Source organism: Phenylobacterium ferrooxidans, from assembly GCF_042714595.1.
Classification (GTDB): Bacteria; Pseudomonadota; Alphaproteobacteria; order Caulobacterales; family Caulobacteraceae; genus Phenylobacterium; species Phenylobacterium ferrooxidans.
The window spans coordinates 1-55682 of the sequence record NZ_JAOTJD010000028.1; the positions used below are offsets into that span (position 1 = coordinate 1).

General features: G+C 68.6%; 52 protein-coding genes, 2 tRNA genes, 1 pseudogene and 1 riboswitch (1 of these 56 running past the window's edge). Of the genes and pseudogenes, 33 read left to right on the forward strand and 22 right to left on the reverse strand.

Annotated features, from left to right (window positions below):
- Positions 1 to 444 precede the first annotated feature (444 nt).
- Positions 445 to 741, forward strand: coding sequence for an ArsR/SmtB family transcription factor (locus OCL97_RS14450; RefSeq protein WP_377370626.1), 297 nt, complete (start codon positions 445 to 447; stop codon positions 739 to 741).
- A gap of 9 nt (positions 742 to 750) precedes the next feature.
- Positions 751 to 1008 (forward strand): hypothetical protein, encoded by a 258-nt coding sequence (locus OCL97_RS14455; RefSeq protein WP_377370627.1) that lies wholly within the window; start codon positions 751 to 753, stop codon positions 1006 to 1008.
- A gap of 114 nt (positions 1009 to 1122) precedes the next feature.
- Here the strand turns inward: OCL97_RS14455 and nhaA are convergent, their stop codons facing one another.
- From nhaA to OCL97_RS14470, 3 genes and pseudogenes are all read right to left on the reverse strand, one after another.
- Positions 1123 to 2295, reverse strand: coding sequence for a Na+/H+ antiporter NhaA (gene nhaA / locus OCL97_RS14460; RefSeq protein WP_377370628.1), 1173 nt, complete (start codon positions 2293 to 2295; stop codon positions 1123 to 1125).
- Between the two features lie 122 nt (positions 2296 to 2417).
- On the reverse strand, positions 2418 to 3248 hold the full coding sequence (locus tag OCL97_RS14465) for a hypothetical protein (protein ID WP_377370674.1): 831 nt from the start codon (positions 3246 to 3248) through the stop codon (positions 2418 to 2420).
- A 96-nt stretch (positions 3249 to 3344) separates the two neighbouring features.
- Positions 3345 to 5909, reverse strand: a pseudogene (locus OCL97_RS14470) (TonB-dependent receptor); the annotation flags it as partial.
- 238 nt (positions 5910 to 6147) lie between these two features.
- Here OCL97_RS14470 and yghU point away from each other — a divergent pair.
- Entirely contained in the window at positions 6148 to 7029 is an 882-nt protein-coding gene (gene yghU, locus OCL97_RS14475) for a glutathione-dependent disulfide-bond oxidoreductase (protein WP_377370629.1), read from the forward strand.
- Between the two features lie 297 nt (positions 7030 to 7326).
- Here yghU and OCL97_RS14480 read toward each other — a convergent pair whose 3' ends face one another.
- Positions 7327 to 7737 carry a PaaI family thioesterase gene (locus OCL97_RS14480; RefSeq protein ID WP_377370630.1) on the reverse strand — a complete coding sequence of 137 codons (411 nt, stop codon included), beginning with the start codon at positions 7735 to 7737 and terminating at the stop codon, positions 7327 to 7329.
- Positions 7737 to 8249 carry a 6,7-dimethyl-8-ribityllumazine synthase gene (locus OCL97_RS14485; RefSeq protein ID WP_305703230.1) on the reverse strand — a complete coding sequence of 171 codons (513 nt, stop codon included), beginning with the start codon at positions 8247 to 8249 and terminating at the stop codon, positions 7737 to 7739. Before OCL97_RS14485 ends, OCL97_RS14480 begins: the two co-directional genes overlap by 1 nt.
- A gap of 91 nt (positions 8250 to 8340) precedes the next feature.
- A riboswitch (FMN riboswitch) is annotated at positions 8341 to 8511 on the reverse strand.
- A 122-nt stretch (positions 8512 to 8633) separates the two neighbouring features.
- Between OCL97_RS14485 and OCL97_RS14490 the strand changes: the two genes are divergently transcribed.
- Together OCL97_RS14490 and OCL97_RS14495 are read left to right on the forward strand one after the other, a co-directional pair.
- Complete coding sequence (locus tag OCL97_RS14490; protein WP_377370631.1) at positions 8634 to 10091, forward strand: class I adenylate-forming enzyme family protein; 1458 nt, start codon at positions 8634 to 8636, stop codon at positions 10089 to 10091.
- Positions 10088 to 10477, forward strand: a complete 390-nt coding sequence (locus OCL97_RS14495) for a hypothetical protein (RefSeq protein ID WP_377370632.1) — start codon at positions 10088 to 10090, stop codon at positions 10475 to 10477. The genes OCL97_RS14490 and OCL97_RS14495 overlap by 4 nt, the downstream gene beginning before the upstream one ends.
- 110 nt (positions 10478 to 10587) lie before the next feature.
- Here the strand turns inward: OCL97_RS14495 and OCL97_RS14500 are convergent, their stop codons facing one another.
- Genes OCL97_RS14500 through OCL97_RS14510 form a run of 3 tightly spaced genes read right to left on the reverse strand, consistent with a single transcriptional unit; the run spans position 10588 to position 12458 of the window.
- Positions 10588 to 11031: a flagellar basal body protein gene (locus OCL97_RS14500; protein ID WP_377370633.1), complete on the reverse strand. Its 444-nt coding sequence runs from the start codon at positions 11029 to 11031 to the stop codon at positions 10588 to 10590.
- A 9-nt stretch (positions 11032 to 11040) separates the two neighbouring features.
- Positions 11041 to 11352, reverse strand: a complete 312-nt coding sequence (locus tag OCL97_RS14505) for a rod-binding protein (RefSeq protein WP_377370634.1) — start codon at positions 11350 to 11352, stop codon at positions 11041 to 11043.
- A complete protein-coding gene (locus tag OCL97_RS14510) occupies positions 11352 to 12458 on the reverse strand; it encodes a flagellar basal body P-ring protein FlgI (RefSeq protein WP_377370635.1) in 1107 nt (368 codons plus the stop codon). The genes OCL97_RS14505 and OCL97_RS14510 overlap by 1 nt, the downstream gene beginning before the upstream one ends.
- 219 nt (positions 12459 to 12677) lie before the next feature.
- On the opposite strand from OCL97_RS14510, the gene fliX reads away from it, so the two are divergent.
- The 3 genes from fliX (at position 12678) to OCL97_RS14525 (ending at position 15546) form a co-directional block, all read left to right on the forward strand.
- Positions 12678 to 13136 (forward strand): flagellar assembly regulator FliX, encoded by a 459-nt coding sequence (fliX, locus tag OCL97_RS14515; RefSeq protein ID WP_377370636.1) that lies wholly within the window; start codon positions 12678 to 12680, stop codon positions 13134 to 13136.
- A gap of 72 nt (positions 13137 to 13208) precedes the next feature.
- On the forward strand, positions 13209 to 13637 hold the full coding sequence (dksA, locus tag OCL97_RS14520) for an RNA polymerase-binding protein DksA (RefSeq protein ID WP_304779510.1): 429 nt from the start codon (positions 13209 to 13211) through the stop codon (positions 13635 to 13637).
- A 280-nt stretch (positions 13638 to 13917) separates the two neighbouring features.
- A complete protein-coding gene (locus tag OCL97_RS14525) occupies positions 13918 to 15546 on the forward strand; it encodes an ABC-F family ATP-binding cassette domain-containing protein (protein WP_377370637.1) in 1629 nt (542 codons plus the stop codon).
- A 297-nt stretch (positions 15547 to 15843) separates the two neighbouring features.
- On the opposite strand, the gene OCL97_RS14530 is transcribed toward OCL97_RS14525, so the two are convergent.
- Entirely contained in the window at positions 15844 to 16911 is a 1068-nt protein-coding gene (locus tag OCL97_RS14530; RefSeq protein ID WP_377370638.1) for an aromatic ring-hydroxylating oxygenase subunit alpha, read from the reverse strand.
- A 111-nt stretch (positions 16912 to 17022) separates the two neighbouring features.
- On the opposite strand from OCL97_RS14530, the gene OCL97_RS14535 reads away from it, so the two are divergent.
- Positions 17023 to 18690, forward strand: a complete 1668-nt coding sequence (locus tag OCL97_RS14535; protein ID WP_377370639.1) for an NAD+ synthase — start codon at positions 17023 to 17025, stop codon at positions 18688 to 18690.
- 251 nt (positions 18691 to 18941) lie between these two features.
- Positions 18942 to 19910 carry a tetratricopeptide repeat protein gene (locus OCL97_RS14540; RefSeq protein ID WP_377370640.1) on the forward strand — a complete coding sequence of 323 codons (969 nt, stop codon included), beginning with the start codon at positions 18942 to 18944 and terminating at the stop codon, positions 19908 to 19910.
- Positions 19911 to 19966: 56 nt separating this feature from the next.
- Here the strand turns inward: OCL97_RS14540 and OCL97_RS14545 are convergent, their stop codons facing one another.
- Positions 19967 to 20278: a DUF6665 family protein gene (locus OCL97_RS14545; RefSeq protein ID WP_377370641.1), complete on the reverse strand. Its 312-nt coding sequence runs from the start codon at positions 20276 to 20278 to the stop codon at positions 19967 to 19969.
- A gap of 65 nt (positions 20279 to 20343) precedes the next feature.
- Positions 20344 to 20946: an LOG family protein gene (locus tag OCL97_RS14550; RefSeq protein WP_377370642.1), complete on the reverse strand. Its 603-nt coding sequence runs from the start codon at positions 20944 to 20946 to the stop codon at positions 20344 to 20346.
- 101 nt (positions 20947 to 21047) lie between these two features.
- Between OCL97_RS14550 and OCL97_RS14555 the strand changes: the two genes are divergently transcribed.
- Together OCL97_RS14555 and OCL97_RS14560 are read left to right on the forward strand one after the other, a co-directional pair.
- The gene (locus OCL97_RS14555) at positions 21048 to 21848 is read left to right on the forward strand and encodes a hypothetical protein (RefSeq protein ID WP_377370643.1); all 801 of its coding nucleotides are present in this window, start codon (positions 21048 to 21050) and stop codon (positions 21846 to 21848) included.
- 5 nt (positions 21849 to 21853) lie between these two features.
- Positions 21854 to 23692 (forward strand): ABCB family ABC transporter ATP-binding protein/permease, encoded by a 1839-nt coding sequence (locus OCL97_RS14560; RefSeq protein WP_377370675.1) that lies wholly within the window; start codon positions 21854 to 21856, stop codon positions 23690 to 23692.
- A gap of 47 nt (positions 23693 to 23739) precedes the next feature.
- On the opposite strand, the gene OCL97_RS14565 is transcribed toward OCL97_RS14560, so the two are convergent.
- Positions 23740 to 26982, reverse strand: a complete 3243-nt coding sequence (locus OCL97_RS14565) for an efflux RND transporter permease subunit (RefSeq protein WP_377370644.1) — start codon at positions 26980 to 26982, stop codon at positions 23740 to 23742.
- Between the two features lie 27 nt (positions 26983 to 27009).
- Entirely contained in the window at positions 27010 to 28080 is a 1071-nt protein-coding gene (locus OCL97_RS14570) for an efflux RND transporter periplasmic adaptor subunit (protein WP_377370645.1), read from the reverse strand.
- 249 nt (positions 28081 to 28329) lie between these two features.
- Here OCL97_RS14570 and OCL97_RS14575 point away from each other — a divergent pair, with 249 nt between their 5' ends.
- The 5 genes from OCL97_RS14575 to OCL97_RS14595 all read left to right on the forward strand — a co-directional run bounded on the left by OCL97_RS14575 (position 28330) and on the right by OCL97_RS14595 (position 32182).
- Positions 28330 to 28770, forward strand: a complete 441-nt coding sequence (locus tag OCL97_RS14575; protein ID WP_377370646.1) for a VOC family protein — start codon at positions 28330 to 28332, stop codon at positions 28768 to 28770.
- Entirely contained in the window at positions 28770 to 29552 is a 783-nt protein-coding gene (locus tag OCL97_RS14580; protein ID WP_377370647.1) for an SDR family NAD(P)-dependent oxidoreductase, read from the forward strand. The genes OCL97_RS14575 and OCL97_RS14580 overlap by 1 nt, the downstream gene beginning before the upstream one ends.
- Positions 29553 to 29607: 55 nt before the next feature.
- Positions 29608 to 30435: an aldo/keto reductase gene (locus tag OCL97_RS14585; protein WP_377370649.1), complete on the forward strand. Its 828-nt coding sequence runs from the start codon at positions 29608 to 29610 to the stop codon at positions 30433 to 30435.
- Positions 30436 to 30577: 142 nt separating this feature from the next.
- Entirely contained in the window at positions 30578 to 31954 is a 1377-nt protein-coding gene (locus OCL97_RS14590; protein WP_377370650.1) for a DUF6880 family protein, read from the forward strand.
- A 69-nt stretch (positions 31955 to 32023) separates the two neighbouring features.
- Positions 32024 to 32182: a hypothetical protein gene (locus tag OCL97_RS14595; RefSeq protein ID WP_304776541.1), complete on the forward strand. Its 159-nt coding sequence runs from the start codon at positions 32024 to 32026 to the stop codon at positions 32180 to 32182.
- A gap of 1 nt (position 32183) precedes the next feature.
- Here the strand turns inward: OCL97_RS14595 and OCL97_RS14600 are convergent, their stop codons facing one another.
- Both OCL97_RS14600 and OCL97_RS14605 read right to left on the reverse strand, forming a co-directional pair.
- Entirely contained in the window at positions 32184 to 33299 is a 1116-nt protein-coding gene (locus OCL97_RS14600) for a DJ-1/PfpI family protein (RefSeq protein ID WP_377370651.1), read from the reverse strand.
- A gap of 8 nt (positions 33300 to 33307) precedes the next feature.
- Complete coding sequence (locus OCL97_RS14605) at positions 33308 to 33442, reverse strand: hypothetical protein (RefSeq protein ID WP_377370652.1); 135 nt, start codon at positions 33440 to 33442, stop codon at positions 33308 to 33310.
- 89 nt (positions 33443 to 33531) lie between these two features.
- Between OCL97_RS14605 and OCL97_RS14610 the strand changes: the two genes are divergently transcribed.
- Positions 33532 to 34518 (forward strand): GlxA family transcriptional regulator, encoded by a 987-nt coding sequence (locus tag OCL97_RS14610; RefSeq protein WP_377370653.1) that lies wholly within the window; start codon positions 33532 to 33534, stop codon positions 34516 to 34518.
- On the opposite strand, the gene OCL97_RS14615 is transcribed toward OCL97_RS14610, so the two are convergent.
- Entirely contained in the window at positions 34515 to 35255 is a 741-nt protein-coding gene (locus OCL97_RS14615) for a hypothetical protein (RefSeq protein WP_377370654.1), read from the reverse strand. The genes OCL97_RS14610 and OCL97_RS14615 overlap by 4 nt on opposite strands.
- Positions 35256 to 35496: 241 nt before the next feature.
- Between OCL97_RS14615 and OCL97_RS14620 the strand changes: the two genes are divergently transcribed.
- Entirely contained in the window at positions 35497 to 36603 is a 1107-nt protein-coding gene (locus OCL97_RS14620; protein WP_377370655.1) for a tetratricopeptide repeat protein, read from the forward strand.
- A gap of 37 nt (positions 36604 to 36640) precedes the next feature.
- On the opposite strand, the gene OCL97_RS14625 is transcribed toward OCL97_RS14620, so the two are convergent.
- Both OCL97_RS14625 and OCL97_RS14630 read right to left on the reverse strand, forming a co-directional pair.
- Positions 36641 to 36716, reverse strand: a tRNA-Asn gene (locus OCL97_RS14625).
- A 64-nt stretch (positions 36717 to 36780) separates the two neighbouring features.
- On the reverse strand, positions 36781 to 37821 hold the full coding sequence (locus tag OCL97_RS14630) for a DUF7064 domain-containing protein (protein WP_304776553.1): 1041 nt from the start codon (positions 37819 to 37821) through the stop codon (positions 36781 to 36783).
- 258 nt (positions 37822 to 38079) lie between these two features.
- Here OCL97_RS14630 and OCL97_RS14635 point away from each other — a divergent pair, with 258 nt between their 5' ends.
- Genes OCL97_RS14635 through OCL97_RS14645 form a run of 3 tightly spaced genes read left to right on the forward strand, consistent with a single transcriptional unit; the run spans position 38080 to position 41089 of the window.
- Positions 38080 to 39477, forward strand: coding sequence for a Mur ligase family protein (locus OCL97_RS14635; RefSeq protein ID WP_377370656.1), 1398 nt, complete (start codon positions 38080 to 38082; stop codon positions 39475 to 39477).
- Between the two features lie 8 nt (positions 39478 to 39485).
- Positions 39486 to 40208, forward strand: a complete 723-nt coding sequence (locus OCL97_RS14640) for a hypothetical protein (protein ID WP_377370657.1) — start codon at positions 39486 to 39488, stop codon at positions 40206 to 40208.
- Positions 40208 to 41089 carry a hypothetical protein gene (locus OCL97_RS14645; RefSeq protein WP_377370658.1) on the forward strand — a complete coding sequence of 294 codons (882 nt, stop codon included), beginning with the start codon at positions 40208 to 40210 and terminating at the stop codon, positions 41087 to 41089. The genes OCL97_RS14640 and OCL97_RS14645 overlap by 1 nt, the downstream gene beginning before the upstream one ends.
- On the opposite strand, the gene OCL97_RS14650 is transcribed toward OCL97_RS14645, so the two are convergent.
- Positions 41068 to 42366: an acyl-CoA dehydrogenase family protein gene (locus tag OCL97_RS14650; protein ID WP_377370659.1), complete on the reverse strand. Its 1299-nt coding sequence runs from the start codon at positions 42364 to 42366 to the stop codon at positions 41068 to 41070. The two genes, OCL97_RS14645 and OCL97_RS14650, sit on opposite strands and share 22 nt — an antisense overlap.
- A gap of 98 nt (positions 42367 to 42464) precedes the next feature.
- On the opposite strand from OCL97_RS14650, the gene OCL97_RS14655 reads away from it, so the two are divergent.
- The 5 genes from OCL97_RS14655 to OCL97_RS14675 are packed head-to-tail and all read left to right on the forward strand — an operon-like array spanning position 42465 to position 46126.
- Positions 42465 to 43469 (forward strand): phosphotransferase family protein, encoded by a 1005-nt coding sequence (locus tag OCL97_RS14655; RefSeq protein WP_377370660.1) that lies wholly within the window; start codon positions 42465 to 42467, stop codon positions 43467 to 43469.
- Positions 43466 to 43819, forward strand: coding sequence for a DUF6285 domain-containing protein (locus tag OCL97_RS14660; RefSeq protein ID WP_377370661.1), 354 nt, complete (start codon positions 43466 to 43468; stop codon positions 43817 to 43819). The genes OCL97_RS14655 and OCL97_RS14660 overlap by 4 nt, the downstream gene beginning before the upstream one ends.
- Positions 43816 to 45039, forward strand: coding sequence for a kynureninase (kynU, locus tag OCL97_RS14665; RefSeq protein ID WP_377370662.1), 1224 nt, complete (start codon positions 43816 to 43818; stop codon positions 45037 to 45039). The genes OCL97_RS14660 and kynU overlap by 4 nt, the downstream gene beginning before the upstream one ends.
- Positions 45036 to 45830, forward strand: coding sequence for a tryptophan 2,3-dioxygenase (locus tag OCL97_RS14670; protein ID WP_377370663.1), 795 nt, complete (start codon positions 45036 to 45038; stop codon positions 45828 to 45830). Before kynU ends, OCL97_RS14670 begins: the two co-directional genes overlap by 4 nt.
- Positions 45827 to 46126: a DUF1905 domain-containing protein gene (locus tag OCL97_RS14675; protein ID WP_377370664.1), complete on the forward strand. Its 300-nt coding sequence runs from the start codon at positions 45827 to 45829 to the stop codon at positions 46124 to 46126. The genes OCL97_RS14670 and OCL97_RS14675 overlap by 4 nt, the downstream gene beginning before the upstream one ends.
- Positions 46127 to 46130: 4 nt before the next feature.
- Here the strand turns inward: OCL97_RS14675 and OCL97_RS14680 are convergent, their stop codons facing one another.
- The gene (locus OCL97_RS14680) at positions 46131 to 47303 is read right to left on the reverse strand and encodes a carboxynorspermidine decarboxylase (RefSeq protein WP_377370665.1); all 1173 of its coding nucleotides are present in this window, start codon (positions 47301 to 47303) and stop codon (positions 46131 to 46133) included.
- 4 nt (positions 47304 to 47307) lie between these two features.
- Entirely contained in the window at positions 47308 to 48513 is a 1206-nt protein-coding gene (locus OCL97_RS14685; RefSeq protein ID WP_377370666.1) for a saccharopine dehydrogenase family protein, read from the reverse strand.
- Between the two features lie 416 nt (positions 48514 to 48929).
- Between OCL97_RS14685 and OCL97_RS14690 the strand changes: the two genes are divergently transcribed.
- The 4 genes from OCL97_RS14690 to OCL97_RS14705 all read left to right on the forward strand — a co-directional run bounded on the left by OCL97_RS14690 (position 48930) and on the right by OCL97_RS14705 (position 54461).
- Positions 48930 to 51335, forward strand: coding sequence for a TonB-dependent receptor (locus OCL97_RS14690; RefSeq protein ID WP_377370667.1), 2406 nt, complete (start codon positions 48930 to 48932; stop codon positions 51333 to 51335).
- A gap of 118 nt (positions 51336 to 51453) precedes the next feature.
- A complete protein-coding gene (locus tag OCL97_RS14695) occupies positions 51454 to 52284 on the forward strand; it encodes an enoyl-CoA hydratase/isomerase family protein (protein WP_377370668.1) in 831 nt (276 codons plus the stop codon).
- Between the two features lie 179 nt (positions 52285 to 52463).
- A complete protein-coding gene (locus OCL97_RS14700; RefSeq protein ID WP_377370669.1) occupies positions 52464 to 54062 on the forward strand; it encodes a flavin monoamine oxidase family protein in 1599 nt (532 codons plus the stop codon).
- A 15-nt stretch (positions 54063 to 54077) separates the two neighbouring features.
- A complete protein-coding gene (locus OCL97_RS14705) occupies positions 54078 to 54461 on the forward strand; it encodes a c-type cytochrome (RefSeq protein ID WP_377370670.1) in 384 nt (127 codons plus the stop codon).
- Positions 54462 to 54484: 23 nt separating this feature from the next.
- Here the strand turns inward: OCL97_RS14705 and OCL97_RS14710 are convergent.
- Positions 54485 to 54558: transfer RNA gene (locus OCL97_RS14710), tRNA-Cys, on the reverse strand.
- 149 nt (positions 54559 to 54707) lie between these two features.
- Between OCL97_RS14710 and OCL97_RS14715 the strand changes: the two genes are divergently transcribed.
- Both OCL97_RS14715 and OCL97_RS14720 read left to right on the forward strand, forming a co-directional pair.
- Positions 54708 to 55280 carry a protein-L-isoaspartate O-methyltransferase family protein gene (locus OCL97_RS14715; RefSeq protein ID WP_377370676.1) on the forward strand — a complete coding sequence of 191 codons (573 nt, stop codon included), beginning with the start codon at positions 54708 to 54710 and terminating at the stop codon, positions 55278 to 55280.
- Positions 55281 to 55400: 120 nt separating this feature from the next.
- Positions 55401 to 55682, forward strand: the beginning of a protein-coding gene (locus OCL97_RS14720; RefSeq protein WP_377370671.1) for a TolC family outer membrane protein. The gene runs 1230 nt beyond the window's last position; 282 of the gene's 1512 nt are visible here — the first part of the coding sequence; the start codon lies at positions 55401 to 55403; the stop codon falls past the right edge of the window.

Below are 55682 nucleotides of genomic sequence, written 5' to 3' on the forward strand. Positions count from 1 at the left end.
CGGGGTCGAGAGCGGCAGTTCGCCAAATCGTTGGCGAACTGCATAGCCGGGCTTAAGTAGCCCGGCTCGCTCTCGACGGTGGCCGGTCGGAGACCGGTCGGATGAGGGGTGGCGCTCCGTTAGACGAGCTTGGTTGTTCGTGTGGTTCGTGTGGTTCGTGGACAATCTTGATGCGCCTCGCGGCGTCGCGGCTCGAAGACTTGGAACCACGAACCACACGAACCACACGAACGGTGGATCAAGCCCAGGTGTGCGGGATGAATGCAGGCCGGCTGCGCCGGGCGGAGCGCCGTCTCTGATAGGCCTATCGACCCCTCATCCGACCCTGCTCCGCAGGGCCACCTTCTCCCGCAAGGGGAGAAGGGCTCTAACGGACTTGACTCCTCGCCACCCGTCAGATAATTCTTACACATGAAAGAGAGCCTACCCATTTCGGGAGACGCGTTGCTGGCGCAGCTGGCGGCCCTGGCCAATCCGCATCGGCTGCGCATCGTCGCGGCTCTGCATGAGGGCGGCCGGCGGTATGTCAGCCAGTTGGCGCGGGAGATCGGCATCAGCCGGCCCCTGCTGCACCTGCACCTGGCCAAGCTGGAGGAGGCGGGCCTGGTGGCCAGCCGACTGGAGCTGTCGGCCGACGGCAAGGCGCTGAACTATTTCGAGGCTTCCGACTTCGCCTTGACCCTGACCCCGGCGGCCATCGCCATCGCGGCGGCCAGCCTGACCCCCAAATCCGAGACCTGAGAGACCCCCATGGAAACCCCCGTCTATTTCGCCAGCCTCGGCCTGATCTTCGCCACCATCCTCGGCGTCTTCGCCATGCGCTACTTCGCGGCCGTCACCCAGGCCCGCGCCCGCCTGACCGAGGACAACGCCTATCGGCTGATCGCCGAGAAGGCGGTGGCGACCCAGGCTGAGACCGCCACGGCGCTCGACTCCATGTCGGCCACGTTGGCGGACGTCCGCACCCGGCTGGCCTCGGTGGAGAAGATGCTGAAGGACGTCGGCTGATGGGCGAGCTGCTCGTCTCCATCTTCCTGGGCGGCTGGCTGTCGCTGGACGCGGCCTGGGTGCGCGAGGTCGTGGCCCTGGCGCGCGCGGCGGCGGCGTGCTGAGCCGCAGCCCTCACCCCGGCGGGCGGGCCGGCGCCTTGCGCAGGATGGCCCAGCCCAGGCCCGCGGCGAGCAGCGAACCGGCCAGGACGCCCAGCTTGGTGGCCTCCTGCAGGGCCGGGTCGTTGAAGGCCAGCAGGCCGATGAACAGGCTCATGGTGAAGCCGATGCCGCACAGCACCGACACGCCATAGACCTGCCGCCAGGTGGCGCGCGCCGGCCGCTCGGCCCAGCCCAGGGCGACCAGCAACCAGACCGAGCCGAAGACGCCGATCTGCTTGCCCAGGAACAGGCCCGCCGCCACGCCCAGCGGCACCGGCGCCAGCAGGGCGGCGAAGCTGAGGCCCGCGAAAGAGATCCCCGCATTGGCGAAGCCGAAGATCGGCACCACCGCGAAGGCCACCCAGGGCTGGATGGCGTGTTCCAGCCTGTGCAGCGGCGACAGGACGTCGTCGGGCGCGGCCGGCGAGCGCCGCAGGGGGATGGTGAGGGCGAGCGCCACCCCGGCCAGGGTGGCGTGGACCCCCGACTGCAGGGTCAGCCACCAGAGCACGGCGCCGACCACCAGGTAGGGCGCCAGGGCCGAGACCTTCATGCGGTTGAGCGCGATCAGGGCGGCGAGCGCCACGCCGGCGCCGGCCAGGGCCCAGACCGCCAGGTCGGAGGTGTAGAAGAAGGCGATGATCAGCACTGCGCCCAGGTCGTCGATGATGGCCAGGGCGGTGAGGAAGACCTTCAGCGACACCGGCACCCGCGAGCCCAGCAGGGACAGGATGCCGAGCGCGAAGGCGATGTCGGTGGCCGCCGGGATCGCCCAGCCGTGCATGGTGACGGGGTCCCCGCCCTGGAAGGCCAGATAGACCAGGGCCGGGACCAGCATGCCGCCGGCCGCCGCGACGCCCGGCAGGATGCGCCGGGGCCAGCTGGAGAGCTCGCCGTCCACCACCTCGCGCTTGATCTCCAGCCCCACCAGCAGGAAGAACACCGCCATCAGGCCGTCATTGATCCAGTGCAGCAGGTCGAGGCCCGCCACCGGGGTGTGCAGGGCGGCGAAATAGGCCTCAGCCAGCGGCGAATTGGCCACCACCAGGGCCAGGGCCGCCACCCCCATCAGCACCAGCCCGCCCGCCGATCCGCTCTGGAAGAAGCTGCGCAGGGCGGAGGGGGAGCGGCGTGTCGGGGTCATGTCGGATTCGCGATGTGGATGTCGCGGGTTGTTTAGCAGGCTGGGCGGGGGGGTGCGCGGGGAAGCGGCGCCGGGGGTGGTGAACACCTCGTGAGGGGGGAGGTGCGCCGAGGGGCGTCTTGCTATTTCCCCACGACCCGCATCGCCAGGATCTCGCGGGTTCGGCGGGTGATGCCGTAGAGCATGCCGGGCTGGCTTTCGTCCCAGTCGACGGCCTGGCCTTCGGCGTCCATGCCGATCGTCGAGGTGTGGTCCAAGACCCCGCCGCCGGCGGGGAGGGCCATGACGTAGAGTTCGGGGTGGTCGTGGCCGCTGAGGTAGAGGCGACCGTCCGGGCCCCAGCCGCCGCCGGAGACGCTCATCGGGGCGACGCGGGCCAGGACCGTGGCGGGGAGGGCCCAGGCCTCAAGCCGCCGCCACTGGTCGTCGAACTTCACCAGGGTGGTGTGGCGGTGGTCGCGAGGCGGCTCGCCACCCCGGCCGTCATAGTTGGCGAACATGGCCCACCAGGCGCCGTCGTGGCGGTCGACCCAGGTGATGGAGCCCGTGCCGAGGCCGAGCGCGACGCTGCGGCGGTGGGCCAGGCTCTGGGGATCGAAGAACTCCACCGTGCTGACCTGGGGCGTGGCAGGGAAGTTGGAGCTGGCGCAGACAAGGTCCTTGGCGATCAGGGCGCAGGAATTGATGTGCGGGAAGCGGGCCTTGTCGCCGGTCCACTCCGCGCGCTTTTCGCCGGTGGCCTTGTCGTAGCGGACCAGGCGGAAGTTGCTGACAGCGTAGATGTCCCTGGGCCCCACCGCCGCCCCCTGGGTGGCGGTGCTGGCGTAGCGGCGCAGGGTCGGGGCCTGGGAGGCGAAGGCCGGGGCCTCGGTGGCGGCCCCCTGACCAGCCGCCGCCGCTGGATCGGCGAGGGCGGCGGCCAGCGAAGCCAGGCCGGCGAAAAAGGCGGTCAGCATACGGTAACCCCTGGATCACGGTGACCTTGGATCGAAGCGATCCAAGGTCATGGGATGTGATCGATTGCCTGTGCCTAGAGCGAGATCGAAGCTCTAGAAGTTCATCGCCGCGCCGATCCAGTAGGTGCGGCCGTAGTTGGCCCACTCCTGCAGGTACTTGCGGCCCGGGCCAGTGACTTCCTGGCGGCCGGTGTTGGAGAGGTTCTGGCCCTCGGCGAAGATGGTCAGGTTGTCGTTGAAGCGCCAGGAGATGCTGGCGTCGAAGATGTGCCGGCCCTTCCAGTACTGATCCGAATTGGGGTTGGCGTCGTTGATGGTCTCCAGCTGGCCGCCGATATAGTTGTGCGACACCCGGGCCTCGAAGGGCCCGCGCTGGTAGTAGACGCTCTCGTTGGTGGTGATCTCCGGCTGCTGGAACAGGCCGGTGACACGGGGCCCGGCCGAGGTGCGGAAGGTGAACTCGGTGTCCAGCCAGGTCAGGTTGCCGCTGAAGCCGAAGCCGTTGAAGGGCTCGGGCAGGAAGGTGAAGGCCTGCTGGATGGCGAACTCCACGCCCTTGATCTTGGCCTTCTCGGCGTTGCGCGGGGTGGCGACAATGACGTCTTCCCGACCGCGGCCGACATCCAGGCTCTCGGTGGATGTGAGCGTGAAGATCTCGTTCTTGATGTCCTTGGAGAACACGGCCAGCGAGATCAGGCCGTCTTGGGGATAGAACTCCACCGACAGGTCGAAGCCCTGGCTCTCACGGGCCTCCAGGCCGGGATTTCCGCGCGACAGCCGGGGCGTGGCGCCGGTGAGATCGAGGGTCTCGCCGCCGCCCAGCGAGCTGAAGTCGGGGCGGCCGATGGTGTTGGTCCAGGCGGCGCGGACGATCAGGTCCTCGCGGGCGTTCCACTGCAGGTGGGCGCTGGGGAGCCAGTTCCCGTACTCACCCGAATTGCTGACCGGGGTCAGCACACCGGCGGTGCTGCGGACCGCGTCGGATTCGACCTTGGTGCGCTCGTAGCGCAGGCCGCCCAGCAGGGTCAGGTCGCCGATCTTGTAGCTGACCTGACCATAGCCGGCGTAGATGTCTTCCTTGACCTCGTAGTCGCCGGTGGGCGGGTTGGCGGTGGTGGTGAACCGTGACCGGTTGGCGTTGAAGAAGGCCATGGCCTCGTCGGCGCCGATGCGCGGATCGACCCGGTAGCGGTCGGCGATGATCTCGCTGGGGCCAGGGACGTCCACCTCGGCCAGGGTGTAGATGAAGCCCGTGCCGGCGCGGTAGTTGATCTGGGTGGAGACGAACTCCCGCTGGGTGGAGCGCAGGACGCCGCCGAACTTGGCCTTCAGGTTGCGGTCCTCGGCCCCGTTGTCGAAGCTGAGGTTCAGGCGGGCCTGGCCGGTGGTCTCGTCGGTCTTGTCCTCGGCGTCGCGGTGCTGCTGCAGGACGTAGTTGGCCGGATTGCGCAGGTTAGCGTCGGTGACCGGGGTGAAGACCGGGAACAGCGGGTTGGTGGTGTCGTAGTTGAAGGCGTAGTTGGCGCCGGCGGTGTCGACGGTGCGGAACTCCACCGAGTGGTTGGGAACCTCAAGCCCGGCGATGGAGTAGATCAGGTCGCCGTCGGCTTTCCACTGGGGCGCGAAGTCCCAGGCGAAGCCGGTGCGGGCCAGGCCGATCTCACGCTTGGTGATGGGCTGGTTCAGCTGGATGGTGCCCCGGCCGCGGGCGAAGAAGCCGCTGGTGGGGGTCTGGGACGCGACATTGCCCAGGGGCTCGATGCGGTACTCGATCCGCTCCTCGTCGTCCTCCATGCGGGCGAACAGGGCCGAGGCGTCCCAGCGGAAGGTGTCGGTGGGGCGGTACTCGACCTTGGCGTTCACGCCGCTGCGCTGCTTGGTGTTGTTGTACCAGAACAGGCGGCTGAAGGTGGGGACCTGGATGCCGTTGCCGGTGGGGGCGCCCGAGGCGACCGGGGCGCCGGCTGCGGTGTACTCCCGCACCGAGGGGGTCTGCGATTCCACCTGCGGGATGTCGTAGTCCAGCTGCTCGTGGCTGGCCCCGACGACCACGCCCCACTGGTCCTCGGCCCCGAAGGTGCGCCCCGCCGCGAAGGCCAGGCGGTAGGAGGGTTTGTCGTTACGCACGCCGCCGCTGCGCTCGTAGTCGCCGTAGGAGGCCATGCCGCTGAAGAAGGGCCGGCCGGCGTCGAAGGCCGAGCGGGTGGTGACATTGATGACGCCGCCGATGGCGTTGCCGTCATCTTCCGGGGTGACGGTCTTGATGACTTCCAGGCGGCCGGCCATCACCGAGGGGACGATGTCCATGGGTACGGTGCGGCCGGTCTCATCCACCGAGGCCAGCAGGGCGCCGTCGATGGTGGTGCGGTTGTAGGTGGAGCGCAGGCCGCGGATGACCGGAAAGCGCGGCTCGCCCTGGTCTTCCATCACCGAGATGCCGGGGATGCGGCGCAGGGCGGCGGCGGTGTTGTGGTCGGGCAGCTTGCCGATGTCGTCGGCGGAGACCACGTCGGCGACGACGAATTCCGAACGCTTGACGGCGATGGCGGCGCGCTGGGCCTCGCGCTGGCCGGTGACCACGATCTCATCGACATCCGTCTGGGCGAGGGCCACGGCCGGTGCGCAGAGCGCGGAGCTGGCCAGCAGGACGGCCATGAGGTTCGGTACGGATTTAAGATAGGTCATCTGCGCCCCAGGTTGCAGTTATGCGACGGCGCTTAGGGGTGCTCCGTGACGGCGGCGTCACCGGGATGTGGGCGTTCCATGTCGGTGGCGCTACGAGTTGGTGACGATTGATCCGAACACGGACGAAGCGCCGCTTGTGGCCTTCTCATTGGACTTGGCGCACCCCACATCGCACTCTGACGCAACACAATCGCCTGGGAGGGCGCCGCTGATGACCAATTTCCCCGAGAGCTATGTTCCGCCGAAGGTCTGGACCTGGGACAAGGAGAGCGGGGGGCGGTTTGCGGCGATCAATCGGCCGATCGCCGGACCGACGGCCGAGAAGACGCTGCCGGTGGGGCGCCATCCGATGCAGCTCTATTCGCTGGGCACCCCCAACGGGGTGAAGGTGACCATCATGCTGGAGGAGCTGCTGGCGCTCGGCCACAGCGGCGCCGAGTATGACGCCTGGCTGATCAATATCGGGGCCGGGGACCAGTTCGGCTCCGACTTCGTGGCCATCAATCCCAACTCCAAGATCCCGGCCCTGCTGGACCGCTCTGGGCCCGAGCCGATCCGGGTGTTCGAGAGCGGCGCCATCCTCATCCACCTGGCTGAGAAGTTCGGCAACGCCTTCCTGCCCACCGCGCCGGGGCCTCGCGCGGAGTGCATGTCGTGGCTGATGTGGCTGATGGGCTCGGCGCCGTTCCTGGGGGGCGGGTTCGGGCACTTCTACGCCTATGCGCCGATGAAGATCGAATACGCCATCGACCGCTACGCCATGGAGGTGAAGCGGCAGATGGACGTGCTGGACCGCAGGCTGGCCGAGGCCGAGTACGTCGGCGGGGATGAGTACACCATCGCCGACATGGCCATCTGGCCCTGGTACGGCGGCATGGCCAAGGGGGTGCTCTACGAGGCCGGCGAGTTCTTGGACGTGGCGTCCTACAAGCACGTCAACCGATGGGCCGACCAGATCGCCGAGCGGCCGGCGGTCAAGCGCGGCCGCATGGTCAACCGCGCCAACGGCGAACTGTCGAGCCAGCTGCGCGAACGCCACGACGCCAGCGACTTCGAGACCAAGACGCAGGACAAGCTGGAGGCGGCGAAGTAGGGGGCGCGCCTCAAATCCTCCCCCAGCGCGTAGCGCGATGTGGGGGAGGTGGCAGACGGCGCAGCCGGCTGACGGAGGGGGATGGACGTCGTCCACCCCTTCGACCCCAAAACGAGGGTCAAAGTCCCCCTCAGTCAGCTTCGCTGACAGCTCCCCCAGAAGGGGAGCATTTCAGGTGTCCCGCCCCAGCCGTCATCCCGGGCGACCGTAGGGAGACCCGGGACCCAGGGGGATTGATTGCGGCCCCTGGGTCCCGGCTCTCCGCTGCGCTGCGGCCGGGATGACGTGGGTGTGGTCTCAGTTCACCTTCCGCACCACCTTGAACACCGCGTTGGCCCGGGCGCAGGGCTCGCCGTCGGCGGTGACGAAGGCCTGGGCGAAGCAGAGGCTGCCGCCGGGTTTGACGAAGATGGTGTCGAACTCCAGCCACTGGCCGACCTGGGCCGAGGCCAGGAAGTCCAGGGTGAGGTTGACCGTCACCAGGCGGGCGCCGTCGCCCAGGCGGTGGCCGCAGGACAGGCCCATGGCGTTGTCGGCCAGCGCGCTGATCAGGCCGCCGTGGACGAAGCCGCGGCTGTTGGTGTGGGCCTCCGTGACCTCCAGGCCCAGGACCACGGCGCCGTCGGTCTTGCGGCTGTAGAGCGGCTCCCAGGGGTCGGTCAGCGGGCTCTTGCGATAGTGGGGTTCGAACCCTGTGGGCGCCTGCATCAGGCGGCCGCCGTGACGCGTTGCAGGCCTTCCAGGGTCTTGGCGCAGGCGATGGCGGCCTCGGCGCCCTTCTGGACGAAGTGCTCGGCGAAGAAGGCCTGGTGGATGTCGTGCTCGTGGAAGTGATGCGGCGTCAGCACCACCGAGAACATCGGCACCTCGGTCTTCAGCTGCACCTGCATGAGGGCTGAGACCACGGTCTCGGCGACGAACTCGTGGCGGTAGATGCCGCCGTCCACCACCAGGGCGCAGCCGACGACGGCGGCGTACTTGGCGGTCTTGGCGAGCGTCTGGGCGTGGAGGGGGATCTCGAAGGCGCCCGGGGTCTCGAACACATCGATCATGTGCTCGGGGAAGCCGAGTTTCGCCATTTCGGCCAGGAAGCCCTTGCGGGCCTGGTCGACGATATTGTGGTGCCAGGAGGACTGGACGAAGGCGATGCGGGCGGGGCGATAGGCGCCGTGCGCGGTGGGCAGCTCGTAGGTGACTTGAGGCTGAGTGACTTGGGTCATGGTCGTCTCCCATAGGTGGATGAACCACGACTCAGGGAGACACTGACGACGGATCGTGAGTCCACGCGCAGAGGCGTGGCGACCCATCAGCAGTGGTTCTCATAACCGGACTCTAACCGTCGGCCCCGGGATCACACCGGTGTCTGCTGTCCCTGGAGGGCCTAAGACCCTGCAGGCGCCCGCGGGCTCGTCCGACCGTCCCCTTGCGAGGTCGGTCGGCATTACCGCCGGTGGGGACTTTCACCCCGCCCTGAGAACGCGTCCGCCGGAAAAGCCCGGCGATGAGCTGAGGCTAGCCTCAAAGGCGGGGTTCAAACAAGCGTTTTGATCTGACCCCTGGAGGGCGGGCCTGGGCGCCGCTAGGTTCCGGCCAAAGGGATTCCCATGTTTGAACGGCTCATCGCATTCCAGGCCAGCCATCAGCCCGACCGGCTGGCCATCGAGTCCGCCTGGGACCGGTTCACCTATCGGCAGATGGCCGACGACATCCGCCGTTGCGCCGCCTGGGTGGCGGAGCTGGGCCTGCCGTGGGGCAGCCGCGCCCTGATCGCCGTGCCCCATCCCTACCTGCACTGGGTGCTGACCTTCGGCCTCGAGACCGCCGGGGTGATCACCGCGGCGTCCAGCCCGGTCCGCGCCGTCACCGACGACCTGATCCTGATCGGCGCCCACATGCTGTTCGCCCGCGACGTGCCCGACAACACCCTGGGCCTGCCGGTCCACAGGATCGACCAGGCTTGGCTCGACGGCCTGCAGCGCTATTCGCCAACCTGGGCCGGCGACCGGCCGCGGCGCGGGGAGGACGGCTTCCGCATCGTGGTGACCTCGGGCACCACGGGGGACGCCAAGAAGATCCTGCTGACCCGGGCGATGATGGACCGCCGGGTGGCCGAGACCGCCGTGACCCAGGTGTTCGCCCCGGCCCGCAGCCCGCGGGGCATTTCCGACATCGGGGTGGGCTCGCTGGCCGGGATCCAGCTGGCCTTCCTGTGCTGGACGCGGGCGGGAACCCTGTGCAGCCACGATCCGCGGGGAACCTGGGACAAGACCCTGAGCGACCTGGCCATCGACTTCATGGTGACCTCGCCCTTCCACCTGCAGATGCTGTTGCACAATCTGCCGGAGGATTACCCGCCCAACCCGGAGCTGATCGTCGGCGTGGCGGGCGGGTCGCTGTCGCGGCCCCTGGCCCTGGCGTGCAAGCGTCGGCTGTCGCCCAACATCGTCATCACCTACGGCTCGACGGAGACCGGCAGCGTGGCCGTCGGCCATATCGACAGTATGGAGGGCGCCGAGGACTCGTCGGGCTTCCTCAATCCCTGGGCCACGGTGGAGGTGCTGGGGGATGACGGGCAGGCCGTCGCGCCCGGCAAGATCGGCGAGATCCGGATCGGCGGCGACCAGGTGGTCTCGGGCTATCTGGATGATCCGGCCGCCACGGCGGAGATGTTCAAGGACGGCTGGTTCTATCCCCGCGACCTGGGACTGATGACGGCGGCCGGACGCCTGCAGGTGCTGGGCCGGGTGGACGACATCATGAACATCGGCGGCGCCAAGGTGGTGGCCTCGCGGCTGGAGACCTTGGTGCTGCGGGTTCCGGGCGTCCTGGACGCCGCGGCCTTCGCCGCCCCGGACGAACAGGGGCTCGACGCGCCGTACGTCGCCTATGTCTGCGACGGCGAGATCGACACCGGCCCCCTGGTGGCGATCTTCACCGACAACCTGAAGCGGCCGCCGCGCCTAATGCGGCTGGAGTCCATCCCGCGCAACCTGCTGGGCAAGATCCAGCGCAACATGCTGCGCGAACAGGTGGTCGCGGCGCACAACGAGGCTCGACCATGAGCGACGAGGACGCGGGCGGCTATGACGTCGACGACTGGAGCCGGCTGAAGGCCTTCACGCGGGGCGTGGCGACCCTGGAGGATGTGCAGGCCAAGGCCGCCATCTTCGCGCTGGCCGACACCCTCAACCCCCGGGTCCTGGAGATGCCCCTGCCGCAGCCGCTGATCTGGTGGAGCGATGACGGAGAGCAGGCGGCCGTGGCGGTCCAGGCCGAGGTCCACGACACCGAGGACGGCGAGACCATGGAGGTGCTGGGCCTGGTGTTCCCCGACGGCGGCGGCGGCGTGGCCCTGCTGGACGACATCGACCTGGTGGACGACACCGACCCCATGTGGCGCAAGCTGGTGGCCGAGGCGACCGGCGATGAGAGCGGCGAGGAAGCCTAGATCACGATGACTTTGGATCGAAGTGATCCAAAGTCATGAACGTGATCGATTGCTTATGTTTAGAGCGGGATTGACGCGAAAAACCGGTTCCCACTTTTTCGCATCCCGCTCTAGGCGCGCTTGTTCAGGGTGATGCTGGTGGCCGAGGCGGCGGCCGAGGGGGCGCCCTTGAGGCCGTAGCCGGCGCCGGTGTTGCGTTGGGCGGCGACCTCGTTGGCGATGGTCTTCACCAGGCCCTCGGTGACCGTGCGGGCGGCGTCGAGCGCGCGGCCCTGGCGGGCCAGCACGCTGTCGAAGGCCTCGGTGGCGCGGATCAGGCGGTTGCGCTGGTCCAGAGGCGCCGACGCCACCATTGCCGGGTTGGCGCGGACCCGGGCCGACTCGTGGCGGTAGATATTGGCCAGGCGCGAGGTTTCCTCGATGTGGGCCATGGCCTCCTGCGGGCGCTGCTGCTCGAAGGCCTGGGCCTCCAGGGCCACCAGCTCGGTGAGGCGCTCGGTGAGGATCACCAGTTGTTCGACGCGGTCGGCGGCGTCCAGGGCGGAGAGGGCCATCGTGATTTCCTAACTCAGACCTTGAAGCTTCAGCATTTCCTTGGCGACGACGTCGGCGATGCCGACCCCGCCCGTCTTCACGACCTGCTTGGCCATGGCCTCGTTCATGAAGGACTTGAACATCTCTTCGCCTTGGCCGCCGCCGAAGGGTTCGGAGACCTTCACGTCCTTCATCATCTGGCCGAGCATGACGGTGAGGAACGAGCCCTCGAAGTCCTTGGCCGTCTTGGCGATCTGGCCGCGCTTGGCCAGTTCGGCGGCGCTCATGGGCGCGGGCGCCGGGGGCGTGACGTTGAGCGCGGGGGCGGCGATGTCGGCCATCACATCACCTCGATGTCGGCTTGCAGGGCGCCCGCGGCCTTGATGGCCTGCAGGATGGAGATCATGTCGCGCGGCGTGACGCCGAGCGCATTGAGACCGGCCACCAGGGTGGAGAGCGAGGCTCCCTCGCGCAGGGTGATCAGGCGCTTGCCCTTCTCCTCGTCCACCGAGACGTCGGACTGCGGCACGGTGACGGTGCGGCCCTGGCTGAAGGGGGCGGGCTGGCTGACGGCGGGGCTTTCCTGGACGCTGATGGTCAGGTTGCCCTGGGCGATGGCGACGGTGGAGATGCGGACATTGTCGCCCATGACCACCACGCCGGCCACTTCGTCGATCACCACCTTGGCGGCGTCGTCGGGCTCGACGGTGAGGTTCTCGATCTGGGCGATGAAGCTCACCATGTTGGTGCCGGGCGCCGGCTGGATGGTGACGATCGTGGGGTTGTCGGCCCGCGCGCAGCCGGGGAAGCGGGTGTTGATCACGTCGGCGATGCGCTTGGCGGTGGTGAAGTCGGGGTTGCGCAGGGTCATGCGCATCTGGGCCATGCTGGCCAGCTGGAAGCCGATCTCGCGCTCGACGATGGCGCCGGAGGCGATGCGGCCTGCGGTGGGCACGCCCTTGGAGATGGAGGAGCCCGAGGCGCCACCGGCGGAGACCGAGCCGGTCTGCACCGTGCCCTGGCCCACGGCGTAGGCCTGGCCGTCCGCGCCGAGCAGCGGGGTGACCAGCAGGGTGCCGCCCTGCAGGCTCTTGGCGTCGCCGAGCGCCGAGACGCTGGCGTCGATCGGGGAGCCGGTGGCCACGAAGGCCGGCAGCTTGGCGGTGACCATGACGGCCGCCACGTTCTTGGTGTTGAGGTTGGCGTCGCGGGTGTTGACCCCCAGACGCTCCAGCATCGCCTCCAGGCTCTGCTTGGTGAAGGGGGCGTTGCGCAGGCTGTCGCCCGTGCCGTTCAGGCCCACCACCAGGCCGTAGCCCACCAGCATGTTCTCGCGGACGCCCTCGAACTCCACGATGTCCTTGATGCGGGACTTGGCGAAGGACGGGCCGGCGGCGAGGGCGGCGGCCATGAGGACGGCGCTGAAGAGGCGAAGCGATCGACGCATGGAACCCCGGGGGCGAACGAACAGGAAGAAGTCGTTCTTGCCTATGCGACGGGCGTGCCAGTCGGGATCGGCGAAAACCCTAGCGATTCCAGGGGTTGGCGATTCGCCGCGGGCGGCAGGGGGCGCCGTGGCGGCAGAAGTTGCCCGGCATTAACCATACCCTAAGCATGCCGGCGCGATGAGTGGGATGAAACGTCAGGTCAAGAGTTCGACTCACCCATGAAGGTCAACGGAACAAACGGCGTGGGATCGGTGAGCGGGGCCTCCAAACCCCGGTCCGCCGACGGGCAGGGCTTCAGCCTGCCGACCGCCGGCGCCGCGTCGGCCCCGGCCCAGGTCGCCCGCGCCACGGGCCTCTCCGGCGTCATGAATGTCGACGCCATCCTAGCGTTGCAGGAGATGGGCGGGCCGCTGGAACGCCGCCGCCGCGCGGTGCGCCGGGCGGGTCGTCTGCTGGATGTGCTGGAGGAGGTGAAGCTGGGCCTGCTGTCGGGCGAGATGTCCGCAGACAAGCTCGACGCCCTGCGGATCGCGATCCGCGACGAGCGCGAAGGCACCGAGGACACTCGCCTCGAAGGTGTTCTCGATGAGATCGAAACCCGGGCCGCCGTAGAGCTTGCCAAGCTGGAATGCGCGCGAGGTGCGGCTCAATTGGTCGCAGGGAGCGAGCTTCGTTGAATCGTTAATTCGTTTTGGTATAAGCGCCCAGCGTGTCTTAAGGGGCGGTACTCCAGGGGGCGTGAGGCGTAAATGACCACAGCCGCAGTGATGGCTGACAAGCCAGGTTATGTTCCTTCCGAGGACGAGCCGTTCATGAACGAGCGTCAGCTTGAGTATTTCAAGCAGAAGCTCAATGCGTGGAAAGAGGACATCCTGCGGGAATCCCGCGAGACCCTCGTCCATCTGCAAAGCGAAACCGAGAACCATCCGGACCTGGCGGACCGGGCGACGTCGGAGACCGACCGAGCCCTGGAACTCCGGACCCGCGATCGCCAGCGTAAGTTGATCTCCAAGATCGACGAAGCCCTGCGCCGCATCGCCGATGGCTCGTACGGCTATTGCGAAGACACCGGCGAGCCGATCGGCGTCGCCCGTCTCGACGCCCGGCCGACGGCGACGCTCAGCCTCGAGGCGCAGGAACGCCACGAGCGCCGGGAACGCGTCCACCGCGACGACTAAGGTCGTCGGGCGTACGGCCCTAGTCCCTTCTCCCCCTGTGGGAGAAGGTGGCGCGCTTTTGCGCGTCGGATGAGGGGGCGCGCTCCGCTGTCAGAATAAGTCCGTCATCCCGGGCGACCCGCAGGGGAGAGCCGGGACCCAGGTGACTGGCTTGGCCCCTGGGTCCCGGCTCTCCGCTTCGCTGCGGCCGGGATGACGTGAAGGCTTTGCTAGTCGCGGCGATTTCCGAGATGGCGCTGAGGCTGGCCTTCGCCGCCGACCCAAGCTAGCAGACCGCCCCATGATCCGCCTCGACAATATCTCCAAGCAGAACGGCCACCAGATCCTGTTCATCGAAGCCTCGATGGGGGTCCAGAAGGGCGAAAAGGTCGGGCTGGTCGGTCCGAACGGCGCCGGCAAGACGACGCTGTTCCGCATGATCACCGGTCAGGAGCAGCCGGACGACGGACTGGTGGCGATCGATCCCGGCATGACGATCGGCTATTTCAGCCAGGATGTCGGCGAAATGTCAGGCCAGAGCGCGGTCGCCGCGGTGATGGACGGCGTCGGGCCCGTCAGCGCCCTGGCCACCGAAATGGCCAGGCTGGAGGCGGCCATGGTCGACCCGGACCAGGCCGGCGACCTGGAGGCCACCATGGAACGCTATGGCGAGGTTCTGGAGCGCTTCCAGGAACTGGACGGCTACGCCCTGGACGCGCGCGCGCGCGAGGTTCTGGCGGGTCTGAGCTTCAGCCAGGAACGCATGGATGGCGATGTCGGCCTGCTGTCGGGCGGCTGGAAGATGCGCGTGGCCTTGGCCCGCATCCTGCTGATGCGGCCCGACGGCATGCTGCTGGACGAACCCAGCAACCACCTCGACCTGGAAAGCCTGATCTGGCTTGAGGCTTTCCTGAAGAACTACGACGGCGCGCTGCTGATGACGTCGCACGATCGCGCCTTCATGAACCGCATCATCGGCAAGGTGGTGGAGATCGACGCCGGCTCGCTCATCACCTATTCGGGCGATCTCGACTTCTACGACCAGCAGCGCGCGATGGGCGAACAGCAACGCCAGGCGCGATACGAGCGCCAGCAAGCCATGCTGGCCAAGGAAATCAAGTTCATCGAGAAGTTCAAGGCGCGCGCCAGCCACGCCGCCCAGGTCCAGAGCCGGGTGAAGAAGCTCGACAAGATCGAACGCGTCGAGGCGCCGCGCCGTCGCCAGTCGGTCCAGTTCGAGTTCCGGAGCCCGCCGCGGTCGGGTGACGACGTGATCAGCCTGCGCAATGTCCACAAGGGCTACGGCGACCAGCCGATCTATGAAGGCCTCGACCTCCTGGTGCGCCGCAAGGAACGCTGGTGCGTCCTGGGCGCGAACGGCGCGGGCAAATCGACGCTGTTGAAACTCGTGGCCGGCGCCACCGCACCCGACAAGGGTACGGTCAGCACGGGCGCCAGCGTCAGGATGGGCTATTTCGCCCAGCACTCCATGGACCTGCTGGACGGCGAGGAGACGGTCTTTGAGTCCCTGGACGGCGCGTTTCCGCAGGCGGGCCAGGGGGCGTTGCGCACTCTGGCGGGGTGCTTCGGCTTCTCCGGCGACGATGTCGAAAAGCCTTGCCGCGTCTTGTCCGGCGGCGAGAAGGCGCGCCTGGTCATGGCCAAGATGTTGTTCGATCCGCCGAATCTGCTGGTCCTCGACGAGCCGACCAACCACCTCGACATGGCGACCAAGGAGATGCTGGTGGCGGCCCTGGCGGACTTTGAGGGCACGATGCTCTTCGTCAGCCACGACCGCCATTTCCTGGCGGCGCTGTCAAACCGGGTGCTGGAACTGACGCCGCAGGGCGTCCATCGCTACGACGGCGGCTATACGGAATACGTGTCCCGCACAGGCCAGGAAGCGCCGGGGCTGCACCCGGGGGCGTAGCGGGGGCGGGCTGGATGGCCCGCTGACCTTCGCAAACACCCCGCTCATCCCAGATTCATATCGGGCGGTTGGGAGTGAGCCGCCGTTCGTGTGGTTCGTGTGGTTCGTGGTCCCAATTCTTCCGGCCGCGACGCCGCGAGGCGGATCAAGATTGTCCACGAACCACACGAACCACACGAACAGGTGGCCTGCCTGACAGGTTGAAGATGAATCTAGGTGGCTGCTTCGCGGTCCCGGCCTTGACGGCTTCGCGCCGCCCTTCGGGTCGCCGGGATGAGTGGCTAATAAATCAGTGGCTTATGCGGCCAACCTCGCCTTGAGGAACCGGTGCAGGCGCCAGACGCTGGCCTCCAGGTGGCTGAGGGGGCCTGGCGTGTAGAGCGGGCTCATCACGCCTTTCTGGGCGCCTTCGCAGGCGGGGATGTCCTCGTCGTGGATGGTCATGACCTGGGCGCGGAAGCCGGCCGCGAATTCGGGGATGGCGGCGAGGTCGGGGTGGGCCAGCAGGTGGATGTTGAGGCGGAACCGGCCGTGCTCGATGGCGTCCAGTTCGTACCAGGTCGCCAGCGGCGTCCCCTCGGAGAAGAACAGCAGGGTGGTGGGGAAGATGGCGGCCACCACGAAGCCGTGGTTACCCTCGCCGGCGGGCGGGTTTTCCAGAATCGTGAACAGGTCGCCGCCCTGGCCCTCATAGGTGGTCAAGCCGGGATTGGTCTTCTGCAGGGTGCCCGCGTGGGGGCCGATGTGGTGGTAGGACTCCAGGAAGTTCTCCACCATCAGCTTCCAGTTCCAGGGGGACTCCAGACTGATGGTGTCGACCGTGACCATGTCCTGCGGGGCGAAGGGCGCGAGGCGCTCGGCCAGGGGCGCGACCTGCGGGCCCAGGGGCGGCGCCTTGCCGTCCACATTGGCGAACACCCAGCCGCCCCAGCGGGTGGTGGCGATCCTGGGCAGGTCGCAGTCGGCGCGGTCGAAGGTCTCCGAACGCTCCATGCCCGGCGCGGCGGCCAGCTTGCCGTCCAGGCCGTAGCGCCAGAGGTGGTAGGGGCAGGTCAGGGCCTTGGCGACGCCCGCGCCCTCCACCACCGGCATGCCCCGGTGTCGGCAGACCCGCGACAGGACATGGATTTCGCCAGCGGCGTCGCGGGTCACCACCAGGGGCGCGCCGCCGACATCGACGCTGCGATAGGCGCCGGGCTGCGCCAGGTCGCTCTCGCGGGCCACCGGCATCCAGCCCGCGCGGAAGACCAGGGCCTGCTCGGCGGCGAAGACCTGCGCGTCGGCGAAGGCCGCGCGGGGGAGGGCCGAGGCCCTCGGCAGGGTGTCGGACACCGCGGCATAGGCCGCCCTGGCATGGTCGCTCATCTCGCCGTCCCCGTCCATTGATTGCGCCGACGATGCCACGGCTGACCCTGGGTACGTCCAGTCAAGGTTTCCGGGGTGGCGAGGGGCGGTCGGCGCGGCTACATGACGAACATGACCCATCGTCTCGTCATCGCCGCCATCCAGGCCAACCCCACCGTCGGCGCCATCGCCGCCAACGAAAAGCTCGCTCGCGAGCGGATGGCCCAGGCCCATGCGGGCGGGGCGGACATAGCGCTGTTTTCCGAACTGTTCCTCACCGGCTATCCGCCCGAGGACCTGGCCTTGAAGCCCGCCCTGTGGGCCGCGGGCAAGGCCGCAGTCGAGCGGCTGGCGCTGTCCACCAAGGACAGCTGCGCGGCCCTGGTGGGCCTGATCTGGCCGGCTGATGGGCCCGGGCGCAGGCCACGGAACGCCCTGGCCTTCCTGGCCGACGGCGTGGTCCAGGGCGTGGCCTTCAAGTGCGACCTGCCCAACTATGGGGTCTTCGACGAGAAGCGGGTGTTCGAACCGGGCGAGGGCCCGTCGGTGTTCGAATGGAAGGGCGTCAAGCTGGGCGTGCCCGTCTGCGAGGACATCTGGGCGCCGGGCGTCTGCGCCGACCTGAAGGCCCAGGGCGCCGAGATCCTGCTGGTCCCCAACGGCTCGCCCTTCCGCCGCCTGGCTGACGCCGAGCGGATGAGCGTGGCCACCGCCCGGGTGGCCGAGACCGGCCTGCCGATGGTCTATGTCAACGAGGTGGGCGGCCAGGACGAGCTGGTGTTCGACGGCGGCTCCTTCGCGCTCTCGGCGAGCGGCGAGGTGGTCATGCGCCTGCCGATGTTCGAGGAGGCGGCGGCCAACACCGTCTGGGAGAAGGGCGACGGCGGGGTCTGGGCCTGCGTCGAGGCGCCGATGGCCGAGTGGGTGTCGGGGCCCGAAGAGGTCTACCGGGCCATGGTGCTGGGCCTGAGAGATTATGTGAACAAGTCAGGCTTCCCCGGTGTTTTGCTTGGGCTTTCCGGTGGTGTGGATTCCGCCATCGTCGCGGTGGTGGCCGCCGACGCCCTGGGTCCGGACCGGGTCCGCTGCTTCATGCTGCCGTCGCGCTACACCAGCCAGGACAGCCTGGACGACGCCGCGGGCTGCGCCCAGCGCCTGGGGGTGCGGCTGGACGAGATCGCCATCTCGCCGGCGGTGGACGCCTTCGCGGGGATGTTGACGCCGCACTTCGAGAACCGGGCGCCCGACCTCACCGAGGAGAACATCCAGGCCCGCACCCGGGGCCTGGCCCTGATGGCGCTGTCCAACAAGCTGGGCTCGATGCTGCTGACCACCGGCAACAAGAGCGAGATGGCGGTGGGCTACGCCACCCTCTATGGCGACATGTGCGGCGGCTACAACGTACTGAAGGACGTCTACAAGACCCAGGTCTACGAGGTCTGCGCGTGGCGCAACGCCAATGACCCGTACGGCGTGGCGGCCTCTCCCATCCCGGAGCGGATCCTCACCAAGGCGCCGTCGGCCGAGCTGCGGCCCGACCAGAAGGACCAGGACAGCCTGCCCGAATATGCCGAGCTCGACGCCATCCTGCACGGGCTGGTGGAGGAGGAGGCGACCCTGGACGAGATCGTGGCCCGCGGCCACGCCCCCGAGACCGTCGAGCGGGTGCAGCGGCTGCTGTACAATTCCGAATACAAGCGCCGCCAGGCCGCGCCGGGCGTGAAGATTGGCCCCCGCGCGTTTGGGCGCGATCGGCGCTATCCCATCGTGAACGGGTTCCGGGACGCGGTGACGCGGTAGCTCAAGATCCTCGCCAGCGCCCCAGCGCGATGTGGGGGGGGTGGCAGGCGGCGTAGCTGGCTGACGGAGGGGGATGGACGTCGTCCACCCCGACAGCCCGTAAACAAGAGTTAAAGTCCCCCTCAGGCGCTTCGCGCCAGCTCCCCCAAGAGGGGAGCATCTACGGACTGACCTGCGCCCCCATGCGACGCAAAGTTGCGGTTTCAAGCTTGGCTGTTATCCTGCACCCATTCTGGGTGGAGGGGTCTGAGATGGGTCTGCGTCTGATTTCGCGGCTGGCGGTTTGCGCTGGCCTGATGATGGTGTTGAGCGCCTGCGCCACCACCGTCGACATCAGCGCCCGCTTCCCGGCGCGCTACGCCGAGACCGCCAATATCCGCAAGATCGCCGTGGCCGGTTTCGACGGCTATGGCGGCCGCGAGTTTCAGTCGGCCCTGCAGGCCGAGCTGTTCGCCGCCCGGTTCGACGGCCAGCCCTATTTCACGGTGGTGGCCACCGGCGGTCCCAGCGATCCGCGCGACGCGGCCCCCTATGGCCGCTCGGTGGGCGCCCAGGGCGTGATCCTGGGCACGGTGGGCACCGACTTCAACACCTCCAGCTACCAGGGCAGCGAAAGCCGTTGCGTGCGGTGGGAGGGGGACAAGTGCAAGGAATACAAGTCCTTCCCCATCCCCTGCTGGCGCCGGACCGTGGACCTGATGGTGACGCCCAGCCTGGTGAACGTGGCCAATGGCCGGGTGGTCTATTCCGCCCAGAAGCGGGCCAGCCGCAACACCTCGTGGTGCGGGAACAACTCGCCGTCCACCGGCGACCTGGCCATGGTGACCGAGGCCCAGCGCGACATCCTGGGCGACATCCGCCGCGACATCGCCCCCTACAACACCACCCTGTCGGCCACCTTGAAGACCAAGGGCGCGGGGCTGAGCGAGGCCCTGAAGCCGCAGTTCACCGCGGCGGTGAAGGCCGCCTCCAGCGGCGACATGGCCACGGCCTGCCAGGCCTGGACCCGCATCAACGCCGCCCAGCCCGGCAACCTGGACACCGTCTATGACCTGGGGGTCTGCGCCGAGAGCGCCGGCGACTACGGCAAGGCGATGACCCTCTACCGGCAGGCCCAGAGCCTGGCGCCCGCGTCCGACAGCGCGATCGCCGAGTCCTACGCCCGCGTCCAGGACCTGGCGGCGGCCAAGGCGGCCCTGGCCCGCGGCCAGAAGAGGTAGTTGATAGAGTTCCGCGGCGACGGTGTCGTCGTCCACATGAGCAAGGCGCTGGACTCCTAGGACGCCCCCAGCCGCGTCAGCACTTCGCGGGGGATCTGGTGGTGGGCGATGACCGGGCGCTGGTCGCGAAGGCCCAGCGACTCGCGCTGGACGAAGAACATCCAGACGGCCCCGGCTGCAGCCTTGACCACGGCGTCGCGGGGCTCGGTGCGGTCCTCGCCGGCGTCCCAGGCGCGCAGGGCCTCGAGCGCCTTGATCATCTTGTTGTCCATGCGGCCGAGGGCTGCGGCGGCCTCGCCGGCCATCTCGTGCTGCAGGACATCAAAGCCGCTGTCGCGGGCCGAGGGCGCGTTGCGCTTGCTGAACATGGGCGCTCCCATTGATGCGTCGTTGGAGATTAGCCAACTCGGCGGGGGCATGGCTAGTTGCGTGCTCAGGTCATCCGCAGGACGACGCTCTCCGGGATCGGCTCTGGCGGCTGCAGGCCGCTCAGCGCCGGGATGATGTCCTCGACGCGCTCGACAGAGATCCAGCTGTCCATGAACTCCGGCGGAGTCAGGCGGGCGTCCACCGTGTGTTTGAACAGCGCGTAGAGCGGCTCCCAGAAGCCGCCGGGGCTGTAGAAGACCACCGGCTTGGCGTGCAGGTCGAGCCTGCGCCAGGACAGCAGCTCAACGATCTCTTCCAGGGTGCCGATGCCGCCGGGCAGGACGATGAAGCTGTCGGAGCGGTCAAACATGATCTGCTTGCGCTCGTGCATGGAGGACACGACGATGGTCTCCACCACGTCCAGGCGGCGTTCGCGGACCTTCAGGAAGTGGGGGATGATCCCCAGGACGTCGCCGCCGGCCTCGTGGGCCGCGATGGCGCAGGCACCCATCAGACCGACACCGCCGCCGCCATAGATCAGCTTCAGCTTCGCCGCCGCCAGATCGCGGCCGAGCTGAGCTGCGTCAGCCAGCAGCTGGGGAGCGGCGGCGTCGGAGGAGCCGCAGAACACGCAGGCGCTCGAAATGGGGGCGAGGTCTTGCCCCATGGGCGGTAAGCTCCGGAAAAGGACTCAGGTGCGCGCTGCTGACAGTTTCGGCACGCGGATTGGATTAGCTAGGGTCTGGGTTAAGGAGTTTCAAGCAAGCCGTGTTCCGCGTCCTGATTCCTATCGCCGCAGCGGGGCTGCTGAGCGCCTGCGGCGCCGAGGCGCCGCGCGTGCCCCTGGCGCCCAAGAAGGAGCCCGCGGCCGAGGCGGGCTACGTCTCGCCCCCCATGGTCAACCGCATCGAGACCACGGCGGCGGGCGTGACCCTGACCGGGTCGGCCCCGGCCGGCGCCCCGGTGCGGCTGGCCAGTCCCGACGGCGCCAGCCTCTCGGCCTCGGCCGACGGCAAGGGGGTCTGGCGCCTGACCATGGCTCCGGCTGCGACGCCGCGGCTGTTTGGCCTGTCGACCACCCAGGGCAAGCGCACGGTGCAGTCTCAGGGCTATCTGCTGCTGACGCCGGAAGGGCTGGCCTATCAGCTGCGCGCCGGCGCCGGCGCCATCCGGATCGGGGCGGTGGCGGCGCCCGCCATCACCGCCTTCGATTTCGACCGCGAGGGGGCGGCCATGGTCTCGGGGGTCGCGCCGGCGGGGACGGCGATCACCGTGCGCGCCGACGGCCGCCAGAGCGCCGACGGGCGGTCGAACGCCACCGGCGCCTTCGCCATCTCCCTGACCCAGCCGCTGACGCCCGGGGCGCACACCATCAAGATCTACAACGACGGCGCCGAGGACTCGGCGACCATCGACACTTCACCCGCGGCCTCCTTGACCGACGGGCCCTTCCGCAGCAGCCGCACGCCGGCCGGGCTGCGGGTGGACTGGATGACGCCGGGCGGCGGCGTGCAGTCCACCGTGATCATCAACCAGGTCGATATGGCAGTCGGAGTTCCTTCAAGGTGACATTCATGCACGCCGGCGGTGACCGGCGGTTCGCAACCCCCGGGGCTGTGTCGCCGCCGACGGTGACGTTCAGCTTCTGGGCGTCGATGGCCGACCTGTGGCGCCTGGTCATGCGCTCCGGCGCCGAGGGCCTGGCCTGGCGGCTGCCGGTCTCCCTGGTCATGGTGTTCGTCGGTAAGCTGGCCGGCGTGACGGCGCCGGTGATGCTGGGGGACGCCATCAACACCCTGTCGCCCGCGGCCGGTTCGGCGGTGGCGGTGGGGGCCGACTTCGTGGCCCTCGCCCTGGCCTTCGCGGGGCTGCGGCTGATCTCGTCCTGCGCCCCCTATGTGCGCGACGCCATCTTCACCACGGTCTCGCAGTCGACCATGGCCAAGGCGGCGGTGGAGACCTTCGCCCACGCCCTGGCCCTCTCGCTCGACTTCCACCAGTCCAAGCAGACCGGGATGCTGGCCCGCATCATCGACCGCGGCGCGCGCTCCACCGACTTCCTGATCCGCAGCGTGGTGTTCAACCTGGGCCCGACGGCCGTCGAGCTGGTGATGGCCCTGGTGGTGATGGTGCTGCGCCTGGACTGGCGGTTCGCGGCCACCACCTTCGTGACCATCGTCATCTACACGGTGGTGACCTTCAAGATCACCGACTGGCGGCTCAGCCACCGGCGCGAACTGAACGAGGCCGACAGCCGCTCGGCGGGTCTCTCGGTGGACGCCATGATGAACTACGAGACGGTCAAGACCTTCGGCTCGGAGACCCGCACGGTCACCCAGTACCAGGGCGCCATGGGCGCCTATGTGGTGGCCTCGGTGAAGGCCAACACCTCGCTGTCGCTGCTGAACGGCGTGCAGGCGGTGATCCTCACCATCGGCCTGGCCCTGATGACCGTGCTGGCCGGGGTGGAGGTGATGCAGGGGCGGATGCGGATCGGCGACGTCACCACCGCCATCCTGCTGCTGACCGGCATCTACCAGCCCCTGAACATGCTGGGCTTCAACTACCGGGAGATCCGCCAGGCCTTCATCGACATGGAGCAGATGGTCAGCCTCGCGGCCCTGAAGCCCGACATCGTCGATGCGCCGGACGCCCAGGACCTGCCGCCGTCGGAGGTGCACGGGGCCGATGTGGCCTTCGAGGGCGTCACCTTCCAGCATGACGCGCGCTCCACGGGCCTGCGGGAGGTGAGCTTCCACGCGCCGCCCGGGACCACCACGGCCATCGTCGGTCCCTCGGGCGCCGGCAAGACCACGGCGGTGCGCCTGGCCCTGCGGCTGATCGACCCGCAGGAGGGTCGCGTCACGATCGACGGCATGGACCTGCGCCAGGTGAAGCAGGCCTCACTGCGCCGCTCGGTGGCCCTGGTGCCGCAGGACGTGGCCCTGTTCAACGACACGGTCTACGCCAATATCGGCTTCGCGCGGCCCGACGCGACGCCGGAGGAGGTGCGCAAGGCCGCCGAGGACGCTGAGCTGGGCGCCTTCATCGACGGCCTGCCCAACGGCATGTCCACCATGGTGGGCGAGCGCGGCCTGAAGCTGTCAGGCGGCGAGCGCCAGCGGGTGGGGATCGCGCGCGCCCTGCTGGCCAATCCCCGGGTGCTGATCCTGGACGAGGCCACGAGCGCCCTGGACGGCCGCACCGAGGAGGCCATCCAGGCCACCCTGCGCAAGGTGCGGGCCGGCCGCACCACCCTGGTGGTGGCCCACCGCCTTTCGACCATCGTCGACGCCGACCAGATCGTGGTGCTGCGGCGCGGCAGGGTTGTGGAACGTGGAACCCACGCGGAACTGCTCGAGAAGGCCGGGGAGTATGCGGCCCTCTGGCGGCGGCAGACGCGGGAGCACTAGGCGTTTTCCTCCCCTGTCGCGCAGCGAACGGGGGAGGAGAGGTTGCGCTACTCTGCGGCCTTGGGCACGTCGCCGTCGTCGCCGAACACCATCTGGCGGTCGCGCGGCGGCTTCCGGCCGAGGCGGGGGCCGAGGGTGCGGTCCCAGGCCCAGCGGAAACGTTGGGCCATGATCTTTGGGGCGGCCAGCAGGACCGGCGTCAGGATCAGGGTCAGCAGGGTCGCGAAGGTCAGGCCCCAGACCACGGCGCCCGAGAGCTGCACCCACCATTCCGACCCTGGCGCCTTGTACTCGATATGGCCGCTGTGGAAGTTCGGGTGGATCTGGAACATCAGCGGCAGCAGGCCGACGACGGTGACCAGGGTGGTCAGCATCACCGGACGGAACCGCTGGGTGGCGGCCCGCACCGCGGCGTCGTCGGCCTCATAGCCCGACCGGCGAAGCTGGTAGTAGGTGTCCACCAGCACGATGTTGTGGCCCACCACGACCCCGGCCAGGGCGACGACCCCGGTGCCGAGCATGATCACCGAGATGTAGTCGAATGTGTGCAGCAGGTTGACCTGCACCCCCAGCAGCACCCCCACCGTCGACAGTGCGACCGCCGACAGGGTCACCAGCACGCCGTAGAAGCTGTTGAACTGCCAGAGCAGGATGATGCCCATCATGAAGAGCGAGGCGGCCATGGCGGTCATGAAGAAGACCGCGGCCTTCTGGCCCTCCTCGTCGGCGCCGGTGAATTTCCAGCGGACGGATGAGTCGATGGGGGCCTTCTCAAGCCAGATCTTGAGCTCCTCGATCTTCTGGTTGGCGGCGACGCCCTCCGGCGTGTTGGCCTGGATCAGCACCAGCCGCTGGCTGTCGCGCCGCTGGATGTTGATGACCTGCTGGGCCGGCACCCGCTTGACGAAATAGCTGGCGGGCACAGGGCCCTGGGCCGTGGGAATCTTCATGTTCTCGAAGGCCGCCACGTTGCGGCCCTCGGGGGCGAAGCGCACCCGGATGTCCAGTTCGTCCTCGGCGTCGTCGGGGCGGAAGCGGCCCACCAGCACGCCGCCGGTGGTGTACTGGATCGCCTGGCCGACGCTGAGCACATCGACGCCGTAGCGGCCGGCCGCCTCGCGGTCGACCGTGAGGTTCCACTCGATGCCGGGCGAGGTGCGGTTGTCCTCCAGCTCGATGAGCTGGCGGTCGGTGGCGAGCCTGGCCTTGATCATGTCGGCGGTCTTGTTCAGCTCGACAGGGTTGTTGCCGCGCAGTTCGACCTGGATGTCCTTGCCGGTGGGCGGGCCGCCCTGGGGCTCGCGGACCTCAGTCTGCATGCCGGGAATGTCGGCGACGCGTTTGCGGATCTCGTTGGCGATGTCCTTGCCGCGCAGGCCAAGTTCCTTGCGCTCCTCGTACTCCGAGAAGTCCAGGGAGATGCGGCCGATGGTGTCGTTGGGGGGGCCGTTGGGACCGCCGCCGCCGGTGGCGCCGGTGCGGACATAGACCGAGTCCACGCCCTTGACCCCGGTGAGGCGGCGCTCGACCTGGGCCACCAGGACGTCCTGGGCCTCAGGCGACATGTTGCCCCGCGCCTTGACGAAGACGTTCACGAACTCGGGGTCCTGGTCGAGGAAGAACTCGGTACGGTGCGGGGTGTTGGCGAACCACATGAAGATGCCGACGATGATCGCCAGGGTCGCGCCCATGACCCGGAAGGGGTGTTGGCCCAGATAGCTGATGTTGCGGGCGTACCAGCCCATGAAGCCGGTCATCTCGCGCGGGTCGCCGCGCTCGGATTTCTCGATCTCGGCCAGGTGCTCGGCGTCCACCGCGGCCTTGCGGGCGACGATGGACCCCAGGGCCGGGGTGAAGATCAGGGCCACGAAGATCGAGGCGCCCAGGACGAAGAACAGGGTCAGCGGCAGGAAGCTCATGAACTTCCCGGGGATCGAGTTCCAGAACATGAACGGCAGGAAGGCGCAGAGCGTCGTCAGGGTGCCGTTCAGCACCGGCCAGAACATGCGCGCCCCCGCGGCCGCGAAGGCCTCGCCCTTGGCCATGCCCTCGGCCATCTTCCGGTCGGCGTATTCCACCACCACGATGCCGCCGTCCACCAGGATCCCGACCGCCAGCACCAGGCCGAACATCACCATCTGGTTGAGGGTGATGTTCAGGGCGTTGAGCATCAGGAAGGCGATCATGAAACAGGCGGGAATGGCCAGGCCCACCATCAGCCCCTGACGGATGCCCAGGCTGGCCACGATGATCATCATCACCAGCAGGGTGGCCGACATCAGGCCGCTCTCCAGCACCACCAGGGTGCGGCCGATGAAGTCGCTCTCGTCGAAGATGTACGAGACCTTGACCGTCTCGGGCCAGCGCTTCTGTTCCTCGGCCACCACGGCCCGGACGTTCTTCACTGTCTCCAGGACGTTGGCGCCCGAGCGCTTGGAGACGTCGAGGGAATAGGCCGGCTGACCGTTGAAGCGGCTGATGAAGGCGGCTTCCTTGAAGGTTCGCCGCACGTCGCCGATGTCGCCGATGGTGATCAGCCGGTCGCCGTTCTTCTTGATCGGCAGGGACAGGATGTCGGCGGGCTTCTCCACCACGCCCGGCACCTTGACCGCGAACTTGCCCGCGCCCGAGCGCAGGTCGCCGGCGGGCACCAGCTGGTTGTTGCGGGCGATGACCTGGGAGATCTCGCCGGTGGTGACGTTGTAGGCCTCCATCCGCATGGGATCGATGGTGACCTCGAGGAACTCCTCGCGGCCGCCGCTCAGGCTGGCCTCCAGCACCCCGGGCGAGCCCTCCAGGCGGTCCTGCAGGTCGCGGGCGATGCGCACCAGCTCGCGCTCGGGGGCGGCGCCCGAGAGCACGATGCCGATGACGGGGTCGCCGGAGAAGTTGGCTTCCTCGATGATCGGTTCCTCGGCGTCAGGCGGGAACCTGCCGCGCGCCAGGTCGACCTTGGCCCGGACGTCCTCCAGGACCTTGTCCTTGTTGAAGTCGGCCTCGAACTCGAGGTTGACGATCGCCATGCCCTGACGGGCGACGGCGTTCATCTGCTTGATGCCCTCGATGCTCTGGAGCTCAGTCTCCATGGGCTTGACCAGGAGCCGCTCGGCGTCCTCGGGGCTGACCCCCGGATAGGGCACCACCACCGACACGAACGGGATGGTGATGTCGGGATTGGATTCCCGGGGCATGCCGATATAGGCCATGAATCCGAAGATGCTGGCGATCAGGGTGACGCCCAGCACGACCTTGCGCCGCTTAATCGCGCCGTCGATCAAGGGTCCGATCATCGTCTCTGTCTCCAGGGGCGCCGGCGCTTAACGCGCCGCGGCGACCCGAACCTTCTGACCTTCGGCCACGTAGGACTGGCCGACGGTGATGACGCGCACGGGACCTACGAGGCCGGCCACCCAGACGCCGGCGGCGTTCTCCTCGATCACCGTGACCGGGGCGAACGCCACCTGGTTGGTGGGCAGCACATAGCGCACACCCTGGCGGCCGGCCGAGTCCAGCACCAGGGACGAGACCGGCACCTGGTGGGCCGGGCCTGAGCCCGCGGAGATCTTGACGGTGGCCGAGAGGCCGGAGCGCACGCTCATGTTCGGGTTCGCCACGGCCACCTCCGCGCGATAGGTGCGGGTCTGCGGGTCAGCGTCGCGCGACAGATAGCGGACGCGGCCGTTCAGGCGCTCACCCGACAGGAGGACGGCGGTGGCCGGCGCGCCGACGCGCAGCTTGCCGGCTTCGCTTTCCGGCAGGTCGCCGACGACCAGCAGCGGGTTCAGTTCGATCATGGTCCCGCAGGGCTGGCCCGGCGAGAGGTAGGCGCCGATCTCGGCGTCGCGCTTGTCGAAGACGCCGGAGAAGGGCGCGCGGATGTTCATCTGCTCGACGCCGATCTCGGCCTGGCGCACCAGGGCCGCGGCGTTGTCGAGGTTGGCCTGGTCCTGCAGGACCTGGGTCTGGGAACGGAAGCCCTTCTTGGCCAGCTCCACCGAGGCCTGCTGGCTGAGCTGGCGCGAGCGCAGATTGGCGCGGGCCTGGTCGAGGCTGGCCTGGCGGGCGTCGATGTTCAGACGGCAGAGGACCGCGCCCTTGGCGACGAAGCTGCCCTCGGTGGCGGGGGTGGAGGCCACGGTGCCGGCCGACTCCGACTTCACCACCACGGTGCGCGCGGACTCCGTGCGGCCGCGGATGACCACTTCGTAGCCGTGCTGACTCTCAGGAGCCAGGACAACCTGGACGGACGGCAGGGCCTGGGCGGTCCCGGTCTTGGCCTCGGCGCCCGCCTTCTTGTCACCGCCGCCGAAGATCGTGCCGATGATGAAATAGAGCGCGACAAGGAGCCCGATGCCGGCCGCAAACAGGTAAGAAGATTTAACGCGCATACAGCCGTGTCCCCGAGCGCAGCAGTCGTTTGGCGACCGCTCATGAATCGGTCGCTCACCCCAGTCCTACGTAGATAGGTTGCAGCGGCTTTTGATGCCACCGTTCTGCCAGCGCAAATGAAATCGCGGACAGGATGTTGTAAGGGCGCATATTGTGCCCGCGAAGACGCAGGATCGCGGCACGACCTTGCCCCTTTGGGACAGGCTGCGCCAGCGCCTACCCTGGATTGAATCAGAGAGAACCGTCCGATGAAGTACCTCCACACCATGGTCCGCGTCGCCGACCTCGATGCGTCGCTGGCCTTCTATTGCGACAGCCTGGGCCTGAAGGAGGTCAGCCGCGTGGAGAACAAGGGGGGCCGGTTCACCCTGGTCTTCCTGTGCGCCCCGGGGGACGAGGAGGCGGCCAGGAGCGCGCGCGCGCCCACCGTCGAGCTGACCTACAACTGGGACCCCGAGGACTATCAGGGCGGCCGCAATTTCGGGCACCTGGCCTATGCCGTCGACGACATCTACGAGACCTGCGCCCGGCTGCAGGCCGGTGGGGTGACCATCAACCGGCCGCCGCGTGACGGCCACATGGCCTTTGTCCGCTCGCCGGACGGCATCTCGGTGGAGCTGCTGCAGGCGGGAGCGGCCAAGGCGCCGGCCGAACCCTGGGCCTCCATGCCCAACGTCGGCGCCTGGTGATGGGAGAGCGGCTCGCGGGGCGGACGGCCCTGGTCACTGGCGCGGCCGGCGGCATCGGCCTGGCCTGCGCCGAGGCCTTCGCCGCCGAGGGCTGCGACCTGGCCCTCATCGACATCGACGAGAAGCGTCTGGCGGCCGCCGCCAGAGACCTTGCCAAGCGCTCGGGCCGGACGGTTCACGCCGTGCCCTGCGACGTGTCCGACGCCGCTCTGGCGCAGAAGGCGGTGATCCGGTCGGCGGCCCTGCTGAGCCGCATCGACATCCTGGTCAACAACGCCGGCATCCTGGCGGCCGGCGACATCCTGGACTGCGAGCTGGAGGACTTCGACCGGGTAATGGCGGTGAACCTGCGCGCGCCCTTCGTGATCGGCCAGACCGTGGCGCGGCATATGGTCGATGCGAAGATCAAGGGCTCGATCATCAACATGTCCTCGGTCAACGCTGTCCTCGCGATCCCCAACCAGCTCGCCTATGTGACCTCCAAGGGCGGCATCTCGCAGCTCACCAAGTCCATGGCGCTCGCCCTGGCGCCGCACGGCGTCCGGGTCAACGCCATCGGTCCGGGCACCATCTCCACCGACATCCTCAAGGGCGTGATGGAGAACGACGACGCGCGCCGCAGGGCGCTGGCGCGCACGCCCCTGAAGCGGTTCGGCGAGCCGTCCGAGGTCGGCAGCGTCGCAGTGTTCCTGGCCAGTGAGGACGCGTCCTACATGACGGGCCAGACACTCTATCCGGACGGCGGTCGCCTGGCGCTGAACTATACGGTGGCGGTGGATTGACCCGGGGCCGGGGCGGCCTATGTCAGTCAGCCACCCCTCGCCGCCGGAGCTTCCCATGACCGCCCAGACCTTCCTGAAGCTCAATGACGACCGGCTGATGCCCCAGGTGGGCCTGGGGGTCTGGCAGAGCCCGGCCGACACCACCGCCGACACGGTCGCCACGGCCATCGAGGCGGGCTACCTGGCCATCGACACGGCCTCGGCCTACCGCAACGAGGCCGGGGTGGGGGAGGGCGTCAAGCGTTCGGGCGTCGCCCGCGACAAGCTCTTCATCACCACCAAGCTCTGGAACGAGAACCAGGGCTATGACGCGGCCCTGGCGGCCTTCGACAAGAGCCTGGAGCGCCTCGGCCTGGACTATGTCGACCTCTACCTGATCCATTGGCCGGCCCCGACCCAGGACCTCTATCTCGACAGCTGGAAGGCGCTCGTGCGCCTGCGGGAGGAGGGCCGGGCGAAGTCCGTCGGCGTCTCCAACTTCAAAATTCCGCACCTGGAACGCATCATCGGTGAGACCGGCGTGACCCCGGCCGCCAACCAGATCGAACTGCATCCGCGTTTCCAGCAGCCGGAGCTGCGCGCCTTCCATGCCGAGACGGGGATCATCACCACCTCCTGGAGCCCGCTGGGTCAGGGCAAGCTGCTGGAGGATCCGGTGATCGCGGGAATCGCCGCCAAGCACGGCAAGACCCCGGCCCAGGTGATCATCCGCTGGCACGTGGACCTTGGCCTCACGGTCATTCCGAAGTCCGTGACCCCGGCGCGGATCGTGTCGAACCTCGACGTCTTCGGTTTTTCCCTGGACTCCGCTGATCTCGCGGCCATCGAGGCCCTGCACGCGCCCGACGGTCGGATCGGGCCCGACCCCGCCAAGTTCGGCTAGGCGCGTCGCGGTCGGGCCCTTCGGGGGGGCCGCCTCACCTCTTTGTCTGGGCGAGCTTCAACGGCCGAGTCGGCATACTCAGACCTAAGTCCGGCCCTCAGCGTTAAAGGATGGGTGCGGATCGCCGCATACGGAGTTTGGCTTGAAGCGTCCCGGATCGCGCAAGACCGTCACCGCCGCCAACCTGGCCGACCTTGGCGCCGAGCGGCTGGCTGAAATTCTGTTGGAGGTGGCCGAGGCCCAGCCCACCATCAAGCGCCGGCTGCGCATGGAGCTCGCCGGCGAGGTCGGGCCGGAGGACCTGGCCACCGAGATCGCCAAACGACTGACGGCCATCGAGACCCGGCGCTCGCGGGTGCACTGGCGAAAGTACAAGGAGTTCGTCCGCGACCTGTCTCTGCAGCGGGCGATGATCACCGGCAAGATGGCCGAGAAGAAGCCGGCCCTGGCCCTGGAATTCCTCTGGCGTTTCCTCGACATGGCCGAGGGCGTGCTGCGCCTGACCAAGGACGAGAAGGGCGAGGTGGAGGCGGTGTTCCTGGCCGCCGTCGAGGACCTCGGGCCTATCGCGGTCAGCGCCAGGGGTTCTACGACGGCCCTGGCCGAGCGCGCCTTCCAGGCCCTGGAGACCGACGAGGACGAGATCTTCGTGCGGCTGGTGGAGATCATCCTGCCGGCCCTCGACGCCGAGGGGATCGCGCGGCTGCGGCAGCTGCTGGAGGCCGCCATCGCCCAACGCGGCCGCCCCAAGCCGGCCCTGCGGACCGCCGTCCAGACCCTGGCCGACGCCCAGGGCGACGTGGACGGCTTCATCGCCACCATCACCGCCAGCGAGGCCCTGCAGCCCTGGACCGGCGCCCAGATCGCCAGCCGGCTGACCGCCGCCGGCCGTGCGCCCGAGGCCCTGGCGGCCCTCAAGCGCTCGGCGCCGCCCGCCTTCGCCGATGTGGCCCGCTCCCAGGCCCGTGTGGTGGCCTCCGCGCCCAGCCTGAAGGCGTGGGAGGACGCCTATCTCGACGCCCTGGAGGCCGACGGCCAGGCCCAGGTCGCCCAGGCCGTGCGCTGGACCGCCTTCGAGCAGCGGCTCTCAGCCGACCGCCTGCGGGCCTATCTCAAGCGCCTGCCCGACTTCGACGACGTGGTGGCCGAGGACAAGGCCATGGCCTTCGTCGCGACCTTCAAGAGCTTCCCCGCCGCCCTGCGCTTCCTCCTGGCCTGGCCGGCGGCGAGTCAGGCCGCCGCCCTGGTCCTGGCCCGCAGCGAAGAGATCGACGGCGACGACTACGAGGGGGTGGAGGCCGCGGCCCTGGCCCTGGAGGGTCGCTATCCCCTGGCCGCCTCTCTGCTCTACCGGGCCATGATCACCCGGTCCCTGAGGTTCAACCGCCGCGACCGCTTCGCCGACGCCGAGCGCTGGATCGCCGACCTGGGTGCGCTGGCGCCCCAGATCGCGGAGTTCGGTGAATTCGAGACCCATTCCGACTTTGTGGGTCGGATGGGACGCCATCCACAGGCGTGACGCCTCAGGCGGCCGCATACGCCCGGATCGGGCCTTGCGGCGCGCGGGTTCGTGGCGCAGAGACGCGCCATGGCGATGCAGAAACGACGGATTGATCGCGCTCAGCGGTTTCGGGCGCGGCGGGTCTGGTGGGAACGCCACGGCTCCTTCGCGCGAGGCCTGCTCACCGGGACCCTCCTGACCCTGCTGGCTGTCTGGCTTACCAAGATCGCGATGGCGACCTTCTAGCTCAGCGCGCGCCCGCGCGGGGCGTGTTGTATTCCAGGCCCAGCATCGCCAGGCGCGCCGTCGCCGGACCGTAGCGCTTGCCTATGGCCGCAAGGCTTCCATCGATCTCCGCGGCGGGCGTCGGGTGCGCCGCCAGGACGTGGCGTCCCGCCCTGGGCTCGGCGTCGGGCAGGATGGCCAGGCCGCGGCGCGAACGCACGGCGGCCTGGCCGGGCCGGGTGGTCACCACCCTGGTGCGGAAGGTGCGCGACCAGGTGTCGGTGCGCAGGGCCAGGGCCACCTCGTCTGTCCCGTTGGCGACCGGGGCTTCCACCGTCTCATGGGCCCAGAAGGCCGCAAGGGTCCAGAGGCCGTGGCCATAGTCAGCGGTGGTGACCTGGAAGTCGGCGGTGCGGTGGGCTGGCCCCCATTCCGCGACCCCGACCCGGTCGGCCGTGGCTCTGGCGGTCGGACGGCCGGCGATGGCCTCAACCAGGGCCAGGGTGGCCGGGATCGAGGCTGTCACCCCCGTGGTGGAGATGATCGGCCCGTCCTGCACATAGCGGCGATCGCGGACCCAGGTGGTGTCGGGATAGGCCTTGGCCAGCCCTTTGAGCGCCGACCAGTGGGTGGTCGCCCGGCGGCCTTCCAGCAGGCCGGCATGGGCCAGCACCCGGGCGCCTTCGCAGATGGAGACGATGACGGCCCCCTTGGCGGCCTGAGCCCTTAGCCAGGCGGCCAGTTCGGGGCTCTTGGGCTTCATCTGGGCGGGCACGATGATGATGTCGGCGCCAGCGGGCTCCGCCCGGTCGAACGCGCCCGTGGTCTGGTCGGCCAGGATCTTCAGGCTGGGCATCAGCTGGATGGGACCGGCGGCGGTGGCGACGCTGCGCACCTCGGCGACCCCGGACTCCTTCAGGACGCCGTAGGGGACGGCGAAGTCGGTGGTCTCGGCGCCGGCGTTGTCGGCCAGGACCACCACCAGCGGCCTGGCCCGACCCGCCTTGGGAGCGGGAAGGGTCAGGCCGTCAGGCTGGACAAGCGCCACGCTCGACCCGACCGCCGCGAAGGGCGCCACGGGCGTCAGGAAGGCGAGGGTCGCGGCGGTGGCCGCGGCGGCAAGGGCGAGGGTGCGCATGTCAGGCTTCAGCGGTCTTCGGTGCAGGCCGGCGCGCTGGCTTGGGCCGGCGCGTTGCAGGCGCAGCTTTCACCGCAGGCGCAGGCGGGACCGCAGGCGCAGGGCTGGCAGGTGCAGCTGTCGTTGGAGCAGGGGTTCGTCATGGGAGATGTCCTTCATCAGGGTTGTTGATGAGCGGACCCTAGGCGTCGAAAACGCTGGCGGAAATGTCATTGATGCCGCATATTACGCCATGACCTCGAAAAACTCCACGCCCAGAAACATCGTCCTGATCGGCTACGACGGGGCCCAGTCCCTTGATCTCGTTGGTCCGCTGGAAGTGTTCGCCATGGCCAACCGCTATGCCGGCGCCCAGGCCTACAACATCATCCTGGCGTCCCTGGAGGGCGGGACCATCACCTGCAATTCCGGTCTTCGCTTGGCTGACTTCACGCCGATCGCCGACCTGCCCGCCGGACTGGACACCGTCCTGGTGGCCGGTGGCGATGAGACCGGCCTGCTCTCCATGCGCGGCAGCGGGCTTACAGAGTGGCTGCAAGCCCGGCGCGACAAGATCCGTCGGATCGGCAGCGTGTGCTCCGGCGCCTTCGTGCTGGCCGAGGCGGGCCTGCTGGACGGCCGGCGCGCCACCACCCACTGGGACTCCTGCAACGAGATGCGCAGCTTCCGCCCCCAGGTGCGGCTGGAGCCGGACGCCATCTTCGTGGCCGACCCGCCCTTCTACACCTCCGCCGGGGTGACCGCCGGGATCGACCTGTGCCTGGCCTTCGTGGAGGCCGACCTGGGGGCCGAGGTCGCCCTGGCCGTGGCGCGGAACCTGGTGCTCTTCATGCGCCGTCCGGGCGGCCAGACCCAGTTCAGCGCCGGCCTGGGGGTGCAGGCCGCCGCGACGCCGCGCCTGCGAACCCTGATCGCCGAGATCACCGCTGATCCCTCCGGCGACCTCAGCCTGCCGGAACTGGCCCGTCGCGCGGGCATGACCGAACGCACCTTCTCCCGCGTCTTCCAGAAGGAGACGGCGACCACGCCGGCCGCCTTCGTGGAGCTCGCCCGCGTCGACCGGGCCAAGGCCCTGCTGGAAACCTCGGACTGGCCCCTGGCGCGGGTGGGGGAGCGCTCAGGCTTCGGCAGCCTGGACGGCCTGCACCGGGCCTTTCAGAAGCGCGTGGGGATAACCCCGGGGGAATATCGCCAGCGGTTCGGGCGGGTGGCGGCCTAACGCCCCTTCCGCAGCATCGCCAGGGCCTCGGCCACCAGCGCCAGAGCCGCGCCGGCGGCCAGCCAGGCGGCGACAGGCTTGTCAGCCTGCTCGGCGACATAGACCGCGATCAGGCCCCAGGCGATGGGCGCGAGATAGACCGGCGAGCGGAGCCGCCAGCCGACGAAGCCGCCCACGGTCAGGACCACGGTGATGCCGATCATCGCCCAGGTGAGGTCGGGGCCAATGATTCCCTCGGCCGTCAGGACGGTCAGGATGTTGATGGCCGAGGCGATGGTCAGCCAGCCGGCCAGCAGGGAAAGCGGCCAGACGATCAACAGCTTGTCGCGGGTCGGAGGCTGCGGCGCGGCGGCTCGGGCGCGCATGAGGCCCCAGATCAGGGTCGCAGCCGAGACCACGATGATCGCCACGCTCAGCCACTGGGCATTGAAGGCCGACGCGAGGATCCAGGCGCCGCAGCCGGCGATGGCCACCGCCGAGGGCCAGGCCAGGGCTTGCAGGGTCGGGCTCTCGGGCGCGACGGAGACCTGGTAGAGGGCGTAGACCGCCAGGCCCAGATAGATGAGGCCCCAGATGGAGAAGGCGTAGCCCGCGGCCCGTAGGGTCTGGTTTCCCTGTCCGGCGAACTCGGCGGCCGAGAGCCCGATGTCCTGGGTCGCCTGGACGGCCGGTATCGCGATCGCGACCCCCACGGCCAGCAGCACCATGAGGCTTCGTCCGAGGGGGCGTTCAGTCATGTCATGGCTCCGCTTGAACCCTTGGGGGTGAGGAAAGGCGGGGGCCCGGCTCTCCGCCCGCTTCCCGATCTAGCACGAAGGCGGTGATCGCAGGGCATCGCGATCGGGGAGCGCGGCGCGACGGTTTGGGTTCCATCGGCGGCCGCAAGCTTCACCTTGGCCTTGGGCCGGGACGGGCGATGTGATCTTCTCCCTCCGCCAGTTTCGGCGCGCCGGGCCAGGGGATTTGATGCGTCCATCCATGATGACCTTGATTGATCCGGGGACGGGCCGCCTGCTGGCCCAGGCCATCGCCGACCTGGAGGCTGACCGCCTGGTTCAGGCCGAGCAGGGCCTGCGCCGGGTTCTCCTGGCCGCGCCGAAGTCCTCCGAAGCTCGCCACCGCCTAGGTCAGTTGCTCTATCGAACCGGGCGCTACTCCCAGGCCGAGGCCGAACTGCGCCGCGCCCTGGCGATCGCGCCGACCCCTGAGACGCGGCTGGGCCTCGGCCTGACGTTGATGGCCCAGGGCCAGTATCCGGAGGGCTGGGCTCTCTATGGCGCTCGTCACGAGATCGCGGCGAAGGGCCTGCCGAGACCGCAGGACTTTCCGCATCCCGAATGGCGTGGTGAGGACCTCAACGGCAAACACATCGTGATCTTCCCGGAGCAGGGCTTCGGCGATCAGATCCAGTTCGCCCGCTTCACGCCCCAGCTCCAGGCGCTCGGCGCCGACGTCACCCTGCTGTGCCGGCCCACCTTGGAGCGGCTGTTCGCCCACAGCTTCCCGGACGCCCGGGTCCTGGCCGCGGCGGGGGCGGTGGAGTTTCCCGATCCTGACTACTGGGTCATGGCGGGCGGCCTGCCGGCGCCGCTCGGGACCACGCTCGAGACCCTGCCGGCGCAACCCTATCTCACCACGCCTTCCACCTGGCCGACCCTGCCGCCGGGTCTGAAGATCGGCCTGGCCACCCGGGGCAGCCCCACCAACGGCAATGACCGCCACCGGTCGCTGACGCCGGAACAGGCCGCCGAACTCACCGCCGTTCTGCCGGGCCAGGTGATCGACCTGGACCCCGTCGTGAGCGGGGCGCGGGACTTCGCCGACACCGCGGCCCTGATCGCCCAACTCGATCTGGTGGTGACGGTCGACTCCTCCATGGCCCACCTGGCCGGGGGCATGGGCAAGCCGTGCTGGGTGATGCTGTCGGTCCTGGGGGTCGACTGGCGTTGGCTGGACCGGGCCACGGACAGCCCCTGGTATCCGAGCGTGCGCCTGTACCGCCAGGGGGCCGACCATGCCTGGGGACCGGTGATCGCCGCGATCGGCGCGGACCTGGCGCGGGGGGAGATCGGCGGGGGGAGATAGGGTGAGGGCCGCACCTTGGATGGGCGGCGGTTCCAACTGGCTCCCGGAGCAGGACTCGAACCTGCGACAAGTCGGTTAACAGCCGACTGCTCTACCAGCTGAGCTATCCGGGATCACCGTTGGAGGCGGGCGTATACGATGGCCCGCGCGTCGGTGCAAGTCGATCTGAGCGCTCTTTCAGTACCCCGCGGTTTTGCCGTTCGGCTGGCCGTCGATGATCTGGTCGAGGTACTCGCTCAGGCCGTAGCCCACGAGGTCGCCGCAACGGTATTGCGTCATGCCCTCGGTGATGCGGGTCTGCAGCTCCTGGCCGTCCGGCGTGGTGCGGCGGTTGCGCAGGGGGATGAGGGACATGACCTTGCCCGTCACCTCATAGCTCTTGCCGCCCTCGGTCTTCACCTTGGCGCGCAGGGCGGTCTGGTAGCCGCGCTCGTCCCAGTCTGAGTCGATCACGCACTCGGAAATCAGGTCATAGGCCCCGTCGGCGAACACCATGCCGCCCTGGCGGGCGCCGCCCTTGCCGTCGCCGATCACCGACAGCATCATCCCGAAGTCGCGGCCGAAGTTCATCGGGCACCAGCGATACCAGTCGATGGCCTGCCAGTGGCGCGGGCCCCAGGACTTGTCGCGCAGGCCGTAGCCCTGGATCTCGAAGCGCTCGTCGCCGATGGTGAAGGCGCCCTTGGCCGAGCAGTGCTGTTCGTAATGGGCCTTGGCGAAGGACTTTTCCGGATCGATCTCGATCGGGACCCCGTCCTCGCGCACCGTCTCGCCGCCGTACATCGGCGAGACGCCCTCGTAGTCGAGGCTGATGGTGCAGGGGAGGGAGGGATTGTCGCGGAACGCCTTTTTCGGGTCCGCCATCTCGTGGGGCCGCTCGAGAATCAGCGCCTTGCCCGAATAGGTCACCCGCAGGTGCTTGAAGGGCTCGATCACCTCGACCTTGAGCCCCCCGGCGTTCATCTCCGAATTGTCGCTGATGGCGGGCCGGGCGAACATGAAGCCCACCCGCCCGTCGGGCAGGTAGAGGCAGATGGTCATCTCGGCATAGTGCTCATTGGCGCGGTTGCCGATGCGGAACCAGCCGCCGGTCTTCGATCTAGGATCGAAGACATTGAAGTACATGCTTTCGTTGTAGTTTTTCACGTCACCCGGATCGTGGGTGAACTCGTCCTGGGGTTCCAGACGGGTCTTGAATCCGGTCGGGGCCTTGGCCATGGCGCATCCTCCACACACGATTTTGGGAGGAGCCTGCGCGCCTTGACGCCGGGGCCGCCAAGCCAATCCGCCGGTCGGCCAAAAAAAGAGCCCGGCCGAGGCCGGGCTGTGAAGTGGTGATGGTGGGGTGTCTTCAAGGAAGACCAGCAGAGACTCCGCCCTTATGGTTAATCAGGTCTTAACCGTCGGCGCGCGCGACGCCCTCGACGGAGAGGCAAGGGGTCGGCTAACTCAGGGCCGGTCTCAGGCGGAATCGCGATGCGCATTCATTTCACGGGCATAGCTGGGGCAGGCATGAGCGCGGTGGCGCTGATGATGCGCGACGCGGGCCACGAGGTCTCCGGCTCGGACGAGGACGTCTTCCCGCCGATGTCCACCTATGTGGCCGGGCTGGGCTTCCCGGTGACCTACCGCTTCGATGCCGCCAACCTCCCGAAGGATCTCGACGTCCTGGTGCTGGGGACCAGCGCCAAGCTGGGGGGCGACGACAATGTGGAGGTGGCCGCCGCCCGAGCCCGCGGCGCCCGCATCACCACCTTCGCCGAACTGGTGGGGGAGACCACCAGTCGCCGCGAGAACATCGTGGTGGCGGGCTCCTTCGGGAAGTCCACCTGCTCGGCCCTGATGGCCCACATCCTGCGAGAGGCCGGCCACGATTCCGGCTGGATGATCGGCGCGATCTCGCCCTCCCTGCCGGCCACAGGCCACTGGGGGACCCGCCACGAGATCGTGCTGGAGGGGGATGAGTACATCGTCGGCAATGGCGACGGGCGCTCGAAGTTCGACCTCTACCACCCGGCCCACCTGCTGCTGACCTCCCTGGTCCACGACCACGTCAACGTCTTCCCGACCTTCCGCGAGTACGAGGCGCCGTTCATCCGGCTGATGCACGACCTGCCCAAGGGCGGGCTGATGGTGGCCCGCGACCACTCGGCCATCCACAAGATCGCCGCCGAAACCCAGGCCCACACGGTCTGGTACGACACGGTTCCCTGCGACGGCTGGTTCAGCGACGACGTGGCCTATGGCGAAACCACGACCTTCACGCTGGTCCACCGGGACGGCGAGCGCCTGCCGCTGAGCACAACCCTGTTGGGCGCGCACAACATCGAGAACATCGTCGGCGTCAGCGCCTTCCTGCGGGAGCGCCACCTGGTCAGCGAGGCGGACCTGATCAAGGGCGTCGCCAGTTTCGACGGCATCCGCCGCCGCCTGGACCGGTTGACCCGAACCTCCAGGGTTCCGCTGATCGAGGGCTTCGGCTCGTCCTATGAGAAGGCGCGCTCGGCCATCGACGCCCTGCAGCTGCACTATCCGGACCGCCCGCTGATCGTGGTGTTCGAGCCCCACACCTTCTCCTGGCGCAGCAAGGACGCCCTGGCCTGGTACGACACGGTGTTCTCTGGGGTCTCCCGCGTGCTGATCATCCCGCCGCCGGGACACGGCGCCGAGACCCACCACCAGTCGACCCACGCCGAGATCCTGGAGCGCGTCTATGCGGCGGGCGTCAGGGTCGAGGGGCCTACCAGCGCCCAGGCGGTGATCGAGCAGCTGTCGCACCTGAAGGGCGACGAGATCGTGCTGCTGCTGTCCTCCGGCCCCCTGCTGGGCCTGCCCGACAGCCTGCCGGCGGTGATGGACCGCCTCTACGGATGAGGACCGTCATGCGCCCGCCGATGATCGCCCTGGTCGCCGCGCTCAGCCTGGCCGCCTGTCAGAAGCCCGCGCCGGTCCCGCCGCCCCCACCGGCCGTCACGCCCTTGACCGACGCCGAACAGAACGCCGCCCGCGAGGCCTTGCTGGCGCACGAGGGCGACTGCGCGGCGCCCGCGCCCTTCGACCGCAACAGCCGCCGGCTGCTGGTGGAGGCGCCGCAGGCCTTCGTGGTCTCACCCGCGGGCTTCCCCGGCCCGGTGGTGATCGGCGGCGCCACCGGCGCGACGGTGTTCCGCAAGACCGGCGGGGGCTGGGCCGGCTACATGATCGACCCGATTTCGCAGGTCCAGGCCGTGCGCTACGGCCCGGCGGGCCTCTACCTGATCACCAAGGTCACCCGCGAAGGCGGCGGGCCGCTGGGGATCGCCCTGCTGCCCACCGGCGGCGGCGCCCTGGTCTGCGTCGGGCTTTCGTCCCCGGAGGAACTGAACGCCCCGGCCGAGCATCCGGAATTCGTCAGCCTGTCGATCAGCCGGGCGGGCAAGGGCTCCCTGGTGGCCAAGGCCGAGTGGGAGGACAGGGCCCCGCTGTGGTTCCGCTATGACACCACCGACGGAGGCGCCACCTGGACCGGCGCCAGGACCATCGCCGGCCCGGAAGGAACCGACCTGACGGCGCCGGACCAGACCAAGGTCCCAGCCCCCCTGGCCCGCGAAATCGCCGGCGCCTGATGTTCTTCCTGGAGAGCCCCGCCGACGAGGTGTCTCCGGGCCATCGGAACGCCATCGTCACCGTCCTGGTGGGGCAGGCCTATGTCGAGACCTGGCGGGTCATGTGCGAGGCCAATTGGCGGGCCTATGCTGAGCGCTGGGGCTTTGACCTGATCGTCATCGCCCACCTGCCCGACGCCTCGCCGCGCGGGCGTGGCCGGTCGCCGGCCTGGCAGAAGCTGCTGGTGCTGGATCAGCCCTGGTCGGGCGTCTATGAGCGGATCGTCTGGATCGACGCCGACATCGTCATCGCCGCCCACGCCCCCGACATCCTGCGCGAGGTTCCCGATCCGGCGAAGGTCGGCGCGTCCCTCTCGGGCGCCCAGTTCTCCGAGGCCGAGAAGCACATCTATTTCGAACGCCTGCATAATCTGGTGGTGGAGCCGCAGCTGGCCCCCCTGGCCTGGCGCTTCACCGAGGAGAACGGCTTCTCGGAGTCCGAGATCGACGGGGAGGGGGCCCCGATGCTCAACACCGGGGTGCTGGTGATGAGCCCCCAGCATCACAACGGCCTGCTGCTGGAGATCTACGCCTCGGAGTCGGCCTCACGCCTCTACGAGCAGCCGCTGCTGTCGCGGGAGATCCACCGGGCGGGCCTGCTGGTCCCCATCACCCCGCGCTTCAACTGGGTGATCCACGAGCGCCGCATCCTGGACTTCGCCGAGATCGAGACTGTCGAGCATCCGGAGGTGTGGCGGTTGATAAACCACCTGAGGAACGAGCTCTCCAAGGCCTACTTCCTGCATTTCGCCGGCAGCATGAGCATCATGCAGCACCTCGCCCATCTCAGTCAGGAGACGGGCGAGCCCTGGTGGAAGGCTCAGAGGCCGGCCTCGGCATAGGCCTTCTTCTTGGGCCCCATGAAGCCGAACAGGAAGGCGGCGACCTTGCGGATTTGGATCTCCTCGGCGCCCTCGGTGATCCGGTAGCGGCGGTGGTGGCGGTAGATATGCTCGAAGGGCTTGTGCCGCGAATAGCCGATGCCGCCGTGCACCTGCATGGCGCGGTCGGCGGCCTCGCAGACCAGGCGGTTGGCCCAGTAGTTACACATCGACACCTTGTCGGAGATCTGCCGCTCGATCTCCTTGTGCTCCATGTGGTCCATGTCCCAGGCGGTCTTGCGGATCAGCCAGCGCAGCATCTCGCACTGGGTGGCCAGCTCCACCAGCGGCCACTGGATGGCCTGGTTGTCGGCGAGCGGCTTGCCGAAGGGCTTGCGGGCCCGGGCATACTTGACGCTCTCCTCGATGCAGTAGACCGCCGCGCCGAGGGATGAGGCGGCTTGGCGGATGCGGTTCTGGTGCACGAAGCTCTGGCCCAACCCCAGGCCTCGGTCCACCTGGCCCCAGTAGCTGTCCTCCGGAATCCAGACGTCGGTGAAGCTGACCCGCGGATGGTCGGTGGGCATGTTGAAGGTCCAGAGGTACTCCTCGATCTTCACGCCTGGCGTGTCGGCCGGGACGATAAAGCAGGTGATGCCGGTGGCGTCGCCGTCCTTGCCGCTGGTGCGGGCGAAGACCATGACGTGGGTCGCCACGTGCATCCCCGTCGTCCACATCTTTTCGCCCTGGATCAGCCAGCCGGGCTGGCCGTCCTTGTCCTGGCGCACGGCGGTGGTGTCCATCCAGGTGGCGTCGGAGCCATGCTCCGGCTCGGTCAGGCCGAACCCCGTGCGCATCTTGCCGGCCAGCAGGTTTTCGCCGTCGCGCTCGTACTGGGCGTTGGTGGCGAACTCCTTGAACATCAGGATGAAGGGGTTGTTGCCGACGATGGAGTGCTCGTTCTGCAGGTCGTTGTGCAGGCCCAGGCCCTTGGCGGCCAGGTGCTCGCGGATCACCGCCATGTCGAGGTTGGAACCGCCCTTGCCCCCCAGCTCCTGGGGCCAGGCGTAGCGCAGGTGCCCGGCCTCGTCGGCCAGCCGGCGGGCCTGGCCCAGCAGGTCCTCCCATTCCTTCTTCGGCAGACCGCCGGCGTCCCAGTCGGTGCGCTCATATTCCCGGCGGTGATCGAAGTAGCGCATATTGTCGTCGCGCTGCTCCAGGGGCTTGATCTTGGCCTCGATGAAGCTGTCCAGCTCGGCCAGATAGGCGACGAGTTCGGGGGGCAGGTTGAAGTCCATGGCGTTTCCCTTCGGCCTGTTTTTGGAACCGGTGGCCGATCATTTTGACGATTTACAAGCCGACGCTGAGAGCCGCAGATCGTCAAGCCTGAGTCAGCTTGAGGTTCCGCCACGTCATGGAAGTCGATATTCCACAAGCGCTTGCGCGCCTGGCGCCGACCCTCGGGGGGACGGGCGTCGAGGCCGTCCAGCGCCTGTCGGGCGGGGCGAGCATGGAGACCTGGGCCTTCACCCTGACCGGTGCGAGCGATCCCCGCGAAATGATCCTGCGCCGGCGCTCGGGGCCCTTCGACGAGGCGACCGCGCGCTCCACCTCGCTCGCCACCGAGGCCGCCTTGATCTCCGCCGCCGCCAAGGTCGGGGCGCCCGTCGCGCCGCTGGTCCGGCTGTGCGAACCGGACGATGGCCTCGGGGAGGCGCACATCACCGCCCGCATCGGCGGGGAGGCCCTGGGCCGCAAGATCGTCACCGATCCGCGCTTTGAAGCGGTGCGTCCCACGCTGGCCCGCCAGTGCGGCCAGATCCTGGCCCAGATCCATTCGGCCTCAGCGGACGGCATCCCGCTGAAACGGTCGGACGCGGCGGAGGAACTGGACCGCTACGAGGAGGTCTACCGCCAGTCGGGCGCCCAGCGGCCCATCCTGGAGCTGGCCTTCCAGCACCTGAAGAAACATACGCCGCCGCCGGTGGCCGACGTCCTGCTGCATGGCGACTTCCGCAATGGCAACCTGATGATCAGCCCCGACACCGGTGTCGCGGCGGTGCTGGACTGGGAGCTCTCCCACCTGGGGGACCCGGCCGAGGATCTGGGCTGGCTGTGCGTCAATTCCTGGCGCTTCGGGCGCAGCGACAGGCCGGTGGGCGGGTTCGGCGACTATGGCGACCTGCTGGCGGGCTATGCGCAGGCGGGCGGCGCGCCGGTGGACCTCAGCCGCCTCCGCTACTGGCAGGCCCTGGGGTCGCTGAAGTGGGGCGTCATGTGTTTGATGATGTATTCCAGCTACGCCGCCGGCGCCGAGAGCTCGGTGGAGCGGCCGATGATCGGCCGCCGGGTCTCGGAGACCGAGATCGACCTCGTCAACCTGTTGGAGGCCGGCCTGTGATCACCCATCCGCGCACCGAGGAACTGGTGGAGGCCGTGGCCCGCTGGATCGACACCGTCCGCCCCGAGCTGAAACCCCGCGACGCCTTCCTGGCCCGGGTGGCGGTCAATGTGCTCGGTGTCGTGCAGCGCGAGCTGACCCTGGGTCCCGCCGCCGAGGCCGAGGCCGTGGCGCGGATGTCGGGCCTGCTGGGCCACACGGGGAGCTACGAGGATCTCACCGCTGAACTCTGCGCCAGACTGCAGGCCGGGGAGATGGACGCCGAGACGCCGGGCCTGCTGGCCGCCCTGCGCGCCAATGCCCAGGATCAGGTGGCCATCGACCAGCCCAACTATTCCTCAGCCCGATGACCCGCGATGAAGCCCTCGCGCTCGACCGCGCCGATCCGCTGGCCGCCCGCCGCGACCTGTTCGAGCTGGAAGAGGGACTGATCTATCTCGACGGCAATTCCCTGGGCGCCCTGCCCAAGGCGGTGAAGGGCAGGCTGGCGCAGGCGGTCGAGGCCGAGTGGGGCCGGGGCCTGATCCGGAGCTGGAACAGCGCGGGCTGGATCGACCTGCCGAGCCATGTGGGGGCGAAGATCGCCGCCCTGATCGGCGCTGCGCCCGACGAGGTGATCGCGGCCGACTCCACCTCGGTGAACCTCTTCAAGCTGGCGGCGGGCGCCCTGGCGATGCGGCCGGGCCGCAAGGTCATCCTCAGCGAGCCGGGCAACTTCCCCACCGACCTCTACATCCTGCAAGGCCTGGCGCAGTTCCTGCCCGGCGTGGAGCTGCGGCTGGTGGATCCGGGCGGCCTGCCCGACGCCCTGGACGACAGCGTCGCCCTGCTGCTGCTGACCCACGCCCACTACAAGAGCGGCGAACTGCACGACATGACGGCCCTCACCACCTGGGCCCACGAGGTCGGCGCGCTCGCCCTCTGGGACCTCAGCCACAGCGCCGGGGCCCTGGAGGTGGACCTGACCGGGGCGGACGCCGACCTGGCCGTCGGCTGCGGCTACAAGTACCTGAACGGCGGCCCCGGAGCCCCGGCCTTCGCCTTCGTGGCCAGGCGGCATCAGGCGGAGTTCCAGAGCCCGCTCACCGGTTGGATGGGCCACGCCCAGCCCTTCGCCTTCAGCGACGACTACGCGCCGGGGCGGGGGATGCTGCGAACCCTCTGCGGCACGCCCTCGGTCCTGGGGCTGACGGCCCTGGAGGCGGCGCTCAGCGCCTTCGACGGGGTGGAGATGTCGGCCCTTCGCGCCAAGTCCCGCGCCCTGGGGGACCTGTTCCTGGACCTGGTGGCGGAGCGTTGTCCGGACCTCGGCGTCGCCTGCCCCCGCGACTCCGCCAAGCGCGGCAGCCAGGTCTCCCTGACCCACGACAACGGCTACCCCATCGTCCAGGCCCTGATCGCCCGCGGCGTGGTGGGGGACTTCCGCGCGCCCGACGTGCTGCGGTTCGGCTTGGCCCCGCTCTATGTGCGATATGTCGATGTCTGGGACGCCGTCGATCACCTGGCCCAGGTGATGGCGCACGAGGAATGGCGGGAACCCCGCTTCAACCAGGTGGCGGCGGTGACATGAGCGAGATCCACACCCGGCCCGACATCAGCTACGCCGACTACCTGGCGCTGGACCAGATCCTCAGCGCCCAGCGGCCGCGGTCGGACGAGCACGACGAGCTGCTGTTCATCATCATCCACCAGGCCTCGGAGCTCTGGCTGAAGCTTTCGATCCACGAGCTGGCGGCCGCACGCCAGCAGGTCGCGCAGGACGACCTCGGCCCCGCCTTCAAGATGATCGCCCGGGTCAGCCGCATCCAGGGCCAGCTGATCCAGTCCTGGGACGTCCTGGCCACCATGACGCCGAGCGAATACCACGCCATCCGCCCGCACCTGGGGCAGAGCTCCGGCTTCCAGTCGCACCAGTACCGGATGCTGGAGTTCCTGATGGGGGCCAAGGACGCGTCCATGCTGGCGGTCCACGAAGGGACGCCGGCCCACGCCGACCTTGCCGCCGCCCTGGCCGCCCCCAGCCTCTATGACGAGTGCGTGCGGCTCTTGAAGCGGCGTGGTTTCGACGTGCCCGCCGAGCGCGACTGGGCGCAAGTCCACGTCGCCGATCCGGCCATCGTCGCGGCCTGGGCCACGGTCTACCGCGACCCCGAACAGTACTGGGACCTCTACGAACTGGCCGAGAAGCTGGTGGACCTGGAGTTCCGCTTCCAGCAGTGGCGCTTCGCCCACCTGAAGACCGTGGAACGCATCATCGGCTTCAAACAGGGCACCGGCGGGTCGTCGGGCGCCAGCTACCTGGCCAAGGCCCTGGACGGCTCGTTCTTCCCGGAACTGTTTCAGGTGCGGACGGGGCTGTGAGCCCGTTCAGCTTCGAGGCCGAGGTCATCCACTGGCGCGGCCCGTCGCCCTTCTTCTTCGCCCCGCTACCGGCCCCGGAGGCCGAGGAGATCCGGCGTATTTCCAAGCTGGTGACCTATGGCTGGGGCATGATCCCGGTGGAGGCGGTCATCAACGGCGTGCTCTTCACCACCGCCATGTTCGCCAGGGAGGGGACCTACTACCTGCCGCTGAAGGATGCCGTGCGAAAGAAGGCCAATGTGACGGCGGGGGATCGGATCGCGGTGGAGATGACGGTTCAGCCGGCCCAGCGATAGCCCGTCAGGACAGCCGGTCGCGGAAGTCGGCGTAGTCGAATTCCCGCACCAGGCGCAGGGCGTCGGTGTCGCTGTTCCAGAGCGCGATGGCCGGCAGGGGGACGCCGTTGAAGGTGTTGGTCTTGACCATCGAATAGTGGGCCTGGTCGAGGAAGGCGATGCGGTCGCCGGGCTGGGGCGCCTGTGCGAACACGTAGTCGCCGATGATGTCGCCGGCCAGGCAGGAGGGGCCGCCCAGCCGGGTCGCGACACCGGTGTCAGCCTCGTTCAGCATGGCCGGGCGGTAGGGCGCCTCGATGACATCGGGCATGTGGCAGGTGGCCGAGATGTCGGTGATGGCCACGGGCAGGGTGTTGTCGAAGGTGTCGAGGACCTCGCCCACCAGGATGCCGGCATCCAGCGCGATGGCCTCGCCGGGCTCGAGATAGACCTCGACGCCGTAGCGTTCGTGGATCTGGCGCAGCAGTGTCACCAACCCCTGGATGTCGTAGTCCGCACGGGTGATGTGGTGGCCGCCGCCGAGGTTGAGCCACTTCAGCTTCGGCAGCAGGGCCTCGAGCCTGGGCTCCAGGGATTTCCAGATGCGGTGCAGGGGCTCGAAGCCCTGCTCGCACAGGGCGTGGATGTGCAGGCCGTCGACGCCGTCCAGGTGCTCCGGGCGCAGCTGGGAGACCGGGAAGCCAAGCCGCGAGCCGGTCTGGCAGGGGTCGTACTTGGCGACCTCGGCTTCGCTGTGCTCGGGGTTCAGGCGCAGGCCGATCTCGAACACCTCGCCCTGCGCGCGGGCCTCGGCGATCAGGGCTGCGAACCTGGCGATCTGGTCGGGGGAGTTGAAGATCACCGTGTCCGACAGGTGCAGGATCTCGGGCAGGTCGGCGGCCTTGTAGGCCGGCGAATAGGTGGTGAGCTCGCCGCGATAGTGCTCGCGCGCCAGTCTCGCCTCCCACAGGCCCGAGGCGCAGACTCCGTCCAGGTATTCCCCCACCACGTCGGCCAGGGCCCACATGGAGAAGGCCTTCAGCGCCAGCAGCACCTTGGCGTTTCCCTGCTCGCCCACGTCCTTCAGGGTGGCCAGGTTGCGCCGCACGGCGGCCTCGTCCACCACGAAGCAGGGGGAGGGCACGCGGGCCAGGTCAAACCGGGCGAAGGCGCCGGGACCGCCGGCCTGGGTCTCCATGGCCTCAGAAGGCCAGGGGGGCCGGCAGATCCTTGACCTGCCAGGGCAGACCATGCCGGTTCAGCATGTCCATGAACGGGTCGGGATCGAGCTGCTCCATGTTGAACACCCCCGCGCCTTGCCACTGGCCGGTCAGCATCAGGGCCGCGCCGATCATGGCCGGGACGCCGGTGGTGTAGCTGACCGCCTGGTTGCCGGTCTCGGCATAGGCTTCCTCGTGGTCGCAGATGTTGAGGACGTAGACCGTCTTCTCCGCGCCATCCTTCGCGCCGGTGGCGATGACGCCGATATTGGTCTTGCCCTTGGTCACCGCGCCCAGGGTCGAGGGCTCGGGCAGCAGGGCCTTGAGGAACTGCAGGGGGATGATCTCGCGACCTTCGAACATCACCGGATCGATGCGGGTCATGCCGATATTGGTCAGCACTTCCAGGTGCTTGAGGTAGGAATCTCCGAAGGTCATCCAGAAGCGGATGCGCTTGATCTCCGGATAGAACCGGGCCAGCGACTCCAGCTCCTCGTGGTACATCAGGTACATGTTTCGCGGGCCGACCTGCTCGAAGTCGAAGACCTGCTTCTGGGCCAGGGCTGGTCCCTCCACCCACTGACCGTTCTCCCAGTGGCGGGAGGGGGCGGTCACTTCGCGGATGTTGATCTCGGGATTGAAGTTGGTGGCGAAGGGGTGGCCGTGGTCGCCGCCGTTGCAGTCGAGGATGTCCAGGGTCTCGATGCTGTCCAGCAGGTGCTTGGCGACATAGGTGGTGAAGACCGAGGTCACGCCCGGGTCGAAGCCGCAGCCCAGCAGGGCCATCAGGCCGGCGGCCTTGAACCGCTCCTGATAGGCCCACTGCCAGCTGTATTCGAACTTGGCTTCGTCGCGGGGCTCGTAGTTGGCGGTGTCGAGATAGTTCACCCCGGCCGCCAGGCAGGCCTCCATGATCGCCAGGTCCTGATAGGGCAGGGCCAGATTGACCACGAGGCCGGGCTTCACGGCCTTGATCAGCGCCGTGGTGGCCGCGATGTCGTCGGCGTCCAGCTCGGCGGTGTCGATGGTCACGCCGGTGCGCTCTTTGACCGAGGCCGCGATGGCGTCGCACTTGCTGCGCCGGCGGCTGGCCAGCGTGATGTGCGAGAAGATGTCCTGGCTCATGGCCATCTTGTGGACGGCGACGGAGCCGACACCGCCAGCGCCGATAACAAGCACCCTACTCATCTGTGCCCCTTCTGACGCGGAACCAAACTTCTAGAACATGGCCGCCGACGGGCGGCGTTGCGGGGGGATTATCACGACCAGGCCGGGTCCGCTAACCGCCGACAACAACGCGCCGGATGTCGGAACGCCGCATATCCGCCCGCCCTTGGAAAGAAAAGCCAAAGGGAGCGGTCAGATGAGGAAAATTATCGCCACAGCCTTCGTCAGTCTGGGCGGGCTGATGGAGGCGTCCGGCCGGGGCTAGGGAGCCCAAGCAGAGGTTACGCGTATTACCTCCGCCGTTTCCGCGACGACATCGTCCAGTCACATGACGGGATGAGGAAGCGACGGAAGTCCGGTCATCGCGCGTTCAGGTGAAAAGGTCTCCTAGAGAGAGACTGCGCCGCTTCCCCCGCCTCAGTAACAGGTCAATCATCTTGAGCTTCTCCCATGCCTCCGGCGCCATCGCGTCCGGCCTCCTGCGTCAACTGCTCGCCGGCACGGCCGCCGTCGCCCTGACCGCCGGCGCGGCCCAGGCCCAGACCCCTGCGCCCGCCGCCGCCGCGGGAGCCGATGCCTATGGCGACGAGGACACCGAGGTCGAGGAGTTGGTGGTGACGGCCGGAGTTCGCGCCCTGCGGGGCTCGGTGGCGGGCGACATCGCCCCGGAGGTCACGCTTTCGGCCCGCGAGATCCGCGCCTATGGCGCGGCCAGCGTCTCGGAGCTGCTGGAGGCTCTGGCCCCCCAGACCGGCAGCGGCCAGGGCAACGGCGGCCGCCCGGTGGTGCTGATCAACGGGGCCCGCGCCTCGGGCTTCTCCGAAATCCGCGACCTGCCCACCGAGGCCATCGCCCGGGTGGAGATCCTGCCCGAGGAGGTTTCGCTGAAGTACGGCTACCCCGCCGAGCAGAAGGTGGTGAACATGGTCCTGCGCCAGCGGTTCCGCGCCACCCTGGCGGAGGGTTCGGTCCAGGTCCCGACCCAGGGGGCGGCCGGATCGACGGTGGCGGGGCACGCCGCGGTGCTGCGTATCCAGCGCGGCCAGCGTCTGACCCTGGACGCCAAGGCCACCCAGTCTGACTCGATCCTGGAGGCCGACCGCGACGTAATCGGCGCCAGCCCGTTCCGGACCCTGCAGCCCGACACCACCAATGTGGTGTTCAACGCCGTCTACGCCCGGCCCCTGGGCAATGGCGTCTCCGGCACCCTCAACGGGACCTACGAATCCACCGACACGGAGTCCAAGCTCGGCCTCTCGCCCTTCTCCACCGAGGCCCTGACCCGGCGTTCCACCAGCGACAACGCCAGCCTGGCGGGCGCCATGAGCGGCGCCTATGCCGGCTGGCAGTGGTCCTACACCGGCAATCTCTCGCGCAACGTGGCCAAGTCCTTCAACGACCGGGCTCTGGGCGCCATCGCCTATACCGATCGAACCAAGTCGGTGACCACCTCGGCCCAGTCCGACATCGTGCTCAACCGCGCCTTCTTCGACCTGCCGGCCGGGCAGATCGGGGCCACCCTCACGGGCCGGGTCTCGACGACTAACCTGGAGAGCGAGGCCCTTCGCGCCGGGGCCACCACGGCCACCGACCTGACCCGCAATATCGGCCAGTTGCAGGCCAGCTTCGACGTGCCCCTGCTGCGGGCCGGCGAAGGCCTGGGCGAGACCTTCGGCAAGCTGTCGGGCAACGTCAATCTTGGCTACCAGCACCTGTCGGACTACGGCGACCTGGAGACCGTGGGCGCGGGCCTGAACTGGACCCCGGTCAAGCCGCTGCGCCTGCTGGCCTCGGTCAATCGCACCGACCAGGCGCCCACGATCAACCAGCTGGGCGATCCCGTGGTGGCGACCCCGGGCGTGCGGGTCTTCGACCTGAGCCGCGGCGAGACCGTCGACGTCACCCGGGTGACCGGCGGGTCGCCGAACCTCACCGGAGGCCAGCGGGAGGTCCTCAAGCTGGGCGTGACCTACAAGCCCTTCGACGAGACCAACCTGACCTTCCAGGCCAACTACGTCTCCAGCCGCACCGAGGACGTGGTGGCCTCCTTCCCGTCAGCCTCGACCCAGGTGGAGGCCGCGTTCCCCAACCGCTTCGTCCGCGACGCCAGCGGTCGGCTGGTGCAGATCGACGCCCGCCCCGTGAACTTCGCCAGCCAGGCGCGGGACGAGCTGCGCTACGGCTTCACCTATTCGCGCAATGTCGGCCCGCAGCCGACGCCCGAACAGATCGCCGCCATGCGCCAGCGTCGCGCCGAGGGGCGGCCGCCCGGCGGGGAGGGCCCCGGCGGCGGCTATCGCGGCGGTGGCGGCGGCCGGGGCGGCGGTGGCGGTTTCGGCGGCTTCGGCGGCGGTGGCCCGCGGGGCGGTGTCTTCCAGTTCGGCGTCTATCACACCGTGGCGTTCCGCGATGACATCCTGATCCGCCCCGGCCTGCCGGAGCTGGACCTGCTGGACGGCGCGGCCATCGGGGCCGGTGGCGGCTCGCCGCGCCATCAGGTGGATGTGCAGGCCAACTACACCAAGGGCGGCCTCGGCGCGTCCCTGAACGCCAACTGGCAGGCGGCGACGCGGGTCGAGGGCGGCCCCACGGCCGACGACCTGGAGTTCTCCGACCAGACCACGGTGAACCTGCGGCTGTTCGCCGATCTGGGCGCCCAGCCTATCGCCCGCGACTATCGGTGGCTGCGCGGCGCGCGGGCGACCCTGTCGGTGGACAACCTGTTCGACAGCCGCCAGGAGGTCCGCGATGGGACCGGTGTCACCCCCATCAGCTACCAGCCCGACCTGCTGGATCCGGTGGGCCGATCTGTGAAACTGACCGTCCGGAAGCTGTTCTTCTAGCGGTGCGCGCCTGCCACGACCCCAACCCTGATTTCGCAGCCACGCCATAGGCCTTGCATCGAACCGGCAACGGTCCTTAGCTGGGTCCAACGAAAAAACAGACAAATGGGAGATGGCCATGAGTGAGACACTCACCCAGGCGCGCGCCGACCAGTCGGCCGAGGTGCTCTATGACGTCGCGGGCGGTGTCGCCACCATCACCCTGAACCGGCCCGAGCGGCTGAACACCATCTCGGGGCCCATGCTGTCGCTGCTGTCCAAGCTGCTGCTGCAGGCTGACGCCGACCCGGAGGTCCGCTGCGTCATCCTCACCGGGACGGGCAGGGCGTTCTGCGCCGGCCTGGATCTGGTCAGCGCCACCAGCGGATCGGGGATCGGCTCGGAGTCGCAGGTCAGCAACATCTCCGTGGACCTGGACCTGAAGACCGCCCCGCCCACGGTGATCTTCAACATGAACAAGCCCACCATCTGCGCCCTGAACGGCTCGGCGGCCGGCTATGGCCTGGACACCGCGCTTGGCTGCGACATCCGCATGATGGCCCAGGGCGCCAAGCTGGCCGCCGCCTTCGTCAAGCGTGGCATCGTTCCGGAATCGGGGGGAACCTGGTTCCTGCCTCGCCTGATCGGCTGGTCCAAGGCCGCCGAGCTGATCTTCACCGGCCGGACCCTCACCGCCGACGAGAGCCTGGAGATGGGCCTGGCGACCCACGTCGTGCCGGACGCAGACCTGATGACGGAGGCGCGGAAACTGGCCGACGAAATCGCCGCCAACGCGCCGCTGGCGGTGCAGTCGGCCAAGCGGCTGATGCGCATGGGCCTGAACGAGACGTTCAACGACCACGTCCACCACGTCTACCTGCAGTTCCTCCAGCTGATCCGGACTCAGGACTTCCGGGAGGGCATGACCTCGTTCCTGGAAAAGCGGCCGGCGGACTTCCACGGCCGCTAGAAACGGCCGTTCGCCGCGCAGGTATTCGCCCGGCGCCCAAAACCAACGTCCGCCGCCCAGGCATTAGGCACGGTCGTACCCTTTTCCACCGGTCACATGGGGAATGTCAGAATGGCGATTGTCTCCCCGGCCCCCTGCCGCTCCCTTGCGCGCCAACGCGTCGTGCGTGGGGATTGGTGATGACTCGGGACCTGATGAACAGCGGTGGCGGCGTCTCGCGCCGCAGCTTCCTGGAGAGCCTCGGCGGCATGGGCGGTTCGGCCCTGCTGATGGCGGGCATGAGCGCCCTCGGGTTCGGCATCGCCTCGGCCAACGCGAGCCCGCCGGCGCTGGGGGAGGGCGGCAAGGGCAAGAAGGTGATCGTTCTGGGCGCGGGCGTCGCGGGCATGGCCAGCGCCTATGAGCTGTCGAAGGCCGGCTACGAGGTCATGGTCATCGAGGCCCGCGACTTCGCCGGCGGGCGCTGCCAGACCGCGCGCAAGGGCTTCAAGCTGACCGAGCTGGGGGGCGAGGCTCAGGAATGCGACTTCGACGACGGGCTGTACATCAACCACGGCCCATGGCGGATCCCGTACCACCACCACTCGACCCTGCACTACACCAAGCTGTTCAACGTGCCGCTGGAGGTCTTCGTCAACGACAACGACGCCTCCTATGTCGCCTTCGCCAAGGGCAAGGGGCCCCTGGCCGGCAAGGCGATCCGCAAGGGCCAGATCGCCGCGGACGCCCGCGGGTCCGCCGCCGAGATCCTGGCCAAGCAGGTCAAGCAGGGCGCGCTGGACCAGCAGATGACCGCCGACGACCGCGAGAAGTTCCTCGCCTACCTGACCCACGAAGGCTACCTGAACGCCGACCTGGCCTACAAGGGCACGGACGGCCGCGGCTTTGACATCGACCCAGGCGCCGGGCTCGATCCCGGTCCCGGCAAGATGTCTGCGCCCTATGCTCTCACCGACGTGATGCAGTCCAACGCCTGGCGCGTGCTGACGTCGGTGGCCGGCTACGAGCAGCAGCGCACCATGTTCCAGCCGGTGGGCGGCATGGACCAGATCGCCAAGGGCTTCGAGCGCCAGATCGGCAAGCTGATCCGCTACTCCACCGTGGTGAAGAAGTACCGCCAGAACGACAAGGGCGTGGAGGTCACCGTCGCGGGCCCGGGCGGCAAGACCGAGACCCTGAAGGCCGACTACTGCATCTGCACCATCCCGCTGTCTGTCCTGCGCCAGATGGACATGGGTGTGTCGGCCAAGTTCAAGGAGGCGATCGGGGCGGTGTCCTACGCCCTGGTGGGCAAGATCGGCCTGCAGATGAAGACCCGGTTCTGGGAGGAGAAGCACTCGATCTACGGGGGCCACGTCTATACCGACAACCCGGAGATCAACACGATCACCCTGCCGTCCACCGGCTTCCAGAGCCAGAAGGGCGTGCTGCAGGGCTACTACAACTTCGGCGCCTCAGCGGCGAAGGTCAGCGCGCTCAGCCCCAAGGCCCGCCAGGACTTCGCGGCCCAGGGCGGCAAGGTCGCCTTCCCGGAATACGCCGACAATGTGGAGACCTCGTTCAGCGCCGCCTGGCACCGGATCGAGCACAATCTCGGCGGCTGGGCCGAGTGGAACGAGGAATCCCGCAGGGACGCCTATCCCATCCTCTGCGAACCCGACGGTCGCCTGTACCTGGCCGGCGAGCACCTGTCCTATCTGACCGGCTGGCAGGCCGGTGGGATCGAGAGCGCGTGGCAGCAGATCGCCAAGCTGCATAAACGCGCCCAAGCGGCCTGACTGGAGTTCCTGTTGATGCGTCTTACGATTCCCCTGCTGGCGGCGGCGCTTGGCCTGTGCGCGGCGCCGGCCTTCGCGGCCGACGGCAAGCAGCTCTATCTCGACAACTGCGCGGCCTGCCATCAGCCCACGGGCAAGGGCATCGATGGCGCCTTCCCCGCCCTGGCCGCCAGCAAGGTGGTCCAGGGTGATCCGAAGGAGCCGATCATCCGGGTCCTGAAGGGGCGGGGCGGCATGCCGGCCTTCTCCACGGAACTGACCGACCTGGAGATCGCCAAGGTGCTGACATATGCCCGCGTGACCTGGGGCAACAAGGGCAAGCCCGTGCAGCCGACCCAGGTCACCGCCCTGCGCGTCGGCGCCAAGGGGCCTACGGTCAAGCCCGCCCTGGCGCACTAGTCTCGGCGTTTTTCGGGAAAGTATGGAGGCCTGACCCGGAATCGAACCGGGGTGCACGGATTTGCAGTCCGCTGCGTAACCACTCCGCCATCAGGCCACCGCCGACGTCTTGAACACGCCGGAAGTTTGGAAGGGCGGATGGCTAACAGAACCGCCCGCCTCGGGCAACGTCTGTCGCAGGGTCGCATTGCGTTCGGGTTAAGGGCGGACCTATAAGCGCGCAACTTGACGTTTCCGGTTTGGGGAATCATGGCCGATCTCGCCGCAGCTCGTTCGAACATGGTGGAGAGCCAGGTGCGTCCCAGCGACGTCACCGACATCCGCATCCACGACGCCATGCGCGTCATCCCGCGTGAGGACTTCGTCCCGGCCGGCAAGCGGTACCTAGCCTATGCGGACGTGCCGGTGGAGTACGCGCCCGGACGCGCCCTGCTGAAGCCCCGCGATGTGGCCAAGCTGCTGCAGATGGCAAAGCCCGTGACGGGGGAGAAGGCCCTGGCCATCGCCGCCCCCTATGCGGCGGCCGTGCTGGAAGACATGGGCGTGGTGGTGGAGCGCCTCGACGACGGCGACCTGACCGCTGTCCCTGGCGCCAACTATGACCTGATCGTGGTGGAGGGCGCGGTGACCCGCGCGCCGGAGGCCTGGCTGAAGGCCCTGGCCCCTGGCGGACGCCTGGCGGTGGTGGAGCGTGAGGGCCCGGTGGGCAAGGCCGCGCTCTACATCCGGGCCGACGACGAGATCGGCCGGCGCACCGTGTTCGACGCCACGCCGCCGCTGCTCGGCGGCTTTGAAGCGCAACATGGTTTCGCCTTCTGAGCGCCCTGAAACACCCGCGAAACCTTGGTGTGAAAAAAGCTTAAGGTGGAGCCCTCTGGCGTCCTCTCAATTCGGCGGTCATATAGACCCCGATTTCTCTCGCCGATTTCGGGGATAAGCATGTTGAATAGCCGTCGCGGAGGTTTACTCGCCGCGGTCTGCAGCGCGGCCTTCATCTGCGGCCTCGCCGCGAGTCCGGCCGCCGCCGAAACCCTGGCCGACGCGATCGCGCTTGCCTACGATTCCAACCCCACCCTGCAGGCCCAGCGGGCCACCCAGCGCGCCCTGGACGAGAACTACGTCCAGGCCCGGGCCGGCTACCGGCCCTCGCTGAGCGTCACCGCCGGCGCGACCTATCAGGAAACCCGCACCCCCGCCGCGGCGCGGGGCTTGACCATCGAC

Bases quoted from the DNA above. Each gene is read 5' to 3' on its own strand.
- OCL97_RS14525 (WP_377370637.1), top strand. From the start codon at position 13,918: ATGATCCGCCTCGACAATATCTCCAAGCAGAACGGCCACCAGATCCTG.
- OCL97_RS14670 (WP_377370663.1), top strand. From the start codon at position 45,036: ATGAGCGAGATCCACACCCGGCCCGACATCAGCTACGCCGACTACCTG.
- dksA (WP_304779510.1), top strand. From the start codon at position 13,209: ATGACCACAGCCGCAGTGATGGCTGACAAGCCAGGTTATGTTCCTTCC.
- OCL97_RS14650 (WP_377370659.1), bottom strand. From the start codon at position 42,366: ATGGACTTCAACCTGCCCCCCGAACTCGTCGCCTATCTGGCCGAGCTG.
- OCL97_RS14580 (WP_377370647.1), top strand. From the start codon at position 28,770: ATGGGAGAGCGGCTCGCGGGGCGGACGGCCCTGGTCACTGGCGCGGCC.
- OCL97_RS14480 (WP_377370630.1), bottom strand. From the start codon at position 7,737: ATGCAGGCGCCCACAGGGTTCGAACCCCACTATCGCAAGAGCCCGCTG.
- OCL97_RS14545 (WP_377370641.1), bottom strand. From the start codon at position 20,278: ATGTTCAGCAAGCGCAACGCGCCCTCGGCCCGCGACAGCGGCTTTGAT.
- OCL97_RS14500 (WP_377370633.1), bottom strand. From the start codon at position 11,031: ATGGCCCTCTCCGCCCTGGACGCCGCCGACCGCGTCGAACAACTGGTG.
- OCL97_RS14700 (WP_377370669.1), top strand. From the start codon at position 52,464: ATGACTCGGGACCTGATGAACAGCGGTGGCGGCGTCTCGCGCCGCAGC.
- OCL97_RS14570 (WP_377370645.1), bottom strand. From the start codon at position 28,080: ATGCGCGTTAAATCTTCTTACCTGTTTGCGGCCGGCATCGGGCTCCTT.
- OCL97_RS14600 (WP_377370651.1), bottom strand. From the start codon at position 33,299: ATGCGCACCCTCGCCCTTGCCGCCGCGGCCACCGCCGCGACCCTCGCC.
- OCL97_RS14615 (WP_377370654.1), bottom strand. From the start codon at position 35,255: ATGACTGAACGCCCCCTCGGACGAAGCCTCATGGTGCTGCTGGCCGTG.
- OCL97_RS14510 (WP_377370635.1), bottom strand. From the start codon at position 12,458: ATGCGTCGATCGCTTCGCCTCTTCAGCGCCGTCCTCATGGCCGCCGCC.
- OCL97_RS14645 (WP_377370658.1), top strand. From the start codon at position 40,208: ATGTTCTTCCTGGAGAGCCCCGCCGACGAGGTGTCTCCGGGCCATCGG.
- OCL97_RS14490 (WP_377370631.1), top strand. From the start codon at position 8,634: ATGTTTGAACGGCTCATCGCATTCCAGGCCAGCCATCAGCCCGACCGG.
- OCL97_RS14605 (WP_377370652.1), bottom strand. From the start codon at position 33,442: ATGACGAACCCCTGCTCCAACGACAGCTGCACCTGCCAGCCCTGCGCC.
- OCL97_RS14585 (WP_377370649.1), top strand. From the start codon at position 29,608: ATGACCGCCCAGACCTTCCTGAAGCTCAATGACGACCGGCTGATGCCC.
- OCL97_RS14530 (WP_377370638.1), bottom strand. From the start codon at position 16,911: ATGAGCGACCATGCCAGGGCGGCCTATGCCGCGGTGTCCGACACCCTG.
- yghU (WP_377370629.1), top strand. From the start codon at position 6,148: ATGACCAATTTCCCCGAGAGCTATGTTCCGCCGAAGGTCTGGACCTGG.
- OCL97_RS14505 (WP_377370634.1), bottom strand. From the start codon at position 11,352: ATGGCCGACATCGCCGCCCCCGCGCTCAACGTCACGCCCCCGGCGCCC.
- OCL97_RS14640 (WP_377370657.1), top strand. From the start codon at position 39,486: ATGCGCCCGCCGATGATCGCCCTGGTCGCCGCGCTCAGCCTGGCCGCC.
- OCL97_RS14495 (WP_377370632.1), top strand. From the start codon at position 10,088: ATGAGCGACGAGGACGCGGGCGGCTATGACGTCGACGACTGGAGCCGG.
- kynU (WP_377370662.1), top strand. From the start codon at position 43,816: ATGACCCGCGATGAAGCCCTCGCGCTCGACCGCGCCGATCCGCTGGCC.
- OCL97_RS14635 (WP_377370656.1), top strand. From the start codon at position 38,080: ATGCGCATTCATTTCACGGGCATAGCTGGGGCAGGCATGAGCGCGGTG.
- OCL97_RS14630 (WP_304776553.1), bottom strand. From the start codon at position 37,821: ATGGCCAAGGCCCCGACCGGATTCAAGACCCGTCTGGAACCCCAGGAC.
- fliX (WP_377370636.1), top strand. From the start codon at position 12,678: ATGAAGGTCAACGGAACAAACGGCGTGGGATCGGTGAGCGGGGCCTCC.
- OCL97_RS14620 (WP_377370655.1), top strand. From the start codon at position 35,497: ATGATGACCTTGATTGATCCGGGGACGGGCCGCCTGCTGGCCCAGGCC.
- OCL97_RS14610 (WP_377370653.1), top strand. From the start codon at position 33,532: ATGACCTCGAAAAACTCCACGCCCAGAAACATCGTCCTGATCGGCTAC.
- OCL97_RS14560 (WP_377370675.1), top strand. From the start codon at position 21,854: ATGCACGCCGGCGGTGACCGGCGGTTCGCAACCCCCGGGGCTGTGTCG.
- OCL97_RS14535 (WP_377370639.1), top strand. From the start codon at position 17,023: ATGACCCATCGTCTCGTCATCGCCGCCATCCAGGCCAACCCCACCGTC.
- OCL97_RS14485 (WP_305703230.1), bottom strand. From the start codon at position 8,249: ATGACCCAAGTCACTCAGCCTCAAGTCACCTACGAGCTGCCCACCGCG.
- OCL97_RS14695 (WP_377370668.1), top strand. From the start codon at position 51,454: ATGAGTGAGACACTCACCCAGGCGCGCGCCGACCAGTCGGCCGAGGTG.
- OCL97_RS14540 (WP_377370640.1), top strand. From the start codon at position 18,942: ATGGGTCTGCGTCTGATTTCGCGGCTGGCGGTTTGCGCTGGCCTGATG.
- OCL97_RS14550 (WP_377370642.1), bottom strand. From the start codon at position 20,946: ATGGGGCAAGACCTCGCCCCCATTTCGAGCGCCTGCGTGTTCTGCGGC.
- OCL97_RS14565 (WP_377370644.1), bottom strand. From the start codon at position 26,982: ATGATCGGACCCTTGATCGACGGCGCGATTAAGCGGCGCAAGGTCGTG.
- OCL97_RS14455 (WP_377370627.1), top strand. From the start codon at position 751: ATGGAAACCCCCGTCTATTTCGCCAGCCTCGGCCTGATCTTCGCCACC.
- OCL97_RS14595 (WP_304776541.1), top strand. From the start codon at position 32,024: ATGGCGATGCAGAAACGACGGATTGATCGCGCTCAGCGGTTTCGGGCG.
- nhaA (WP_377370628.1), bottom strand. From the start codon at position 2,295: ATGACCCCGACACGCCGCTCCCCCTCCGCCCTGCGCAGCTTCTTCCAG.
- OCL97_RS14680 (WP_377370665.1), bottom strand. From the start codon at position 47,303: ATGGAGACCCAGGCCGGCGGTCCCGGCGCCTTCGCCCGGTTTGACCTG.
- OCL97_RS14685 (WP_377370666.1), bottom strand. From the start codon at position 48,513: ATGAGTAGGGTGCTTGTTATCGGCGCTGGCGGTGTCGGCTCCGTCGCC.
- OCL97_RS14575 (WP_377370646.1), top strand. From the start codon at position 28,330: ATGAAGTACCTCCACACCATGGTCCGCGTCGCCGACCTCGATGCGTCG.
- OCL97_RS14705 (WP_377370670.1), top strand. From the start codon at position 54,078: ATGCGTCTTACGATTCCCCTGCTGGCGGCGGCGCTTGGCCTGTGCGCG.